Genomic DNA, 56,904 nt, shown 5'->3' on the forward strand with positions numbered 1-56,904 from the left:
ACCGGCACCTGTCGAGGGCGCTGGCCGACGCCACCGCCATCTCCCTGGTCCAGCAGGCATCCCTGGACCACCACCGCACCGTCAACCGCCAGCTCCAGCACGCCCTGGACAGCCGCAGCGCCATCGAACAGGCCAAGGGCTTCCTCGCCTCCACCAACGGCACCGACCCGGGCACCGCCTTCGAACAGCTGCGCGCCCATGCCCGCCGCCACCGCATCCGCCTGGCCGACCTGGCCCGCGACGTGGTCGCCGGAAGCGTGATCCTGCCCCCGCCCGGCAGCACCGGCCGGCCGGCCGGGCCCGGGGCCGGATGAGCCGATCCCCGTGGACAACGGACCGCGATCGTCCACGTGTCCGATGTGGCCACCTGCTCGGTCGCGTACGGGGCGGCCGTGTCCGGGGTGTCGTTCAGGGGCGGTCGCGGGGGGTGTGTCCGTAGCGGGTGAGGATGTCGCGGGCGATGTCGGCGAGGGGGCGTCCGGTCGTCTCTGCCGTGGCGTGCAGCCATGCGGCGGCGTCGTCGGTGCTGGTGTGCCGGGCCGCGGCCAGGATGCCGATGGTGGTGTTGATGTCGTCGGCGTCGGCGGTGGCCCGCAGTTGTTCGATGATGTCGGTGTCCCTGTCCGCCAGCAGCACGAGGGTGGCGATCTCGGCGCACGTCCGCCCGAGGGCGGGCGGACGGGTCGGGCGGGTGCCCTGGTGGGTGCGGTAGAGGGTGAGGGTGCCCAGCGTCGCGGTGGCGGTGCGCAGCGGGTAGGCGAAGGCCGCCGAGACACCGATGCGGCATGCGGCGTCGGTGAACAGGGGCCAGGCGGAGCCGGCGTGGTCCACGACGGGGACCGCCACGGGTTCCTCGGTGCGGAACGCGGTCAGGGACGGGCCCTGGCCCACGGCCCGCTGCAGTTCCTCGGCGCGCCGGGCCAGGGGGGAGCTGACGGCGAGGTGGTGGGACAGCAGGCCGGTGCCGTGCAGGGTGATCGCGGCGGCGTCGACGGCGGGCAGTTCCCGCACCGCGGTGTGGCACACGGCGGCGGCGCAGTCGCGGCGGGGGACGTAGCGGGCGGTGTGGACGATGCGGTGCCACAGCGTCCCGCCGCGTGCTGTCGGCGTGTGAGGGCGCGCGTGTGCTTTCCAGGGTGGTGCAGGCGCGTTCGTAGCGTGCGACGGCGAGCATCGCACGGTGCAGGGGCGCGGTCGGCTGCCGCAGGCCGGCCCATGGATCGGCTCCGCCGGCCTGCTTCAAAAGGTCGTGCACGGCGGTGATGTCCTCGACGTGGTGCAGTACGCCGACGACGCGCCCGTCGGCGTCGTGCAGCGGGGAGTTGACCGGACTCTACGTCTTGGGACGGAAACCGCCCGGGGCGGCGGCATCGGGGATGTCGTAGCGCTGCACCCCATGTCGTCCGGCGCACCGCGGCGCAGCACTCGCTCCAGAGAGGCGCCGAGGTTGCGCACGCCGGTCGCGGTGGCGTCCTGGGGGTTGTCGGGGAAGGCGTCGGACATGGAGGCGCCGAGCAGTTCGTCGCGCGAGCGCCGGGTGGCGCGCAGGCAGGCGGGATTGGCCCCCTGGATGCGCAGGTCCGCATCGAGCACCAGGCAGGGGGCCGCCGTCACCTCGAACAGCAGGCTCTCGGATGCGGTCCGCAAGATCTCGTGCACGGACGCTCACCTCGCAGGCTGGGCCACCCCTCACCGGCTGGAGCACCCGGGCGGGCGTTTGAACAAAGCAGGAGGGAACGCCTCCACATGCTGGGAGGGAAGCGGCCCTTGCTCACTCCTGTGAGACCTGCCGGGGGCCTGACGCCGCCGGTGCTCTCCCCGGCGCAGGCGACGTCTCCGGTCCTCGCGGGCCTGAAGGGATACGGGGTGACGGCGTGTATCCGTTCTGCACCGGGCCCTGTGCCACGGCCTGAGGGTGTGGGTTCAGGGCGGCTTCGCCGTGCCGGTGCCCGCGCCCACGGTGCGGCAGCACAACGCCCCCTCGGCGCCCTGCAGTGCCCGCACATCCCATGGCGTCCCGGATACGGCACGGCCCGTGGGGCGCAGGCCGGGACAGGACGAGGGCGTGCTCGCTAGGGTGGGGGCGAAGGAGTTCCTCCGCGTCGAACGTCTTCGTCCCCGGTGGACGCTGTTGTTCTTGGAGGGGTGCCGATGGTGATGAACGTGCAGCGTGGTGTGCCGGTGGTGGACCGGGCGGCCGTCTGCGACAGGACCGCGCAGATTCGTATGCAGAGCGACCGGGCGCGGGCGCGCGCGGAACAGGCGCAGGTGGACGCCGAGTCCCTGACCAGCCGTATCCGGATCGCAGCGCTGGACCGTCCGCGGGACCGGGCGAGGTTCGCGGGTGTGGATTTCCTGGATCCGTACTTCCTGGCCGCCACTCCGCCGCCGGCCCTGCTCCAGGCTCTGCTGGAGTGCATCACGGACGCGACGGACGTACAGGTGTGCGATGCGCAGCAGGTGGACGCGGTGCACGGAGGTCTGCGGCTGGTGGCGCACCGGGGTATGAGCCGGCCCTTCCTGGACTACTTCGCCGTGGTCGACGGCCGGGGCACCGCGTGCGCGCAGGCCGCGAGGACGGGGCGGCCGGTGTCGGTCGGGGACGTGGCGACGAGCGGTCTCTACAGTCAGGACAGCCGGCAGGTCATGCTGGAGGCCGGCAGCCGCGCGGTGCGCTCCGTCCCGCTGTGCACACCGGGCGGGCCGGTCATGGCGATGGTGTCGGTGCACCATCGTGCGCCCAACGGCCTGCGGGACGTCGACACCGACTTGCTGGGCGCGCTGGCCCGGGCGGCTGCCCGGGCCCTGCACTGGCACCACTAGGGATCAGCCGCGGGAACGCACACCGCGCCTCGGGGCTCTGGTGCACGGTTCTGCGGCGTCCGGTGCCGTAAGGCCGCCGAACGCGAGGGGTGGCGGGGTCGGCCTGGATCACGAAACGGTGTTCTCACGGGTGCCCGGTTCGTGCGTCCGGTAGTGACGGCACGAGGTGGTCATGCCACACGGTGGGGCCTCCCGGTGAGGGCAGCGGGGCACGCGTCCGTCCACCGCACCGCCTACGGCCGCCACCCGGGTCAGAGCCTCCTCGACGAGGATCTCTGACTTCCCCGGGCCGGCCCCCACCGCCGTCGGCGTGCGCGCGGGTGACCCGGCGCGGTCCGCTCACAGGGGAGGCGGCCGTGTCCACTTGGAGGCCGTGGCCAGGGGTGCCGTCCGGGATGTGGGCGAAGGCGTTGAACCGGGGTCGTCAAGGGTGTCAGGCTGGGGGGGACAGGTCCCGGCCGGTGTGTGCCGCTGGTGCGGCCGGTTTTTGAGCGGACGGACAGCGCGGCCGTTGCACGGCGGTCCTGAGAAACGAGATCTGGTGATCTCCGATGATGTCCGGTACTGGTTCCGCGGGGCGTGAGGAGCGTCTCGCGGCCGCGTTCATCGAACTGGCCGACACACTGGTCGACAACTTCGACATCCTGGATTTCCTGCACACGCTCACCGAGCACGCCGTCGATCTGCTGAGGGTGGAGGCGGCCGGTGTCATCCTGCTGGACGCGCGGGGGCGGTTGGTCGACGCGACCGCTTCGGACGAGACCACCCGCCTGCTGGAGCTGGCGCAGATCCAGTGGGAGGAGGGCCCGTGCCGGGACTGCGCCCGCGGCGGCCGGCCGGTCGACGCCGACCTGAAGGACGCCGACGTGCGGCAGCGGTGGCCGCGGTTCACCCAGTGGGCGCTGGCGCGTGGCTTCACCGGGGTGGCGGGGGTGCCGCTGCGGCTGCGGGCGGAGGTGATCGGGGCGTTGAACCTCTTCCACATCGCTTCCGGTGTCCTGTCGCCCGGCGATCTGCGGCTGGGGCAGGCGCTGGCGGACGCGGCCACGATCGGCCTGCTCCAGCACCGCGCCGTCCACGACCGGACCGTGCTGCACAGCCAGATCAGGAGCGCGCAGGACAGCCGGATCGTCCTGGAGCGGGCCAAGGGCCTGCTCGCCGAGCACACCGGTCTGTCGCTGGACGAGGCGTTCACGCGCATGCGGCGCCACGCCCGCCTCCACCGCATGCTGCTGACCGATCTGGCCACAGCGGTCGTCGACGGCAGCGCCAGCCTGGAGGAGATCGCCCGCTCGTCGCCCACGTCCGCTTCCTGACCCGCACCGCCGTACCGTGAGGAGGCAAGAGATGACCACGGCCGCCCGCCGCGTTCCGCCCGGCCTGTGCGGGTCCGCCCACGGGGCCGGTGCGCCATGACCGGCCACCGCCGGCAGGAGCGGATCGGCCCGCTGATGCGCAGCGTGCTGCGCGGGGCGTCCGGTGTGCGGACGCTGGCCGCGGTGCCGGCCGAGGACTGCGCGGCCGCCCTGGGCCTGAGCGGTGTGACGGTCTCGACGCTGGCCTCGGACGGCAGTGCGGAACTGCTGTGGTACGCCCGCGCCGACCGGCTCGGCATCGCGCTGGAGGACCTGCAGTACACCCTCGGCGAGGGCCCTACACCCGATGTCGCCGTCCAGGGCCGGCCGGTTCTGGAAGGCGACATCGCCCGCATGCCCCCGAGCCGCTGGCCCCTGTTCCTGCCCGATGCCCTGCACACCGGCGCGGCCGCCGTGTTCGCCCTCCCCCTGCGGATCGGAGCCATCCTGTACGGCGTCTTCACCGGCTACCGCACCGCCTCCGGCCCCCTGACCGCCCAGCAACTGCGCGGCGCACTGGCCTTCACCGACCTCACCGTCCTCCTGCTGGACCACCGTGCGGGCGCCCCGTACCTGCCGGAGTCGGCCGCCGACCTGGACACGCTCCACCGCGCGGAGGTTCACCAGGCCACCGGTCTGCTCTCCGCCCGCCTGGACATCCCCCTGGACCATGCTCTCGTGCGGCTGCGCGCCTACGCCTACTGCCACACCCAGCCCCTGCTGGAGGTCGCCCGCGACGTCATCCACCGCCACAGCCGCCTGGACGAGGACACCTCCGCCTGAGGGCCTCCACGACCGCTCGTGCCGGCGCGGCGAATCCGCCGGGTTCTTCGTGCTCGAGGGCGACCGGGCAGGAGTAGGCTGTGGCCGAGCCGTGAGGCTGTCCAGCGCCGGGTCGGAGCCGGTCGTGTGATGGTTTTGGACGGGTGAGCCGAGAGATGGGGTGAGCGGCGGCACGACTCGTCAGCGGACGTACATCCTGCCTTTGGAGAAGGCCGGTCCACTTCTTTTCCGTCCCCTGGCGGATCTGCCCGGACCCTGCGGCCGTTGTGGAGGCGGGACGCCACTGATGGGCGGTCCGCTATGTTCAACACCGAGCGCGAGGCGCACATCGCGCAGGCCGTTCTCGACCTCGCTCACCGTCCGGCCGGCTTCGATCCGCTGGAGCTGCTGCACGATGTGACCGCGCAGGCGGTTGCGCTGCTGCCGGTGCGCGGCGCGAGCATCACCGTCCTGGACCAGGACGCGGTCAGCTACGTCACCGCCTCCGACGAGGTGTGCCGGCAGCTGACCGAGGACCAGATCGACCTGGACGAAGGGCCCTGCCTGGACAGTGCCCGCACCCGGCAGCCGCTGGAGCCGACCGTACTGACCGAACGCTGGCCCCGCTTCGCTTACCGGGCCCAGGCCGAGGGTGTCACGGCGGTGGCCGCGGTGAGCCTGCGCCTGCCCCAGATGCTCCTGGGCGCACTGAACCTGTTCCTGACCCGCCCGCCCTACCTGGGCGGCCCGGACATGCAGCTGGCCCAGACCCTGGCCGACACCACCGGCACCACGCTGGCCCACCGGCACGAACTGGCCGACAAGGACACCGTCCTGACCCAGCTGCAGACCGCGCTGGACAGCCGCCTGGTCATCGAGCAGGCCAAGGGGGTGCTCGCCGGCCGCCTCGGCATCGACATGGACGAGGCCCTCGCCCGGCTGCGCGCCACCGCCCGCTCCCGGCGGCAGAAGCTGACCGACCTCGCGGCCCGAATAGCCTGCGGGAACGTGCCCGGCGATCTCCACCCGACCCGGTAGGACCCGGCCCCGACCACCGGACTCTTCAGTCCACGCCGTGCTCCTCCTCCCGTCGCCTGCCGCAGACGAACTCGTCTCCGCTTCTGCCCGGGCAAGGGAGCCTCGGCCGTCTGCCCGGAGGGTGTGATGTCCCGCGATGAGCTCACCCGTTTCCTCACACGCCTGCGCCGGGCCGCCGACGACGGACGCGACCTGTCCGCCGCCTCCGCGGCCACCGCAGCCCGCCTGCTGAGCGTGCAGGGCCTGACCCTGAGCCTGCGCGCCACCTCCGGCGCGCTGGAGCCGCTGTGGGGCACCTCGACGGACGAGCACGCCCCCGGCTTGGAGGAGCTGCAGTACACCTTGGGCGAAGGCCCCACCGTGGACGCCGCCCGCACCGGGCACACCGTCATCGCGGCCGATCTGACCGACCGGGCCGCCGCCGAGCGCTGGCCCGTCCTCACCGCCGCGCCCACCTCATCGCCCCATGCCGTCATCGCCGTGCCCCTGCGCCTGGGGGTCGTCACCGCAGGCGTCCTGACCGGCTACCGCACCACCCCCGGCCCCTTCACTCCCACCCAGCGGCTCGACCTGGACGCCTTCGCCCGCATCGCCTTGAACCTGCTGCTGAACACCCCACCCCGCACCCTGGCCGTCCCCCGCCCCGGCACCGCACCACGACCGGACGTGTCCCTGCGCCGCGCCCAGGTCCACCGAGCCGCAGGGTTCCTCAGCAGCCGCCTGGACATCACCGTCGAGGACGCCCTGCTGCGCCTGCGCGCCCACGCCTTCAGCCACGACCGCCCCCTGGCCGACGTCGCCCGCGACGTCCTCGCCGACCGCCTCCACCTCACCCCCGACGTCTGACATCGACCGGCGGGCCGGCGGACCCGCGTCGCCGCCTTGCGGCCGTCCCGGTCGCTGCCCCGACACGGCGGACGGTCGGGGCGGACGGCAGCGACGTCCTGGACGTCCTGCACGACCTCGCGGCGTACCTGGTCACGCTGCTCGGCATCCGCGCGGCCGCCGTGCCGCTGCGCGCAGGCGAGGACGTGTTCGGTGCCGTCAGCCTGCTGAGCGCCACCTCCTGCGCGCCCACCGGGCACGATCTGCGGCCGACGCAGGTGCTGGCCGACGCCGCCGACGAGCAGCCGCGCCGGCCGACCACACGGTGTCGGCGGCGTCCCGGACGCAGGCTGTCCGGACCGGACGGCGGCCGTCCCGCCTCGCTGACGGACGCGGGACGGATCACGCGGCGGTGCCGCCACCGGGAGGGGGCACCCGCCCGCGAAGGACGGCAGCGTGACGAGGCCGGGGCGGTGTGGCTAGGCCGAATGCTGGGCGAGCCGGCCGGTGGCGTGGGCGAGGGTGTGCAGGCGGCGGCGTTGCTCGGCCGACCACCGGCTGGGCCGGTCGTGGTAGACGGAGACTACGCCGAGCAGCCGGCCGGTCGAGCCGATGACGGGCAGGGAGGACACCGCGCCGACGGGGACGGTGCCCAGGACGTCGGCGGCCGGGGTGCCGCTGTAGGAGGGGTGGCCGGCGACCTCTTCGACGAAGACGGGGGAGTGCTTCAGGGCGGCGCTGCCGCAGGAGCACTCCCCGCCGTTGACGGTCTCGAAGAAGGACACCACATCTGAGGGGAAGCCGCGCTGGGTCACCACGCGCAGCGTCCGGGTGGGCGCGTCCCACAGCTGGGCGGTGCCCAGGTGGGTGTCGGTCAGGCGCAGGGCCATGACCATCGCCTGGCGCAGCAGCCGTTGGTCGGGGTGGTGTCCCCGGCGCATCCGGGCGGTGCAGGCGCGGGCCAGTTCCACCGCGGCCGCATCCCCGCTGTGCGCCAGGGCGCGCAGCACCGCACGGTGCGCGGCCTTCAGAACCAGCCGTCCGCCACAGGCGGCAGCCTGGTGGTGCAGGGCCAGCAGCACGTCCACCCCGGCCAGGTCGCAGAACGTCACCCGGCTCGCGTCCAGCACCAGCCGCCGGGAGCACATCGTGGGCAGCGGCAGCCGGCGGAACAGCGCGACGGCCGCGGCGACGTCCAGCTCACCGGCCAGATGCAGGACGGTCTGTTCCTCGCCGCGCGTGAGGGCGAACCGCAGATCGGGTACCAGCTCGGACCATTCCATGCCTTACCCACCTGAACTCGGCACCTGTGTCTGCCCGGCAGAGTAGAGGCACGGCACGGCGGGCGGCGGGTTTTCGCCCATACCCGACAACGCACCGCCGGCCGGGCCGGCAGCGCCGGTCCGGCCGGCGGCCGAGGAGGTCGTCGCCCGCATCGCCGAACACGTCCGCCCCGAGACGTTCCGCGCCGACGCAGCCCGTCTGCGCGAGGGCACCGACGCCTGGCGCCGCCCGGACGTCCCGGACGGTACCCGCTTCCCGCGGAAGCCGGAGAGCACCTGCGTGCGCCGCCCGCCCCACCTGGCCGGACTGGCCGCCGAACCCGGGGGCCGGGCGGGTCCCGGCCGGGCGAAGGTCCTGCTCAGGCTCGGTGACGACGTCACCGCCGCCCGCATCTCCCCGGCCGGACGCGTCCCCGCCGACAGTCCGGCGGGACACTGGCTGACCGAGCGGGGCACCGAACGCCGCGACCTCAACCAGTACTCCACCCGCCGTGGCAACCAGGAGGTCATGCTCCGTGGTGCCTTCACCGACCCGGCCGTCCCCAGCCTGCTGCTGACCGGCAGCCCGGGCCAGGGCGGCTGGGTCCGCACCGCGGACCGCACGGCCAGCCTGCCGGTGTACGAGGCCGCCCCACCCACCTACCGGACGGCGGGGTACGACCCCGTCATCGTCGCCGGCCGCACCTGCGGTGCCGGTCCCGGGAGCACTGCCTGTCGCCTCGCCGTCAGCCGCCCGCGCACCGAGGCGTTACGAGGTGTTCTGCGGTGGACCAGGACACCATCCGGCCCATGGCGGCTCCGCGTGGCTGCTGCACCAGGACGGGGTGACGGGAGCGATCACCGGCCCCCGCACCGTCTCCGCGTCCACCTGGCCCGACCTGCTGAAGGTCCCCTTCCGGCCGACGCCGTTGACAGCCGTCCCGCCGACCCGGGCGAGCCGGCCGGCCGAAGGCGACGCTGTGGACCGGAGACGTACGGGGTGGAGGTTCGCCTCTGTGCCGGCCGGGCGAAGCCGAGCAGGCGGGGGAGTACCGGGGCACCGGCGTGCCTGCGTGACGCGCGGCGCCACCGTTGGCCGGCACGGCCGTCACCCCTCACCTCTTGGCCGATCGGCCCACAGTGCCGGGGGGCGTTCCGTACCAGGACGGTGCGCAGGACGGCAGCCGCTCATTGTCGGCGGCGGCTGCGTGCGTTCAGCGGGAGGTGCTCCTCCCCACAGCCGGGCGCACTCCCCGGCAGGCACGCATGACGGCGCCCTGCGGCTGGTCGAGGGCGTGCGTGACCCCGGTGGATGACGGCCGGGTGCCGAGGAGGAGCCCGTCCGGAGAACGTGCCGCTGACCCGCACCGTGATCCGGACCTTGTGAACGGTCCGGCTGCGATCCTGTTCCGACGGATCGGCGGTGCGAAGCGCCCGGCCGTGCCGGAGCCCGCTGTCCTGGGCGGCTCGCACGCGGCGATGCGATGCGCTGTCGTCACCGGGACCACCGGACTTGCTTCACGATCACTCGTATGCGCTCATGTGCCTGCTTCTGACGAGATCACCGCTGCTGTGGAATGTGAGCGTCACTCGCCTACTTTCAGGAGAGCACCATGCGTATCCGCATCGCTCTGGCCGCCGTCGTTCTGACCGCTGCCGCCACCGTCGCCGGCGCCGGCACGGCCGTCGCCTACGGCTCCGACGACGACATCAATCACTACGAGCAGGTCAAAACCGGCCAGGACATCGAGAGCAACGGCTGGAACAGCGTGACTCAGTTCGGCGACCTGGTGCTGGACTGACGACTCCGCACGCACGCACGCGGCCCCGCCACCTGCAGAGGTGCCGGGGCCGCGGCGTACGGCCGGCGCGGACTCGGCTGCTCATCATGCGCGGGCGGCGGTACGGCCCCGGGGTCCGCGCCCAGGACAGGCCCGCCGAGGCCCGCAGGCAGCGCAACACCGCCGCTGCCACCGCCCAGGCCACACGGTCGGCGAGAACAGTGCGGTCCCCGCCCGCCCGCTCGGCGTCAGGGCCGCCGACCCTGCCCGGCCGAGGCCGGTCGCTCCATGCCGGGCTTCGGACCGGTCCCACGCGTCGCGCGGTCCGCCCGTGAGCTGTTCTCCGTCATCCTTGCGCCGACGAGAACGAACGCGCGCACAACGGGTAGTCGGCGGGCATGTTCTTCTTCTTCAGCAATCGCGTCGGCTGCCTCGGCTCCCTGCTCATCAGCGCCGTCGTGACCGTCATCCTCATCCTGCTCCTGAGCCGCTGAAGGGGCAGACCGGTACGAAGCGTGGCCTCCATGGGCGAGCGGTGGTCTCCGGCGGGCATCCGACTCCACCGTGTGGACGCCCCGACCTGTACCGATCCGTCGTCCTGCTCGGCGGACGCGGAACGAATCATGGAGAGGTGCCGTGACGGGCCGTCCGCAGCGCCTGTCGGGCAGGACGGCGTGGAGGGGCCGGGGTCTCGGCGGATCGGCCGGTGGTGCGGGTGAGCGAGTGCGGCCGGCTGCGCTGTGGGTGGGACCACCGGCCGTACCGCAAGGGGGATCTCCGAATATTCCTTGACGCGAATATTCGTACTCAGGCATATTTCTCCTCGTGGACGCACTTCTCGCAGCGCTGGCCGACCCGGTCCGGTGGCGGCTGGTGGGCCTGCTGGCCGAACAGCCCCGCTCGGTCGGCGTCCTGGCCCAGCTCGCCCAGGCCCGTCAGCCGCAGACGACCAAGCACCTGCAGACCCTCGAGCGCGCTGGCATCGTCACGTCCCGGCGCACCGGGCAACGCCGCATCTACGCACTCCGCTCCGCTCCTCTGCGGGAGCTGGCGGCCGCGCTCGGCCGGCTCGCCGACACCGCGGACCGGGACGACGGCCCGCGCGCCGCCCACGACCGCTACGGAGCCGGCCTCGACGCGGAGCGGCTCGCCGCGCAGGAGGCGGGGTGGGCCGACGGGCGCTCGTTCAGGTTCCTGCGGTCCCTGACGGACCGCCCCGAGCCGGTCTGGCGCCACCTGACCGAGGTGTCGCTGCTCGCGCGGTGGTGGGCGCCCGACGACCTTCGCGTGTCCGAACTCGTCTTCGAGGCGCGACCGGGCGGGCGGATCGTGCAGGAGTACCGGGACGCCGAGGACGCCGACGGCTCCGACGGGGTCGCCGGGCGCGCGGAGGGGGTCGTCGACGACGTACGCCCCGGTGAGCGCCTGGCCTATCGGCTCCGCCCGCTGCTCGCCGACGGCCGTCCGGCCTTCACCGCGCACGTCGACGTCCACCTCCGCCCCGCCGTCACGGGCACGGACCTGGACGTGTTCTACCGCATCACCGACAGCACCGTCGACTCCGCGGACTTCGTCGCGGGGATCGAGATCGGCTTCGGCCGGAGTCTCGACAAGCTCGCGACGGCCCTCGCCGCGTACACGCACGACACCGACGGCATCCGGCGTCATCCCGATACAAGGAGCACGACATGACCGTGCAGAGCGGCGGCCGCAGGGTCGTCACCAACATGAGTCTCTCCCTGGACGGCCGCTACGCCGGTCCGGACAACCCCCAGGACATGGGCTGGGTGATGCCGTACGCCCATACCGACGTCGCCCGCGACCACCTCGCCGGCCTGTGCGAGCCGGCGACGACGGCCCTGCTCGGGCGGGTCAACGCCGAAGGATTCCTCGGGTTCTGGCCCACCGCGATCGGTACGGAGGGGGTCGACGCACGCGACGAGGCCTTCGCCAAGTGGCTCCTGGACACCGACAAGGTGGTCCTCTCCTCCACCCTCGACGAGGCACCGTGGGAACGGACGACGGTCGTCGACGAGCCGGCCGCCCAGGTGGTCGCGGACCTCGGGGCGGCCGACGGCGGGGACATCCTCGTGCTCTCCAGCGCGAGCGTCATCAAGGCGCTGCTGGCGGCCGACAAGGTCGACCGGCTGGCGCTCACGGTCTTCCCCGTCTTCCTCGGCGGCGGACCGCGCCTCTTCGACGACGGCCTGCCCGCGGCGCAGTGGGCGCTCACCAGCCAGACCGCAGGGGAGCACGGCACGCTGGCCCTCGTCTACGACCGCATCCGCTGAAGCCGGCCCAGACGTCCCCCAGGCGATCCCGCAGGGAGGTCACCGGCGTTCGAGCGTGGACGCCTCCCTCGCCCGGCTTCACTCCGTAGTGGCTGACGAGTCCTCAGATACGAGACGCACGTGAAGACGGCAGTCCGTACCCCCTTTCAGGAGGTACGGAAATATCCTGCCTCGAAGCGTCCACGGGTGTCGGCTCCGCACACCTCGCCCCGCCCGGGGGTGGTCGGGTGAGCCTTCGATCCGTAAGCGGGCCCTCAGCTGTCGGCGGCGCCGAACCACCTCGGCAGCTGGCCGAGTAGCTCCTGCTGGTCCTCGCCGACCCACGCCACGTGGCCGTCCGGGCGCAGCAGTGCCGCGGGCACGGGCAGTTCCTCGCCGGTGTCGACGACGTGGTCGACCCGGTCCGCCCACCCCGCCGCGGAGAGCCGGCCGGTGCGGTCGAGCAGCAGTCCGCGGCCGCCGTGCATCAGCTCGTACAGGCGTCCCCTCTCCAGTTTCACGTCCCGCATCCGCCGCCCGAGCAGTTCGTGCCCCTCGCCGAAGTCGTAGCGGACCTTGATCGCGGTGATCCTCTCGACCAGATACCGGTTCACGTCCTCGAAGTCCGCCAGCTCCGACACCAGCCGGCGCACCGCCCGGGGGCCCGGCTCGGTGGACAGCAGCTCCATCTGCGCGCGGGTGTTGTCCAGCACATCGGCGGCCACCGGGTGCCGTTCGGCGTGGTAGCTGTCCAGCAGCCCCCGCGGCGCCCAGCCGCCGACCTCGGCGGCCAGTTTCCAGCCGAGGTTGAACGCGTCCTGGATGCCCAGGTTGAGGCCCTGCCCACCGGTCGGCGGATGGATGTGCGCCGCGTCGCCGGCCAGCAGCACCCGGCCCGTCCGGTAGCGCTCGGCCAGCCGGGTGGCGTCACCGAAGCGGGACAGCCGGCGCGGTGAGTGCACGCCGAAGTCGGTGCCGGCGACCACCCGCAGCTGCTGCCTGAACTCCTCGAGGGTCGGCGGGACCGTGCGGTCCTCGGCCACCCCCGCGGCGGGCACCACGACGCGGTACACCCCGTCCCCGACAGACCCGACGCCGAACCGCAACTGGGTCTTGCGGACTTCGCCCACCACGGCGGCCAGCGTCTGCGGCGGCACGGCCACCTCCATCTCGCCCAGCAGCGTATCGACCCTGGTGGGCTCACCGGGGAAGCCGACGCCGAGCAGTCTGCGCACCGTGCTGCGGCCGCCGTCGCAGCCGACGAGGTAGCGCGAGCGCAGCAGTGTGCCGTCGGCCAGCCCGGCGCTCACCCCGTGTGCGTCCTGGCGCAGCCCGACCAGGGCGCAACCGCGCCGGACCTCGGCGCCGAGTTCGACGGCATGCTCGGTCAGCAGGCGGTCGGTGATGGTCTGCGGGATGCCGAGGACGTACCCGTGTGCGGTGTCCAGCCGGCTGGGCGACGGCTTGCCGAGGCCGGCGAAGAAGCCGCCGACCGGGTGCCTCGTGCCGTGTGCGAGAAAGCGATCCAGCAGACCGCGCTGGTCGAGCACCTCGATGCTGCGCACGTGCAGGCCGAGGGCGCGGACGTAAGGAACCGGCCGCGCCTCCTTCTCCAGCACGAGCACCCGCACGCCGTGCAGCCGTAACTCGCCGGCCAGCATCATGCCGGTCGGTCCCCCGCCGACCACGATGACATCGAGCATGAAGATCTCCGCCCCCACCCATGTGACGAGAATGAACCTCGGTCGACCGCCACGCCCGGTCCCGCAGTACGCACACCCGCAAGTCCCATCAGCGGTGCGAGACCTCCGTGGGCCCCGGACATCGACAGAAGCAGACTTCCTGTGCGAACCACTGTTTTCCCACGGTGTGGCGTCGGTCGATGATTCTGCGCCACACCCTGGGCCTTGCCGCAAGGCCCCCCGTGCGCTATAGGTTGAGAGTGGCAAGGAGCCGGTGACTCCTTGCCTTTGTTCTTCGTCGGCTGCCGGGGACGCGTACGTTCCTGGGAGCGTGCCCTCATCGCCGCCGAACAGAAGACCAACGCGCTGTGCCGCGACCGACGGCACACCCCACGTGAAGAGCGAAAAGACGAGTCACCGGTCTTCCAGCCCTCAGCGGCCACGGAGCCGGGCGGAGAACGCGGTCGGCGGGATCCCCAGCGCGTTCAGCCGGGCCAGGGTCAGCGCGCGTTCGTACGAGTGCCGTACCGCAGGCTGCCAGGCATCGTCGCTGTAGGCGTCGACGTGGCCGTGTCCATGCTGGAGCGCAGCACACACAGTGCCTCGCGATGGACGAGCACGACGTCCGCGGGGCCCAAGCCGTCGACGAGCACGAGTTCGCGGCCGGAGCCGCCGTACTGGTTGATCACACGCATGACCTTCCCACAGGCAGTGGCTCACCACGCCACGGAAGGCGACCGTCACATCGTGGTCTTTGTCGGACACGGTCCGGGAGCGGTCGGCCCGCACACATCCTGCCGGCCGTACGCGGTGGGTCCGCTGCCCGCTCCCGCCCCGGCCCGGGGGCTGAGGCGACCCACAGCCCCCGTGTGTTCCGGACGCGGCTGGGGGAGTCGCAGACACTGGTGTGGTCGTCGTGCCCTCCCGTGCGGGTGGTGCCTTGGTGGTGCGGGGAGTTGCCGGCGGGAGCAGCGGCGGCGAGGCGTCCGGGGGCGGGCCGGGGGCGGCACCCGCTTCGGCGACCGCCTTCTCGGGGAATGAAGGGGGTGCGTTCGCCGCCGCCGGGGCGCGGGCAGGCTCCTCATCCGTGCGCCGACGCGCCGGACCACCGCGGTGATCTCATCCGGGTGAGTGGCGAGCGGTGGAGATCAAGGGACGGAGGGTGCTTGGCCGCGCGGGGGACCGGATGCGTGCTCCTTCGGCCGGCCGGCGGCCATCTCGGCCCTTTCCTGCGCGATCTCCCGGCCGAGGAAGAAGTTCAGCGTCGTACGGATGGCGGCGATGGCCGCCAGTCGGCCGATCTCCGTGAGACTCGGTGCGGCGCCGTGCAAGAGGTGCGGGGGAGGGGCCGTGGGGCGGTTGCGCGGAGAAGGCCCCTCAAGGGCCCGACGCCGGCGCGCCCCGAGCCCCGGGGGTGGGGTCGCGCGTCAGGGTGAGCAGGGTGGTGGGGGCGGCTCCGCGCAGCGGGGGCTGTCTGGTCCCGGGGCAGGCGGCGGGGTACCTCGCGGGTTCGGCTGGTCGGCGTGGCAGAGGCCGACGATCTCCTGGCCGCCGTGGTCCCCGTTCGTGCAGGCGTCCAAGGCACCGGCGGGCACCCGGCCGTGGACTCGTCTCACGGGCCTTCGTGTGCGTGCGGTTCCGCGACGGAATGCATGCTCATGCGAGGACCGTCCGTCTGTCCGGCGATGTCCAGGTGGGTGCGTCTGTACGACGCGCCGCTCGCGATCACGAAGGCTGACCGGACACGGAGGGGGCTCAGTCGGTCCGCTCGCGCCAGTGCGCGCGGTCACCCTGCACCTCGGCGATGCTCGGGTGACGCACGGCGTCCAGCCCGTCATCGGCGAGGAGGTCGGCGATCAGGGGCGGGATGCCGAAGACCTCGGTGGCGCTCAGGTCCCAGTCGGTCAGGACGAACCAGGACCCCTGCACCGCGGCGATGCCGAGGTCCGCCGCCCCGTGCATGCGGCCACCGCTGATCCGCGTCGCACACACTTTTCCGTCGGCGCGGCGCTCGACTCGCAGGAGCCGGACCAAGGCCCCTCGAACCGAGCGCTCAGTGGAACCGGGCGGCGCCCTCCGGCAGGTCGCACCAGGGGTCGATGGGAACGCATTCCGTGCGGCGGCCCAGGCTGTCGAGGATCCAGCCCTGCCGCTTGACCGTGCGCAGGACGATGCCGTGGTCGGCGATCTCCAGTTCCGGGCACTCCGCGCTGATGCGGTCCTCCAGGTCCAGGACGCTGTCGACGGAGTGCAGCCACGCGGAGAGCAGGACGTTCGTCTCACCGCTCGTGGCGGTGAGCAGCCGTACGTCCGGCATCCGGCCCAGGCGCTCGCAGACCTGCCGGCGCCGGCCGACCGGGACGCGTGCCCAGAGCAGGGACGTCACCGGCCACCCTGTGATGTGCTGGGCGACCTCGCCGCGGAAGGCCACCGCGCCGGTGCGTTCCAGCCGGGCCAGCCGGCGGCGTACCGCGGTCTGGCTGGAGTCGAGGCGCTCGGCCAGGTCGGTGACGGGCAGCCGGGCGTCCTCCGCGAGGGCGAGCAGCAGCTCCCGGTCGGGTGCGTCCAGGGGGCCGGGAGCGGCCGTGCGGGGCGCGGCCTCGCCGGCCAGGGACTGCAGGCGCGACCGCTGCGCGCGGGGCAGCGCGTCAAGGCGCCAGTCGTTGCCCGCCGTGAGGATGCGTGTGGTGACCTGTGTGTTGACCCGGACCACGCCCGGCAGGCGGCTCACGTGGTCCAGGACGAAGCGGGAGAGGCCCGGCAGGTCGCGGGTGATGACGTTGACGTGGATGTCCCGTCCGCTGGCCAGCTCCATCACGGACTTGGTCCGGGGGTCGCGCGCCAGGGCCAGGGCGACCCGGCCGCGTTCGGAGGGTTCGCAGTCGACGTCGATGAACGCGTTGCACAGGGAGCCCCACAGGGCGGGGCTGCCCGTGGCCGTCACCCAGGCCGTGCCCTGTCGCGAGATGCGGTTCCAGCGGCGGGCGGCCGTCACCGCGCTGAGCCCGAGCACCTCGCCCACCGTGGTCCAGGAGGCGCGTGGCGCGATCTGGAGGGCGTGGGTGATCGCCAGGTCCGTCTCGTCGAGCTCGGCGGCGGAATCCTTCACGTCAAGGCTTTCCATGGCGTTATCCATCGATTTCCGGGCTTGTTGAACAGGGGACGGCCACTATTGACCATCGCATCCCCGCCACACAAGAGCAGGGGGTGGCCGGTACGGCGCGCGGTCGCCCGCGCCCCGGTCCGGAGCACAGTCTTCTCACGGAAGGGCCGAACCTCGATGGCGCACAGCGAACAGCAACCGTGGGAGTGGGACGAGCAGGTCTGGCGCGGTCACGTGGACCGGGTGCGGGCCGGCCGCTCCCTGGCGCCGAGGACCTGGCCGGGCGGGGCCCGGTGCGCCGTGGCCGTGTCCTTCGACTCCGACCACGAGACGCCCGCCCTGCGCGACGGTCACACGAGCCCGGCGAAGCTCGCCCAGGGCGAGTACGGGGCGCGCGTGGCCGTACCGAAGATCCTGGACATGCTGGAGCGTCACCGCGTCCCGGCGAGCTTCTTCATGCCCGCGGTCTGCGCGCTGCTGCGCCCGCAGGAGGCCAAGGCCTACACCAAGGCCGGGCACGAGCTGGCCGTCCACGGCTGGATCCACGAGCGCAACACCCAGCTCGGCGCGGAGGCCGAGCGCGAGCTGCAGTTCCGCGCGGCCGACACCCTGGAGCGGATCAGCGGGGTGCGTCCCGTCGGCATCCGCACCCCCAGCTGGGACTTCTCTCCCCACACCCTGGCCATCACCCGGGAGATGGGGCTGCTCTACGACTCCTCGCTGATGGCCGACGACGAGCCGTACGAGCTGCTCGAGAACGGCGAGGCGACGGGCGTGGTGGAGATCCCCGTGGAGTGGATCCGTGACGACGCGCCGTACTTCATGATGGAGCGCTTCGGCTCCCTGCGCCCCTACATCGCGCCGCGCGACGTGCTGCGGATCTGGCAGGACGAGTTCGCCGCCGCCCACGCGGCCGGCGGTCTGTTCCAGCTGACGCTGCACCCGCACATCATCGGGCACCGCTCCCGGCTGGCCGTCCTGGAAGAGCTCCTGGCGCACGTCGCGGGGCACGACGGAGTGTGGCTCGCCACCCACCGCGACATCGCCGAGTACTGCCGCGCCCAGCACGGCATGAACTGACCGCCGGCCCGGTACCGCCGCACACAGCACGACCCGAACCGACCGCCGACCTCCCGGCGGACCGGTGACGGCCGGCCCCACGGACCGGCCCTCCCGCAGAAAGCACCACGACCGGCGCCCCCACCACGGGCGTCCGCGCCGGTACCGGCCCGGCAGCGCCCACTCCCGCGCGGCCGGTCGTCCTCCCGTACGCCCGCGACCCGGGCGTCCCTTCCCACGGGCCCACCCGCACACCGTTTCCGCGGTACTCCCCGGCCCGCCTTGCGCGGCACTCTCCCGCGCATCGCCCGGCGGCGGCCGTCACGCACCCGCCGCGGCTCCGCGACGACGCGGAGCAGCACACCCACAGCCCTGTCCCGGACAGTCCGGTGCCGTCCCGCGCCCGGACAGTCCGGTGTCGTCCCGCGGAACGACACCGCGCACCCTCCCGCGGACAGATCCGCGGACACACCCGCACCGGAAGACAGCCCCGCACGCCGCAGTCCGATCCGTCCCCTGCCTTCAGGAAGCGAGGCACCCCCTCGTGCAGACCCCCGTCACCGCGACCGGTACCGCACCGTCGCACAGAATGACACCCGCCCAGCGCAAAGCGGTCGTCGCCGGCACCATCGGCAACACCGTCGAGTGGGTCGACTGGGCGCTCTACTCCATCTTCGCCAAGATCATTTCCGAGGTGTTCTTCCCGAAGGGCGACGGCGCCGCCGCCCTCCTGTCCACGCTCGCCGTCTTCGCCGTCGGCTTCGTGATGCGGCCGGTGGGCGCCGCCGTCCTCGGCGCCTACGCCGACCGCAAGGGCCGCAAGAAGGGCCTGACCCTCACCATCGGACTGATGGCGGGCGCCGGCTTCCTGATCGCCTTCACCCCCGGCTACGACACGATCGGCATCGCCGCTCCGCTGATCCTGCTGGTCGCCAGGCTCGTCCAGGGCTTCTCCGCGGGCGGCGAGTTCGGCTCGTCCTCGGCGTTCCTGGTGGAGTCGGCCGCCCCCGGGCGGCGGGCCTTCGCCGGGTCCTGGCAGCAGGTGTCCGTCGCGGGCGGCGTACTGATCGCCTCCCTGCTCGGCACGGTCTTCACCTCCCTGCTGGGCGAGGACGCCCTGCACGACTGGGGATGGCGGATCGCCTTCGTCGTCGGCGGCCTGCTCGGCCTGATCGGACTGTGGCTGCGCGTCAGCGTCGAGGACACCGCCTCCTTCACCGAGGCCAAGGCCGGCGGCAGGACGCCGAAGAACCCGCTCGTGGCCATGTTCCGCGAGCACCCCGCCGCCGCGCTGCGCGTCGCCGGCATCACGATCGCTGGCACCCTGACGTACTACATCTGGGTCAACTACCTGCCGACCTACGCCAACCTCACCACCGGCATCCCACTGGAGAAGGCGCTGCTGTCCCAGACGCTGTGCCTGATCGTCTTCGTCGTGCTGCTGCCCTTCGCGGGCCTGCTCTCCGACCGGCTGGGCCGCAAGCCCACCCTGGCCGGCTTCGCGCTCGGCTTCGTCGTCCTGGCCTGGCCGATGCTGCACTTCCTGAACGACAGCTTCGCCGTGCTGTTCCTCGTCCAGCTCGTCGGCATGCTGCTGGTCCTCGGCTACTCCGCCAACTGCGCCGTCATCATGGCCGAGCAGTTCCCGCCGGAGGTGCGGGCCACCGGCATCGCCCTGCCGTACGCGCTGGCCGTCGCCCTCTTCGGCGGCACCGCCCCCTACGTCACGACCTGGATGAGCGAGAACGGGCACGCCGACAAGCTCTGGCTGTACGTCTGCGGCGCCGCGCTGATCTCCCTGGTCGTCTACCTGACCATGCCCGAGACGAAGGACAAGGAGTTCTCCTGATGACGCACGCAGTCGTCACCGGCGCCGCCGGCGGCATCGGACGCTCCGTCGCCGAGCACTTCGCGCGGGCGGGGGCGGAGCTGACCCTCGTGGACGTCGACGCCGACCGGCTCGCGGCTCTCGCGGACGCCCTCGGCGCCCGGCACCTCGTCCTCGACCTGGGCGGCGCCGACGGCCCGGCGGCCGCCGTCGGCGGCGCCTGGCACACCCACGGACCGGTGGACGTCCTGGTCAACGCGGCGGGCATCTACCCGTCGCTGGACATGGCCGACGTCACGGCCGCCGCCTGGGACCGCGTCTTCGCCCTCAACACCCGCGCCCCGGTCCTCGCGACGGCCGAACTGGCCCGTCTCGCGGCCGAGGCAGGGCGGCCCGCCTCGGTGGTCAACATCTCCTCCGGCGCCGCCCTGCGCGCCCGGCCCGGCGGCGGCCCCTACGCCTCCTCCAAGGCGGCACTGGAGATGGCCACCCGCGCGGCGGCGCTCGAGTTCGGGCCGCTCGGCATCCGCGTCAACGCCGTCAGCCCCGGCTTCGTCGCGGTGGACAGCGCCTGCAACCCGGTCACCGACACCTACGCCGCGGCCGTCTCCGTCAACCCCCTCGGACGCCCGGGCACCCCGGCGGACATCGCCCGCGCGGTGCTGTGGATCGCCGGCCCCGAGGCGTCCTGGGTGACCGGGGAGATCCTCCGGGTGGACGGCGGCAGCGGCACCGGAGCGGCACACCTGCCGCGGCTGTGGCCGCCGGACGCCTCCGGGACGTCCCCCGGCTCCCCCCACCCCACCCCGGGCACGCTCCCGGACAGCACGAAGGGACACACCTCATGAAGGGCGACGCCTACACCGTGGTCGGCGCCGGAGCGATCGGCGGCACCCTGGCCCACGCCCTCGCGGCGGCCGGGCACCCGGTGACCGTCGTCGACGCCGACGCCGACCACGTGGCCGCGATCCGCGCCGGCGGTCTGACCGTCCTGCGCGGCGAGGAGCGCGAGAGCGTCCGCCTCGACGCGGCGACCCCCGAGGACCACCAGGGGCCGCCGTTGCGCCGGGTCCTGCTCGGCGTCAAGGCGCAGGCGACCGACGCGGCCATGCGCTGGATCGCACCCCGTCTGGCCCCGGACGGCTACGTCGTCTCGGTGCAGAACGGCTTCAACGAGGAACTGATCGCGCGGTACGTCGGCGCGGAGCGCACCGTCGCCGCGTTCGTCAACATCTTCGCCGACGTCGTCGAGCCCGGAGTGGTGCGCGACGGCGGCCCCGGGGCCTTCGTCGTCGGCGAGCCGGGCGGCGCGCCCGTGTCCGAGCGGGTGCGGGACCTCGTCGCCGACCTCCAGGCGTGGGGGCCCGCGCAGGTCTCCGACAACGTCGAGGGCTACCTGTGGGCCAAGGCCGCCTTCGGCGCGATGCTCTCCGCGACCGCGCTGGCCGACGCCCCCATGGCGGACCTGATCGACCGTCACCGCGCCACCATGTACGCCCTGGCCGCCGAGGTGTACGCCGCGGCCGACACCGTGGGGACGCGGCTGGAGCCGTTCGACGCCTACGACGCGCCCGCCTTCCGCCCCGACGATGCGGCGGCCCGCGACGCCGCCTGCGACCGGCTGACCGCCTGGCTGCGCACCCAGCCCAAGGACCGCAGCGGCATCTGGCGCGACCTGGCCGTACGCCGTCGCCCGGTGGAGGTGACGACGCACTACGAGCCCGTGGTCGAGCGCGCGCGGCGGGCGGGTCTCGGCACTCCGGTGCTCAGCGCCGTACTCGAAGACCTGCGGGAACTGGAACGCGACCCGTCGGGGATGTCCGAGGCCCGGCTCGACGCCCTCGACGCGCTGGCCGCGTCCGGCGGCAGGGGCGCCACGGCCGGAAAGGACGGACACGACGCGGACGGGCGCGACGCGGCCGGACCACCCGCCGGAACCCCGGCCGTCCCGGCGCGGACAGGTGACCGGGCGTCCGAGGACCTGCCCGCGGCCCCGGTGCTCACCGACGCCCAGGCCGTCGCCGTGCGCGACTGGCTGGAGGGCCACCGCGAGGCGATGGCCGACGACCTGGCCGCCTACACGTCCCTGGAGAGCTCCAGCGACGACGAGGCGTGCCTGGCCGCCTGCCTCGACTGGCTGCGCGGCTGGCTCGACACCTCGCTCGGCGCCCCCGCGAGCGAGGAACTGCTCCCCCGCGACGGCGCCGGGGACATCCTGATCCGCCGCTACGCCGGCACCGGCCCGTCGGCCGGCGCCCCCCTGCTGCTCGCCGCCCACTACGACACCGTGTGGTCGACCGGCACCCTGCGCGACTGGCCGTACCACCGCGAGGGCGACCGCATCAGCGGTCCCGGGGTCTTCGACATGAAGGCGGGACTGGTCCAGGCGGTGTGGGCGCTGCGCGCGCTCCGGGAACTGCGGCTGCCGGTGCCGGCGTTCACGCTGCTGCTCAACGGGGACGAGGAGACCGGCAGCCAGGCGTCCAGCGACGTCATCGCGGCCGAGGCACGCAGGTCCAGGGCGGCCCTGGTCTTCGAGGCGAGCGCCGACGGCGCGGTGAAGACGACCCGCAAGGGCGTGGGCCTGTTCTCCCTGACGGTGCGGGGGGAGGAGGCGCACGCCGGCCTCGACCCGACCCGCGGGGCGAGCGCGGTCAACGAGATGGCCCGGCAGGTGCTCGCCCTGGAGGGGATCGCCGCCCCGGAGGCCGGGACGACCGTCAACGTCGGCGTGCTGCACGGCGGCACGCGCAGCAACGTCACGGCCGGCCGGGCGGTGGCACACCTGGACATCCGCGTCGCGACCGCCGCCGAACGCGACCGTGTCGGAGCCGCGCTGTCCGCCCTCGCCCCGGTCGACACGCGTACGAGCCTGCGGCTGGACGGAGGCTGGAACCGTCCCGTCTTCGAACGCACGGAGGGAGTCGGCCGGCTCTTCGCCGTGGCCCGGGCCTGCGCCGCACCGCTCGGCCTCGATCTGCGGGAGACCGCGGTGGGCGGTGCCAGCGACGGGAACTTCATCCTGGACGCGGGTACCCCGGTGCTCGACGGGCTCGGCGCGGTGGGCGGCGGCGCGCACGCCCGCAGCGAGCACGTGACGCTGAGCGGAATGGTGGAGCGATCCGCACTGGCGGCAGGCGTCCTCGCCGCCTTCGCCGCGGCCTGACACCCCGGACCGGCATACGCGTTCGCACGGGCGGCGCGTATGCCGGCCCGCGCGCCCGGACCGTGCGTATGCCGGCTCGCGCGCCCGGACCGTGCGGACGCCGGCCCGCGTGCTCGGACGGTGTGTACGCCGACCCGCTCGCCGCCGTGGAGCGGATCGGCCAGGTCCGTCCCTTCGCCGAGGGCATGGGCACCGCCGCCCCGCGGATCGGCCTCGGCCGAGCTCCCTTCACCCGCCTCCGGCCGCAGCGACGACTCAGCGAGCCCTGGGCGCCGAGCGGCGCGTCAGGGCCAGCAGGCTTCCTGCGATGCCGATCACGATCAGAGCGATGGCGATGCTGATGCCGCCCGCGTCGTCCCAGTAGACATCCTCGAGACTCAGCAGCAGCGCCGCCTCATCGATGATCAATGCCGCACCCGCGCCGTAGGCGGCGCCCAGCCACGAGCGCATGCGGGGCGATCGTTCCACGAGGCTCACCCCTCCGGTCGCGAGCACCAGGAGGATGCCCCAGACGTAGTGGTGGATGTGCACACCGCCGGCGCTGACGTCACCGACTCCCGCGACGTCGATGTGGATCAGCCATGTCAGCAGTCTCATCAGGCCGAAAGTGAGAGTGAAGGCGAACCACGCCAGCACCAGTCCGCGGCGCCCCGGTGACACCTGACGTAGCCGGCGCGGCCTGGACGAGTAGGAGGACAGGGGCTTGACGGACTCGGGCTTCATCGTTCATACCGTTCTGTGCGTGAATGTGGGTCGGGAGTACCTCGGAGATGAACGGTGATGCGAACGTCCGGGTTGCGCCCGCCGACGCGGTGTACGGGTTCGACCTGATCCGGGCGCGCTCCGCTCCGGGGCGGATGCCCGCGGTGCGGTTCACAGGGAACTCGAAGCGGTCGGCCGCGAGGGCCGCGTGCGGGCGCGACGGCTACGACGACCGCCGCGACCGGAACGGCGACCGGTACGGCGAGGTCGTGCAGCGTCACGACCAACGCATGCCGATGGCGGAGAGCCGCTCCACACGCTCCGGGGACAGCGACGCCGCGCGCGAGCGCTGATTGCTGATCCAGGCGCCCAGCTTGATCTGCTGCTCCTGACCGCCGCCCATGCCGTCGACGGTGATGCGTTCGACGTGCTTGCGCGGTACCCGCAGGTGTCCCTCGCGCTCGTAGAACTGCGTCGCGGCCGCCAGGTTGGTGGCCCACTTGTCGGCCTGCGTACGGCGCGGCCGCGGCTTCTCCTCGTCGCCGGCGGGTTCGATGCCGAGGACGTTCTCGAGCATCCACTGCTGACCGCCGGTGAGCTTGTCGAAGCCCAGGCGCTGAGCACGGACCCAGCGTCCGAGGTCCTCGCCCTGCCGCACGACGCCGCCCGGTTCCGCCGGCAGCGCACCGCCGTCGTGCAGGTGCCGGCGGACCAGGTGGAAGGCGCGCTGCCACTCCACCGGCCAGGCCGGGCACCAGGAGGGGTCGATCCCCTCCAACTGCTCACGCCGCTCTTCCGACAGTGCTCCGGTCGCCGATCCCACCGGCCCTCCGCCGGCGCGCCGCTGCTCGATCTCGTCGGCCCTGCGGGCGGCGGCGCGCTGGTTCTTCAGCCAGATACCCACCCGGTAGCCCTGGTAGGTGGCGTCCAGCGGGGCGAGCAGGTGCCCGTGTTCGGCGGCCCAGCCGCGGGCGGCGGCCAGGCCCTCTTCCCAGGCGACGTCGGAGTGGGACCAGACCATGCCCAGCTTCTCCAGCTGGGCCACGCGGTCGGCGTCGAGGCGGCCGCGGGCATAGGAGCGGCGGGCGTCGGCCACCCACTGCCCCAGCGGGAACCGGGCGAGCGCGGCCGGCCACACCTCACCCTCACCCTCGCCGTGAGCCTCCGCTTCGGTGTCGGCGGGAACGCGGTAGGTGAAGGGCACCTTCAGATCCCCGTGCTCGCGGACGTAGATCACGGCGGCCTCGATGCCGCGCCGCCAGTGGGCATGCTCGGGATGCAGGACGCGCAGGTCGATGAAGGCCGCCAGAGCCGCCGGATCACGGGGCGTGGAGAACTTCAGCAGCGCCCTGGCCGGAGCACTGACCGCGGCCCGCCCCGCCCCCTCACCCTCATGCTCTGCTTCACCCTCGCCGTCACGGCCCTTGGGGGAGCGGCTCCGCACCTGCTGTTCGGCGAGCTGCTCCACGAACCGCGCGTCGTGCGCCCGCAGGGCCTCCAGCAGCTTGGCCAGGCCGCCGTAGGCGCGGGAGGTGAGCATGCTGTCGGCCGTCTCCCCGGGCCCGAGCAGGACAGGGACGACCAGGGAGGCGGTCTTGCCCTCACCGGGCTGCAGGCGCAGCGCCCGCCCGACGGCCTGGACCAGGTCGGGCATGGAGCCGCGCACGTCGGCGAAGTACACCGAGTCGCAGCTCCTGATGTCGACGCCCTCTCCGAGCACCTTCACCGAGCCCAGGAAGCTCTTCTCCACCACCGTGCCGTCACCGGCGGTGCCACCGGCGAACTCGGCGAGCACCCGCCGCCGGTGCAGCGGCTTGTGCTCGCCGTACAGCCAGTCGGCCCACACCGTCCTCGGATACAGCTCAGGATCGTCGGCATGCAGCTTGGCGGCGACGTCGGGCAGGCCGGCCGCGAACGCCTCGGCCTCCTTGACCTGATGGTGGAAGACCAGCGTGCGCTTGAAGCCCTCCTCGGCGGAGGCCTTCACCAGCGCCGTCTGCAGCGCGGCGAGCCGCGCCCCGCGCACGGCCTCGGAGCGCCCGTCCTCACCCAGCAGCTGGGCGGCCTGGAGGTGGGTGTCGGTGACGTCGACGCACACCACCTGATACGGCGCGCAGATCCCCCGGTCGATGGCCTCCGAGAGCGTGAGGGTGTAGCAGCGGCCGCCGAACGGCGAGGCCGGATCGTCCTCCATGGAGGCCACCAGCTCACCCGGAACGCCCCGCTCCTGGCCGGCGTCCTCGTCGAGCTGCCACAGCCGCGGCGTGGCCGTCATGTACAGCCGCCGCAGAGCGGGGACGCGGGCGTTGTCGTGCACGACCGCCCACGGCTTTCCGATCCGCCCGGAGGTGCGGTGCGCCTCGTCGACCACGATCAGATCCCAGCCGGGCAGGCCGGCGGCGTGCGCGCGCTCCAGTGTGCCCAGCCCGAGCGAGGCGTACGTGGCGAACACCGTCACCTTGTCGAAGGGGCGCACCCAGGCGACCAGCTCGCCCACGTCCGTGGTGTTCGGGAAAGAGGTCTGCGGCCCGCGCAGGGAGGAGACCCCGATCATCGGCCCCGTCCGGCCGCCCCGGCGCCAAGCGGCCTCCGTCTGCGCCAGCAGATCCAGCGAGGGCACCAATACCAGCACCCGGCCCGCCCGCAGCTCCTCCGCACTGCGCACGGCGACCAGGGTCTTGCCGGAGCCGGTCGCCATGACCACCTGCGTGCGCAGACCGCGCGCCGGCACCCGTCCGTCCCCGGGCGCCTCCAGCGCGCGCAGCACCGCGTCGACGGCCTCCCGCTGGTGCGGGCGCAGGGACATGCTCGTCATCGCGTCGCTCCGTCGTCCGTGCGGTCGTGACCGGTCATGGGCGTGCGGGGAGAAGGTCGGTGGGTGCCGGCGGCCCACTGTTCCAGAGCGTCCGGCGGGTTGCTCAGCAGTGCTCTGCGGCGGGACTGGGCCGTGGCGCGGCTGCTCAGGTGCATGGCCCTGGCCAGGGCGCTGTGCGAGCCGCGCCGGGCATGGAACGCGCGCACCGCGGCGTTGCGGGCGCCGGTCAGCCTCTCCAACAGCGTTGTGGTGCCGTCGATGGCGTCCGTGAGGTCGTCCACGGAGGCGTCGCCGGTGCGGAGTCGCGCGATGCCGTGCAGCGCGGTGCCGAGCAGCGCGGCCAGGGCTTCGGCGTCGGCGCCCAGGGCGTGGGCGTCGGCGGCCGTCAGCGGAACGGTCGGAGGACGGTCATGGTCGCTGCGGGAAGTGTCGCTCACAGGACCTCGTTCCTCGGGCAACGGCGCAGGGCGGTCCGGCCCTTCGCCGGGACGGTCGCGGATCGCGCGGCTGGAGGTGACACACATGGTGAGCCACCTCCCGGTGTATGACAACACATACCGTACGAGACTTCATACGGATGGAAGGCGGGTCGCCTGTGATTTTTCGAGTCGTGCTCGAATCGGCCCGCGCTCAGTAAGGCCGCTTCTTCACCGCCCCCGTCTGGAAGACCGGCGGCTGGGAGGCGCGAAGCGCCCGGGGCAGGCTGACACGCCTGCCCCGGGCGACTGCCTCACCTTTGCCGGGCGGCCCGGGTTTTGACGTACTGCCGCCTTCGGTGGCCGCCGGTGCCCCGGACGCCGGCGAGCGGTCGGGCCGCACTCCCACGTCCCTGCCCGGTGGGCTGGACAGCGACGCTCAACGGAGGAGGGCGAACTTTCAGTCCAGGGTCTTGAGCGCGTCGGTGCTGAACGGCGTGAGGTCGCTCTCCTTGCCGTTGAGGACCTTGTCCGCCCATTCCGGGTCCGCCAGCAACGCGCGGCCGACGGCGACGAGGTCGAACTCGTCCCGCTCCAGGCGCTCCAGGAGGCCTTCGACGCTCTCCACTCCGACCCGCGTCCCGGGAGCGAAGGAGGTGGGGTCGAAGGCGGCGTCCAGCCCTACGGAACCGACCGTGATGACGGGCTTGCCGGTGAGCTTCTTGGTCCAGCCCGCCATGTTCAGGTCGAGGCCGGTCTCGGGGAACTCGGGCTCCCAGTAGCGGCGGGTCGAGGCGTGGAAGGCGTCGACGCCGGCTCGGGCCAGCGGCTCCAGCAGCGCCTGGAGCTCGTCCGGGCCGGTGGCGAGTTTGGCGTCGTAGTTGTCGGCCTTCCACTGGGAGTAGCGCAGGATCACCGGGAAGTCCGGCGAGACCCGTTCGCGGACGGCGGCGACGATGTCGGCGGCGAACTTGGTGCGGGACAGCGGGTCGCCGCCGTAGGCGTCGGTCCGGCGGTTGGTCCGCTCCCAGAGGAACTCGTCGATGAGGTAGCCGTGCGCGCCGTGCAGTTCGATGCCGTCGAAGCCGATGCGTTCGGCTTCCCGCGCGGCCTCGGCGAAGGCCAGGATGATCTTGTCGATGTCGGCGAGGGAGAGCGTCTCGCCCGCACCGTGGGTGCCGTCGAGCGCGATGCCGGACGGGCCGACCGACGGGGCCTCGGTGAACGGCGGGTTCCCGGCCCGGCGGGTGATGCCGACGTGCCACAGCTGGGGCATGATCCGACCGCCCTCGGCGTGCACCGCGTCGACGACCCGGCGCCATCCGGCGAGCTGCTCCTCGCCGTGGAAGCGCGGCACGCTCTCCACGTCACCGGCGCTCGGGTGGTCGATGTAGGTGCCTTCAGTGATGATCAGGCCCGTTCCGGCCGCGGCGCGGCGGGCGTAGTAGGCGGCGACGTCGTCTCCCGGGATGCCGCCGGGGGACTGGGCCCGCGTCATGGGGGCCATCACGATCCGGTTCCGCAGTTCGGCCGAGCCCAGCGTGAAGGGCCTGGCGAGGTACTGGGCCGCGCGAGAAGTCATGGCGTCGTACTCCTGAGGGAGAGGCAATAATATGTGCTCGTTAAAAATACACATCGCCGGTGAAAGTGCAACTGTGTTGAGTACACTTTAAGGCGGGGTGGCGATGTTCGATATGCTTCGTCCGAGAGGAAAGGGTGGTGCTCCACGTGCTGGACGTCAGGTTCTCCAGCGCCCTGACCACGCTGCTGTTCCTCGCCGTCGCGGCCGAGGAGGGGTCCGCGCTGGTGAGTTCCACGCAGCTCGCCGAGCGACTGGGCACCAACCCCAGCCTGGTCCGCAAGATGGTGGCCTCGCTCGCCAAAGAGGGCCTGGTCGAGTCGGTGATGGGGCGTACGGGCGGCACGAGGCTGGCCCGGACCCCGCAGGACATCCCGCTCACCGAGGTCTACCTCTGCGCGGTCGGCGACAAGCCGTTGTGGACCTGCCGTCCCGAGGGCGAACACGAATACCGGGTGTCGACGCGCGCCGCCGCCTACTTCGAGCGACTGACCGAGCGGGCCGAGCAGGCCGTGCTCAGGACGCTGGGCGATCAGACGCTCGCCGACGCCCTGCACGAGATGCGCTGCTCGGAGCACTCGCAGCCCGAACCGCGGAAGTAGCCCCCACCGCGGACCGGGTCCGCCCCTTCGCTCCGGGCCCGTTGCGCGATCCCCCGCCGAGGGCTCCGTCAGGAAAGACCGGGATCGGTCCCCGGCGCCCTTCTGTGCCCTGTGGGCGGCCGAACCCGGGAGCACGGCCCGTCACGGCATAGGAGTGATCACCTGAAGCCCGCTCGCGGGAGGGCGGCTGTCGGGTCGCCCACGCCAGGACATCGGCCTGCCGCCTCCCCCACCGGCCCGGCAGCGCCTGGCCGACCGCTTCGGCATGTCCCTGCCGATCAGTCAGCGCAGGCTTCAGACGGCCGAGGCCCTCGCCCGCTTGTCCGCCGCCAACGGCGTCTCCCGGATATGTGGTCCCCGCCGGCCCGGGGCGTGCCGGCCGGCCCGCGGCAGATCCGCCGCGCCGCCGCCCGCGTCGTCGACGGGAACGCCTTCAACCTGGACTACCCGCTGGACGCCTTCGACCCGCCCATGTCCAGGGCCCGCGGCATCCCCGAGCACCGCATCACCGCCAAGCACGACCAGGCCCGTGACGACGTCCTGGACAATTTCCACCTGCAGGCCACCACCCAGATCGACGGCCTGCGGCACCGCCGCGCCTCCGGTCACGGCTTCTACAACGGTGTCCCCGACGACGAGATCCGCCCGCGCTCACCGCGCCTGGGCGTCCAGCTGTGGGCCGACGTCCCCCTCGCCGGCCGCGGCCTCCTGATCGATGTCGACGGCCTGCTCCGCGACCGCGGCACACCGCTCCACCACCCCGACGGCCCCGCCCTCACCACCGACCTCCTCGACGACGCGCTGGCCCGCCAGAACTGCCGGACCGAACCGGGCGACCTCGTGCTCGTCCACACCGGACGGGCCGACTGGTACCTCACCGCCGACCCCGAGGAACGTGCCCGGACCCGCGCCGCGCCACCGGCTTCGCCCGGAGCCGCACCTTCGCCGCCTGGTGCTGGGACCACCGCATCGCCCTGATGGCCACCGACACCTTCGCCGTGGAAGTCCTGCCCGTCCTGCCCGGCAGCGACTTCCACCACAGCGCACCCGAGGACGACGGCATGGTGCACCAGGAACTGATCGCGAAACTGGGCCTGCCTCTCGGCGAACTGTGGAACCTCACCGGCCTCGCCCGGGACTGCCGCGCCACCGGCCGCTGGGACAGCCTTCTCACCGTCAAGCCCCTCCACCTGACCGGAGGGGTCGGCTCACCCGCCAACGCCACAGCCCTACGGTGACCCTTCCACTGCGAGGGCTTCACCCCCGCCCTGTCGGTAAGGGCGGGGGTGAATGCCTTCAGCAAGCGCCGGCTCGCCGTGAGTGGGAACGGGCCCGGGCGGTGAGGACGACGGTCGCGGCCTTCGTGGTCAGGCTCCGTGCACGGTGAGCCGGTAGCCCTCGGGGCCGGTGAAGGTGAACGCCGGCCCGAAGGGGGTGTCCTGCAGCGGGGTGACGTCCTGCGTGCCGGCCGCGACGAGTCGCTCGCGCAGCGTGGGGGCGTTGTCGGTGCGCAGCCACAGTGCCACGCCCAGGCCGGGACGTGCGGCGTCGTCCAGGTCGACGCCGGGCAGCGGCTCGCGGACGGCGAACGGGATCGGGGCGGTGGCGAAGACGACCGCGTTGGCCGGTCCACCGGGCGCCCGGCGCAGGCCGAGGTTGTCCTCGAAGAACGCGGCCGCGGCCGGTACGTCCCTGACCTGCAGGGCGATGAAATCGGGGCCTTCGACGGTGGCGCTCATGGTGACTCCAGAAGGTGATCGGCGGCAACGTTGATGTCAGAACTTTGACATGCGAGACGATAGGCGCCCTCTCTCGGTGTGTCAAAATGCTGACATGGAAGACCGTGCGCCAGTCCCTCCGCCCCATCCGGCCGAAGACGTCACCGAGCATGTGGGATACCGCCTCAAGAAGGCTTCGGCCGCCCTGCGCGGCGCCATGGACAAGGCCCTGCGCGAGCACGACCTCACCGTCCCGCAGTACTCCTGCCTGGAACTCCTCGATGAACAGCCCGGCCTGTCCAACGCCGACCTCGCCCGGGGCACCTTCGTCACCCGGCAGTCCGCCAACGTCGTCCTGCGCGGCCTCAAGGACGCCGGACTGATCACCCAGGCCACCAGCACCGACCACGGCCGGGCCCTGCCCATCCACCTCACCGCGGCCGGGCAGCAGCGCCTGCACGGCGCACGCAGCGCCGTCTACGCCATCGAACAACGCATGATCGAAAGCATCCCCGCGCAACGGATGACCGCCCTCCTGGCCGACCTCGACACGATGACCGAGGCCCTCGGCGCATGACCCCCACGGCCGCCCCGCCCTTGCCACGCAAGGCGTGGGGCGACCGTCGCGTCATCCCCCCGGAGGACCCCGACGACCTCCGGAGGACCGCGGCGTCGAGGCCCGGGCCGCGGACGGTGAGCTGCCGGTTCATCGGGCGGCGGTGGGTGTCGTCGATTCGGAGGCCCGCACCCGGCGGCCGGCCGCCTCGCCGTCGGGCGGGTCGGCCCGCCGGAATCTTGGCCGGCCGGAGCAGTGGCTCTGTCGGCGAGAACGGGGGCCTCGCGACGCCGGCAACCGGATACCGGCGCGGCCCGGGTACGCACAGGTACGCAAGGTGCCTTCCGGAGGAGGGAGCGATCGGACACCACGCGGGTGCACGGCACGGCACGAGGGCTTGCCGTGCCGTGCACCCGCGGCCGGGGATCAGCCGGCGTAGGGGGTGGCGATGTCGAGCGTCCAGGTGACGCCGAAGCGGTCCTCGAGCATCCCGTAGAGCGGGGCCCACCCGGACGGGCCGAGGTCCGCGATGATCGTGGCGCCCTCGGACAGGGCCTTCCAGTAGCCGGTGATCTCCTCGGCGTCCTCGCCGCGGACCGAGACGAAGAACGGCCGGTCGCCCGCGTCGTACGTCTGGTTCTCGCGGACGTCGTAGGCCATGACGTGGAAGCCGTTGTCGGCGCGGACCTCGCCCCACAGGATCCGGTCGGTGTCCGCCGGGTGCTCCACGTCCTGGGCCTGGCCGTAGGTGAACGCGACGAGCCGCCCGCCGAACACCGACCGGTAGAACTCCAGCGCCTGGAGGGCCCTGTCCCGGAAGTTCAGATGCACGGTGGTGGTGATGCCCATGGTGTCTCTCCTGCTCGAACGGTGTGTTGCCGACAGGAGCGAGATTCACAGGGGTAGGTGCCAGGTTGTGTCACCTTGCTCGGGGAGAATCAGGCGCATGCCGAAAACCTCCGCGCGCCTGCTGGCCCTGTTGTCGCTGCTGCAGACCCGCCGCGACTGGCCGGGCGCCCTGCTGGCCGAACGGCTCGACATCAGCCTGCGCACCGTTCGCCGTGACGTCGACCGGCTGCGCGAACTCGGTTACCCCATCGCCGCCTCCAAGGGCCCCGACGGCGGTTACCGGCTCGCGGCCGGCACCAGCCTTCCCCCGCTGCTGTTCGACGACGAGCAGGCCATCGCCCTCACCGTCGCCCTGCAGATCGCCGCCACCACCCCGGGAAGCGGCCACGCCGAACCGGCCGCCCGGGCTCTGCACACCATCCGCCAGGTCATGCCCGCCCGGTTGCGCAACCGCATCGACACTCTGCAGGTCACCGCCGTCGAACAGCCCACCGCACAGCCGGCCGAACCCGTCGACGGCGACGTGCTGCTCGCGCTCAGCGCCGCCGCCCGCGCCCACGAGACCCTGCGCTTCGACTACGGCACCGATGACCCCGACCGGCCCCCGCGCCGCGCCGAACCACACCACGTCATCACCTGGAACCGGCGCTGGTACCTCGTCGCCTTCGACCTCGACCGCCGGGACTGGCGCATCTACCGCGTCGACCGGATCACCCCGCGCACCCCCAACGGGCCCCGCTTCGGCCCACGAGAACTGCCCGGCGGCGACGTGGCCGCCTTCGTCACCGGCCGCTTCCGCGGCTCCACCGACACCACCGGCGACTGGCCGTGCACCGGCACCGTCGTCCTCGGCCTGGACGCCGCCGCCCTGGCCCCCTACGTCCGTGACGGAGTCCTCGAAGAACTCGGCCCGGGCCGATGCAGGCTCACCCTCGGATCCTGGTCCTGGGTCGGCCTCGCCGCCGCCATCGCCCGCTTCGACGCCGACACCACGGTCGTCGGCCCGCCCGAACTCACCCACGCGTTCGCGCACCTGGCCCGCCGATGCGCCGGCGTGACCGGTCCCACCGCACAGGGGAACGCCGCGAAAGCGGCTCTTCCGGGTTTCCCGACGATACCCGTACGGTATCGGCACCCCGGAAAAGGTCTTGGACAGTCTCCGTGCCCGGCAGTGGAATCGGGGCATGACTGACGAACACGAGGCCAGTGAGCGGACCGCGGACCCGGCCGTGTCGGCCGACATGACCGACCAGCCGGCCGTCATGCTCAGCACCTTCACGCCGGATCTGTACGTGCAGTACTTCCGGGACCTCCAGGACATGATCGCCGGCGGTCAGGCGCCGACGCCGCAGGCGAACGTCCAAGCGATGAGCCGTTACGCCACCGACTTCGCGCGGAAGCCGGAAGGATGAGGCCGCCCGGCGGAAGACGGGCAGCAGACACCACGTGATCCGCTACGGGCGCGGCGCTCCGCTCCGGGCCGTCACCACTGCCGCCGGCGTCAGTGACGTCACCCGAACCCTGGGCGCCGTCCGGCGGGTCGTGCGACCGTGATGGCACCGGGTCAGTTCTCGCGGGCCGGAGTGCGCCCGGTCGCGGGGCGTTCGTGCCCCTCGGGTCCGGGCAGGACCGCCAGTGCGGTGTCTGCGACGTTCCGCAGCGTCTCCGGGTCCATGCCGGCCTTGCCCACTGCCTCGATACCGCGGACCACCGTCAGCAGCAGTGCCGCCAACCGCTCCGGATCCGCGGCGCTGTCGATGTCGCCGTGGCGCTGGGCGGCTTCGATCTCCGTCCGCAGCAGGGCCAGCAGTGCCGTCATGGTCTCGGCCGACCGTCCGGCGACCGCCGGATCATGCTGGGCCAGTTCCGCCGCGCCCTTGGCCAGCAGGCACCCGCGGCGCTCGGTGTCGGAGGCGGTGTTCTCCGCCATCAGGTGCACGTATGCCGACAGCCGGTCCAGGGCTTCTGCGTCCGGGCCGCCTGTCAGCCGCTCTTCGGCCACCTCGACGACCGCGGTGCACCAGTCGCCGAACACGCGGTGGAACAGCTTGCCCTTGTCGCCGAACGCGCCGTAGAGGCTGCCCTTGCCCAGGCCGGTCGCCCGGGCGATGTCGTCCATCCGGGTTCCCGCGTAGCCGGTCGCCCAGAACTGTTCCCGGGCCCGCTCCAGGACTTGGCGTTCGTCGAATGCGCGTGGTCTCGGCATGGTCTCAGCCTACTCATTCTTGACTCGGTCGTCCATTACCGCCTACGTTGTGGACGATCCATTCCATAACTGAAGGGGTTCGCCATGCCAGGCGTACTGCAGGAGAAGGTGGCCGTGATCACCGGAGGGACCAGCGGGATCGGGCTGGCCATCGCCCACCGCTTCGTCCGGGAGGGCGCACGGGTCTTCGTGACCGGCCGGGACGTCGACCGCCTCGAAGCGGCGGTCAAGGAGCTGGGCCCCGCGGCCACCGGCGTACGATCCGACGTCTCGGTCCTGGCCGACCTGGACGCCCTCTACGCGCGAGTCCGCGAGGACGCCGGACGCATCGACGTGCTGGTGGCCAACGCGGGCATCGTCGCGGACGCCGCGCTCGGCGCCCACACCGAGGCGAACGTCGACCTGACGCTCGCCGTCAACGTCAAGGGCCCACTGTTCACCGTTCAGAAGGCGCTTCCGCTGCTGGCGGAGAACGCCTCCGTTCTGGTCGTCGGCTCCAGCAACAGCGTGCGGCCCAATGAACAACTCGAGGTCTACAGCGCCTCGAAGGCGGCGGTGAGCAACCTCGTGCACAACTGGGCCCGGCAGTCGCGGGAGCGCCGCTTCCGGGTCAACGTGCTCAGCCCGGGACCCACCCGGACCCCTGGCCTGCTGGGCGCCGCGGGGCCGGACGCCGACCGGTTCGCCGAGGCCACCGTGCCACTGGGGCGGCTGGCCGACGCCGAGGAGATCGCCGAGGCCGCCCTCTTCCTGGCATCGGACGCCTCGTCGTTCGTCACCGGCGCCGAACTCTTCGCCGACGGCGGCTACACCCGGGCCTGACCGACGGCCGGCGGTGCGCACCCGGTCCCCCGAAACGACGGGGCGCACTCCCGGCCGCGTTCGTGCGTCGTGCGAGGCCCAGTGCGTCCGCAGCAACGAGATCGTGGCCGGGGCCTCCTCGGGCGACGTCGGCCGAGGAGGCCCCGGCCACCGCTCCGGCTGATCGTCCGCTGCACCTCGTTCCCACGTCGGTGGATCGTCCTGCCGAAGCCGGCGGGCCGGCCGCCCCTGCCGCCTTTGTGCCGCCGGCCGGCCCGCTGGTTCCCCGGTTCGGGGATCGTGTGCTCGATCCGGCGTCGCCGCAGGTGGCGGAGTACGCCGGGGCACCCTCCACGCGCATGCTCGCTACGCGCCCGTCTCGTGCTCCGAACGGTCCGGGGCCGGCGGCCCGTTGTAGGTGACCACGACCGGAGCGTTCGCTTGCGCCCGTACGCGGTCCGACGCCGCCGCGATCTCCTCGTAGCTCCATTCCCTGTACAGGCGCTCCCCCTGAGCATCGGTGATGTCGATGACCACGCCGGTCCATTCCTCGGCGGGCTGTTCGGGGACGAGCCCCAGCACGTACGTGGCGTCCCGGAGGAGGGATTCGGTGACGCGTATGCCGGTCAGTCGCTCGGTCAGGGCGAGGACCGCCGCCTTCCGGTCGACGTCCGGGGCGCTCTCGTCGTGCTCTCCCTCCAAGGTCAGGGGGAAGCCGACTTCCCGCAGCAGGGGAACCAGTTCATCGGGGGTGGTGCCGTCGCGCGACGAGGGGCCTTCGAACGCCGTACGGAGCTCACCGTCCTCGAACCAGTGGAAGAGGTCGATGGGCTTGCCGCCGTTGGTCGAGTGCGCCACGACCCGGCCGCCCTTCGACAGCGTCTCCACGCACGGCGCCGCGATCCCCAGACCACTGTCGAGGCCCAGGACGAGTGTCCAGTCACCGTTCTCGCCCGAAGCGCTGAAGGCGCCCGCGACGTAGGACTCGTCCCAGTAGTCGTCCACCTCGGCGCGGTGAGCGTCGTCCGCCTCGATCAGCCCGGCCGTTCCCTCCCCCGTGCCGCGTGGTTCCGCCTCCATCGTGCGCAGCACCTCGCGCGGGGTCCGCCCTCGTACCAGCGTCAGGGTGTATCCGCTCTCCATCATGGGGCGAAAGAGCGGCGAGGTGCGGATCCAGGCGTAGTCGTGCGCGGTCACCGTGTTCATACGGCGCAGTGTGCCCGACGCCGCTGACAACGCCCGGTGCTAGCCGGTTCTTCCGGCTGGAGTCGGTCCTCGGGCCGCCCCGCCGAGTCCGTGTCGGCAGCGTGACCGTGTGACGAGCCCGTACGGTCGTTTCGGCGTCAGCCGCATCGTGCCGGGAAGCGCGTGACGCACTTCTCGACAGTCCGGACGAGCTCGCGTGCACTCCGCGTCTTCACGCAGCCGCCCGGCACACGCGGTAAACCGGCGGTTTCTCGGCGGCCTCACGCCTTGCGGACAAAGACATCGGGCGCCGGTCGTACGCGGTGATGCCGGGGCCTTGTCCGGGCGTGGGCGGTGGTCGTTCCTCCGCGGACGGCGTCCGTGTCCGCCGGGCCGGGCACGGGCGGGGAGGTCTCTACGGCGAGGAGCCTCAGTGCCGCTCAGGACCGTCCTCGGAGTGCAGGCCGCGGATCGTGGCCGGATCGGCCAGTCCGGAGACGGTCAGTACGGGGGCCAGGAGGGGAGCGGCGACGATCTCCAGCCGGTCGGCGTGCACGAACAGTACGTTCAGGCCCGCGCTGTCGAGGTATTCCACCGCGGTCAGGTTCAGTACGAGCGGTCCGGAGGCGCCGTCCAGGACCTTGGCGAGGGTGTTGATGTTGCTCATGTCGATCTCCTCTGCGGCCGTCAGCTCGTGTGCGTCCCGCTCGTCGGAGCCGGGGCGCTGCCGCATCCGCCGCCACCGGACGACAGCTTGACCATCCGCCCTTGCTGGTCGGCGCCGCCCCAGTCGGTGTACTGGGCGACGTTGCCGCCGTCGGCGGTGGAGGCGCCCTGCACCTCCACCGCCTTGCCGCTGTTGCGATCGACCGGGACGTACCGGCGCGGGTGTCCACCGTCGCCCCCTCGGCGGGCGCCGGACGCACGCGGCGAGCACGCCGATCGCGAGGGTCGCCGCCACCACGGCGGCGACCCGGGACTACCAGCGATGTCTCCGTGAAGGGACGACGGAGGCCGCGCCGGGGGCCGTCACCGATGCACCCTTCCGCTCGTGGCGGGCTCTGTCAGGTGCGGGTCCAGCGCTGGTTGCTGCCGTTCGTGCAGGAGTAGAGCTGGATCAGGGTGCCGTTGGCGGTGCCGTTCCCGACGGCGTCGAGGCAGAGGCCGGACTGGACGCCGACGATGGAGCCGTCGGAGTTGAGGCGCCACTTCTGGTTGTCGGCGCCCCAGCAGCTGTAGATCTGGACCTTGGCGCCGTTGCCGGTGCCGGCGGCGTCCAGGCACTTGTTGCCGTAGACCCTGAGTTCACCGGCGTCGGTGTACGTCCACTGCTGGTTGGTGTTGCTGTTGCAGTCCCACAGCTGGACCTGGGTGCCGTCGGTGGTACTGGCGCTGGGCACGTCCAGGCAGCGGCCCGAACCGACGCCCTTGATCTGTCCGCCGTCCGCGGGAGGCGTGGAGGTGCCGCCGTTGAGCGCGTTGAGGACGGCGGTGTACGCGGCCTTCTTGCTGCCGTCGTTGTTGAACAGCAGCGGCGTGTCCGACGCTCGCCAGGAGTCGCTGTCGCGCACCCCCCAGACGGTGATGCCGAGGCAGCGCGCGACGGCCAGGCAGTCGTTGGTCACGGCGGCGTAGGTCGTGGCCGAGGCGCCCTGGATGTCGAGCTCGGTGATGGCCACGTCGACGCCGAGGGCGGCGAAGTTCTGCAGGGTGGTGCGGAAGTTGCTGTTGTAGGGGCTGCCGCTGTTGAAGTGCGACTGGAAGCCCACGCAGTCGATCGGCACGCCGCGCTGCTTGAAGTCCTTGACCATGTTGTACATGGCCTGGGTCTTGGCCCAGGTCCAGTTCTCGACGTTGTAGTCGTTGTAGCAGAGCTTGGCGGCCGGGTCGGCGGCGCGCGCGGTGCGGAAGGCGACCTCGATCCAGTCGTTGCCGGTGCGCTGCAGGTTGGAGTCGCGCCGGGCCCCCGAGCTGCCGTCGGCGAAGGCCTCGTTCACGACGTCCCACTGGGCGATCTTGCCCTTGTAGTGGGCCATCACGCCGTTGATGTGGTCGATCATGGCCTGGCGCAGTGCGCTGCCGCTGAGGCTCTGCATCCAGCCGGGCTGCTGGGAGTGCCAGGCCAGGGTGTGGCCGCGCACCTGCTTGCCGTTCTGCACCGCCCAGTTGTAGACGCGGTCGGCGGAGGAGAAGTTGAACTGCCCCCGCTGCGGCTCGGTGGCGTCGATCTTCATCTCGTTCTCGGCCGTCACCATGTTGAACTCACGGTTGGCGATCGACGTGTACGTCGAGTCGCTCAGCCTGCCCGAGGCGATGGCGGTGCCGAAGTAGCGGCTGCTCTGCGCCGCCGCGGCGCCGAGCGTGCTCTCGGCGGCGTGCGCGGTCGGCGGCGTGACCAGTGCGGTGACCACGCCGAGGACGCCGACGAGCAGCGCCAGCAGCAGGCCGCGGATCTTACGGCGGCCAACGGGTCTGGGAAGGGCGTACGAGCCCATGGCTGTGCCTCCAAGGTAGAGATCACGGAAGAACTGGAGCGCAGGGAAACGCGTCTGTGCTCCCACTCGGCCGGCGGACGGAGCGTGCCGGAACCCGGGCAGCACGGAATCACCCGGCACCGCGGTCACGGGACCGGGGCGGTCTCAACCGGCATGGACGGCACCCCGCCGGCCGTCGGGTGACGTACGGCGGGCGGCGGCGGTGTTTCGACGGGGCATGGGGGTACTCCATCGCGGCTCAGCCGGGGGGCCGTCACGCGGCGTCACGTACCTCTTCGACTGAGCGAAGAGCCAGGATGCGCTGGTGCGAACCTCACCGGAACGAAACGGGGTGACGCGGGTGCTTCGGTGCGCGGATCTTTTGTGCGGCTGTGCGGCTGTGCGTGGATCTGCCGTGCGGCTGTGCGTGGATCTGCCCTGCAGCACAGACTGCTCAGGCAGACATGGTTCGGCATCTCGAACCGAGGCCGGTTTCCCAGACAGGGATGATTGAGGTGATGACGATGGACCGTCAATACTCCCCGCAGAAAAAGTTTCCGTTCTACGTTCGAACCTTTCGGTATGCAGTCAGGCCGGACGGCGGACCTCCGGCGCCCCATCGTTCCGTGCCGTAGGGCCTGGGCCGGAGCCAGGACGCGTATGCGGACGCTGCTTGCCCGTTCCGCGGCGGACCCTTGGACTGGCGCTTCATAGCGCGAGCTTCCTGGGTGTTCCCATTCGGCGCGACAGCGTGTCAAGCCCGCAGGGGGCGGCACTGTTTGTGAAGAGATCGGCGACAGGCCTTGACCAGAGGGCCCCGCATTCCTAGCTTGTGGCGTCAAAGCTTCGGAAAATTCTTCGAAACATTTCGAGACTGCTCCCCCTCCGCACGTCTGCTCCGTGGTTCATCGAGGTCACCTCACCCCCGCCCACCGAAGGAGGCCCTCTGATGCGGTTCCGCCACCCGTCACCGGTCCGTCCAAGACGATTACTCGCCGTTCTCGCACCCCTGCTGCTCGTGGCCACCTTCCTCGGTGCCCAGCCCGCCGGCGCGGCGACCGTGGACACCAGCGCCTGGTATGTGCTGGTCAACCGCAACAGCGGCAAGGCTCTGGACGTCTACAACATGGCGACCGACGACGGCGCCCGCATCACCCAGTGGACCAGGAACGACCAGAACCAGCAGCAGTGGCAGTTCGTCGATTCCGGGGACGGCTACTACCGCCTCAAGTCCCGCCACTCGGGCAAGGTGCTGGACGTCTACAACTGGTCCACCGCGAACGGCGGCTCGATCGTCCAGTGGACCGACCTGAACGCCGCCAACCAGCAGTGGCGGCTGGCCGACAGCCCGGACGGCTACGTGAGGCTCATCTCGCGCCACAGCAACAAGGCCCTCGAAGTACAGGGCGCCTCCACCGCCGACAACGCGAACATCGTCCAGTACGACGACTGGGGCGGCGCCAACCAGCAGTGGCAGCTCGTCCGGGTCGGGGCCGAGAACCCCGGCCAGTGCGGCCTTCCGTCGACATACCGCTGGACGTCGACGGGCGCGCTGGCACAGCCCAAGCAGGGATGGGTCTCGCTCAAGGACTTCACCGTCGCCCCCTACAACGGCAGGCAGCTCGTCTACGCGACGACGCACGACACGGGGACGAGCTGGGGTTCGATGAACTTCGGCCTGTTCACCAACTGGTCGGAGATGGCCTCGGCCAGCCAGAACACGATGTCGAGTGCCACCGTCGCGCCCACGCTCTTCTACTTCGCGCCGAAGAACATCTGGGTGCTCGCCTACCAGTGGGGCGGGACCGCCTTCTCCTACCGGACGTCGAGCGACCCCACCAACCCGAATGGCTGGTCGTCCTCGCAGGTGCTCTTCTCCGGGAGCATCACCGGCTCCCCGACAGGCCCCATCGACCAGACGCTCATCGGTGACGGGACGAACATGTACCTGTTCTTCGCCGGTGACAACGGCAAGATCTACCGGGCCAGTATGCCGATCGGGAACTTCCCGGGCAGCTTCGGCACGGCCTCGACCGTGGTCATGAGCGATACGACGAACAACCTGTTCGAAGCCCCGCAGGTCTACAAGCTGCAGGGCCAGAACCGCTACCTCATGATCGTCGAGGCGATCGGCTCGCAGGGCCGCTACTTCCGCTCGTTCACGGCCACCAGCCTGAACGGCTCGTGGACCCCGCAGGCCACGACCGAGAGCAACCCCTTCGCCGGCAAGGCCAACAGCGGCGCCACCTGGACCAACGACATCAGCCACGGCGAACTGCTCCGCACCGGCCCCGATCAGACCATGACCGTCGATCCCTGCAATCTGCAGTTGCTCTACCAGGGACGCAGCCCCAGCTCAGGCGGCGACTACGGCCTCCTGCCCTACCGTCCGGGTCTGCTGACACTGCAGCGCTGACGGCAGGACACGGATCCGCCTCCGACAGGGAGACGGCGTGGCGGGCTCGGCGGAAGGCCGAGCCCGCCCGAGTGGGCGGCAACGAAAGCGCCCATACGGCGACGGAGCGAGGGGCCGGCGACGCTGCCCGCGGACTTGCCTGCCTGGGGCCGCGTCCGTGCCTTCCACCGCCGCCGGCGGAACACGGGCCTGGTCGAAGCGGTGCACGACCGGCTGCGTGAACAGGTGCGCAAGCGCAAGGCTGCCGGGCGGGATGCGGAGCCGAGTGCGGGGACCACCGACGCGCAGTCGGTCAAGGCCGCCGCCTCCGTGCCGACCGTCGCGCGGGGCTCCGACGGCGGAAGGAGACCAACGGCCGCAAGCGGCACATCGTGGTCGACACCCTGAGCCTGCTGCTGACAGTCATGGTCGCGGACGTCCGGGTGGCTGATGCGTCCCCGCCTTACGACCCTGGACCACGAGAGGCGCAGCGACACCGCCGAGGCCATGGCGCGGTGGGCGATGCCCGTCATCATGAGCCGCCCGGCCCGGCAGCGATGCTGAAGCCGCCGGGGTGAACCCGTGCTGGGTAGCTGCGGGCCGGTCCGACGGGGGACGTCCTGAACGTGCCGATGCGGTTCGTCGGTTCCGCGGTGGACGCCGACGGGGAACGGGGGCGAGCGCCGGTGAGGGGTACCGGCGGAGGCCGCCACGTCCTGCGGGCCCGGCTGCCCGCGCACCGCAGCTCAGCCAGGGACAACTTGTCCCCGGATGAAGCTGCCCTTCATCCGCATCCCGGTTCGCGTCAAGATTGCTTTGTCGAACAGAGGAGGTCGGACGATGGACCGGGCGTTGCTGGCGGATTTTCTCCGCGCGCGTCGTGAGGCGCTGCAGCCGGAGGACGTCGGGCTTCCCCGCGGGCCGCGACGCCGCACCGGCGGGCTGCGGCGCGAGGAGGTGGCCGCGCTTGCCGGCATGTCGGCCGACTACTACGGCAGGATCGAGCAGCAGCGCGGTCCGGCGCCGTCGGAGCGGATCCTCGTCGCGCTCGCCCGGGCGCTGCGTCTCAACCAGAGCGAGCGTGACCACCTCTTCGTCCTCGGCGGCCTCTCGGCGCCGCGGCGGATCCTGCGTGACGATCACATCAGTCCCACGATGATGCGGATCGTCTCCAGCCTCTCGGACGTGCCCGCGATCGTGCTGTCACGGTTCGGCGAGGCGTTGCTGCAGACGCCCCCGGCGGTCGCGCTGCTCGGCGACTACACCCGGTACTTGGGTCTGTCGCGCTACCTGGCCCACCGCTGGTTCACCGGCGACCCGCTGATCCGCGGCCTCTATCCCGTCGAGGACCATCCGGTGCGGGGCAGGGTCTTCGCCGCGGAGATCCGCGACGCCTACACAGCCGATCCCACGGGGAAGGCCGGCGAGATCGTCGCGGCACTGCTGGAGACCAGTCCGGAGTTCGCGAACATCTGGCGGTTGCACGAGGTGGGCGTGACCCACCATCACGACCTCAAGCGCTACCTGCACCCCGAGCTGGGGGAGCTGGAGCTGTACGCCGAGATGCTGCTGGACCCGGAGCAGTACCAGACGCTGCTGGTGTTCACCGCCGTGCCTGGCTCTCCCAGTCACGGCAAGCTCAAGCTCCTGGCCACCGTCGGCGTCCGGGACCGCTGAGCCCTGTCGGCCCTCTCGCACCCGGAAGCACCGCCTCGAGACCGAAGCGTGCTCCGGCCCCTCAATGCTTCAAATCTGAAGCACTTTCCATCGATGAAAGGTGGTATCTGCCATGAAGGCAGTGCGTTTCCACGAGTACGGCGCTCCGGACGTCCTGCGCTACGAGGACGTGGAACAGCCGGTCCCCGCCGCGGGGGAGGTCCTGCTCCGGGTGGCCGCGACGTCGTTCAACCCGGTCGACGGCAACATCCGCGCGGGTTTCATGCAGGGCCCCATCCCGGTGACCCTGCCGCACACCCCCGGCATCGACGTCGCGGGGACGGTCGAAGCGCTGGGCGAGGGTGTCGACGGCCTCGCGGTGGGTGACGAGGCGATCGGCTTCCTACCGATGACCGGAGCCGGCGCGGCCGCGGAGTACGTCCTCGCACCGGCCGGGACGCTGACGTCGGCGCCCAAGAGCATCCCGCTGGCCGACGCGGGCGGGCTGCCGCTGGTCGGGCTCACCGCCTGGCAGGCCCTCTTCGACCACGCCAAGCTGACCGCGGGGCAGCGCGTGCTGATCAACGGCGCGGGCGGTGCGGTCGGCGGCTACGCCGTCCAGCTGGCCAAGCACGCCGGCGCCCACGTGATCGCCACGGCCGGCCCGCGCAGCAGCGAGCGCGTCAGGGCGGCGGGCGCCGACGAGGTGTTCGGCCACGGGGTTCCCGAGCTTTCCGCGGTGGTCGACGTCGTCCTCAACCTCGCGCCGGTCGAGCCGATGGAACTGGCCGCGCTGACCTCCGTGGTCCGCGACGGCGGCATCGTGGTGAACACGACGGTGTGGATGGCCGCGCCGTCCGACAAGCAGCGCGGCGTGCGCGGCGTCAACCTCTTCGTCAACAGCGACGCCGCCCAACTGGCGCGGCTCGTGGAGCTGGTCGACGCCGGTGAGCTGCGCGTCGACATCGCCCGGCGGGTGCCGCTGGCCGACCTGCCGGCCCTGCACGCCGAAGCGGCCGAAGGCGCGATCTCCGGCAAGGTCGTCGTCCTTCCCCCGGCCACCGCCTCCCGTTAGGCGGCAGCCGTCCCACTCGGCTTCGACTCCGACCACTCGGCCTCGACTCCGAGTTCACCGAGGTGTTCGCCCCCCATGGCCCTGGTCAGGGGGGAACGCCGATCCCCCCGGGCGGTGGGTGACGTTCCCACGCGCCACGCCACAGGGGAGCCGAACGGCGATGCCCCGTCGGCGGCCCGGCCGATGCCCACCGACGTGACGACCGGCAGGCATCACAAGCACCGTGCGACGGCCGACGGCTGCGAGACGGGTCGCCGTGCGCTGGTACGCGACGGCCGACGGCACCACACGGGTCACCATGCGCTGCTACGCGAAGGCCGACGCCGCATCCGGTCCGGCGGTGCTGCTTACCCACGGCCGCGGCTGCGTCCTCGGCCGCACCGACCTGTCCGACGGACCGGTCTCCCACTGTGTCCCCGCCGGCGGCGTGCCGTGCTGCCGGCCGAGCACCGCCACGCCCCGGACTTCCACCCCCCCGCGGGTGCGCCGCTCGACGAGCCCGACCCGGCCACCGTCCACGGCGGCGGCCCTTACGGCCGCACCGACCGTCCCGCCCTCACACCACGGAGCGCTGAACCATGACCACACTCCTCATCGGCCCGACCGACAGGACCGTCGCGATCACGGTCCAACAGCGGACCCGACAGAGACCGCCGGAAACCTTCCGCATCCTGGCACCCATCGACCTTCCCACCGTCTTCCGCCCGGTGGCGCCGTTCCCCGGCGTCTCGAGCGTGGCGAACCAGACCGAGACCTGGGACCACGCGGGCCCGCGGAGAAATCCGCAGTTCGACGACGGATCACAGGTCGACGAAGAGCTCACCGAATACACGGAAGGGTCCAGTTTCGCCTACCAGCTGACCAACTTCACCAACGTCCTCTCCCGCCTGGCGGCCGGCGTCCGGGGCGAGTTCAACGTCAGTCCCGACGGTGACGGCTCGCTCATTCGATGGACCTACGAGTTCAAGCCACTGCCCGGCCGCCGCTGGATCCTCGCGGGTCCCTTCGCCCCGCTCTGGCGCCGGTACATGGTGGCCGCCCTCGCTCGATGCGTCCAGGTGATCGAAGCGGAGAAGAGCCGCGCATAGGCGTGCCTCCGGTCCACCGCAGGCGTGCGGAGGCGCCGATCTCCTGGGCCGGAGGCCCGGGGCCCATGCCGCGCGCGGTCGGCCCCCTCGAACGCGCGCGGCGTCGCCCAGCCGGACGTCGGCGCGCGGGGGCCACGGCCCGACTCACCACCGCGTAAGGGGATCGCTGATCCATCTGATCGGACCGACGATCCGGAGACTTCGGATCGCTGGTCCGGTCAGGACCGCCACACCGAAAGGAGCGAACGACATGGCGTCGGAGGGAAAGACGCACAAGGTACGTCAGGGGACCGCGGACTGGTTCCGGATGGCGGGCGACATGATGTGCGAGGCCGCGCTCGACGCCGGGCTCCCACCGGATCTCACGGTGTCGCTGGTCGAGCGGTACACCGACGGGACCGAACTGCCGGAGGGCCTCGTCCAGGGCATCCGCTTCGACGTCAGCCACGGGCAGCCGTCCTTCAGGGTCGGTGTGCGCGTGGACGAGCGGGCGGACGTCACGGTCGAGGTCACGGCCGCGGCGGCGCGACGGCTCAACGAGCTGTACAGCACCGATCCCGACTACGACGCCGCACGCCGCCGCTTCCTGAGCACGGGCGAGATGCGGGTGGAGAGCGACACCACGGCCCTCGACGGCGTCCTCGAAGCCGTTCACGACCCGATCGTCGACCGGACGTCGTGACGCGCCGGACGCGAGCACACGACCGGGGAAGGCGCCGGACGCACCCAGCGCCTCACCACGGACAACCTCACCAGGCACGACCTCACCAGGCACGACCTCACTACGCACAACCTCACCACGGACGAACGGAACGGTGATGACGATGACGCACTCCGAGACTCTCCACCAGGAAAGGGAGCACGCCCGGGACCGAAGCGGCGCCGGCCGGTCGCCGGTCGTACGTCTCTACACGCTCGACGGCGGGCTCACCGAGTTCGACGACGCCGCGGTGTTCTCCGACACCGGCGAGTACGAGGGCCGGTCCGTGCAGCTTCCGACACCGAGCTATCTGATCCGGCACGACGCCCAGTGGATGATCTGGGACACCGGGAACGGCGACCGTCTGGCCTCCGTGCCCGGCGGTGAGGTCAAGTTCGGCGGGCGTTTCACCCAGCCCCGCACCCTGGCGGGACAGCTGGCGGAGCTGGGCCTCCGGCCCGGCGACATCGACTACGTCGGAATCTCGCACCTCCACCAGGACCACACCGGCAACATCCCCCTGTTCAAGGACGCGACCTTCCTCGTCTCGGCCGCGGAGCTGGCGTGGGCACGCGGCAACCCGACACCGTTCGGCGTCGAGGCACCGTCGATCGCGCCGCTCAACGCGGTCCGTCTCGAACCTCTGGAGGGGGACCGGGACGTCTTCGGGGACGGGACCGTCCGGATCCTGCGGGCTCCCGGTCACACCCCGGGCTCCGCGATGCTGCTCGTCAGGCTCCCGAACTCCGGGCCGGTGCTGCTGTCCGGCGACGTGTTCCACACGCGCGAGAACTACGAGAAGGACCTGGTCCCCGGCGTCAACACCAGCCGCGCCGAGTCGTTGGCGTCGTCCCGGCGGTTCCGGAGCATCGTGGCGAACACGAACGCCCGGGTCGTCATCCAGCACGACCCCGAGGACTTCGCCTCGCTGCCGGCGTTCCCCGAGTACCTCGACTGAAGGGCTGCGCCGTCCGGCCGCGACCTCCTCGGCAGGACACGTCGCCCCAGGTCGGGAAGGCCGGGCCCCTTCGAACCGGCCCGCGTCCGCGGCGAGGGGCGCCGCTCGTCGAGCAGTTCCAGGAACGCCTCCGTGGCGGCGCCGCGGGGGCGCGGCGCCGCCCGACGACAGCGCGACTCCGGCGTGACGGCGTGGCCGGTTCGGCATGTCGCACCACCGACCACCCCTCGGTTCGGTGCCGGTGGTGAGAGCCGGTGGGGGATGTCGCGGCGGGTGGTGCCGTCCGCCCGACGCGGTCGCCCGCCGCAGGCCCGGGGCACCGGAGGGTACGCGTCCGCAGTCGGGTCCGGAAACCCACAGAGTCTGACAGGAGCATTGATTGCCTTGTATCCGTGGTTCTAGTGTGACTGGCTGAGTTCGGTTGACCGACAACAGCGAACAGAATCAGACGCACCTTCGTTTGGGCAGCGCCCCGTCGCACCGAGGAAGGCTACGTTCATGTCACAAGCTCGCACACCGTCCGAGGGGCCCCACGGGGCATTCGTCAGCCGCCGTCGTCTGCTGGAGGGCACGGCCGCCGTCCTCGGCGGGCTCGCCCTCTCCGCCACCCCCGCCACCGCCACCGCCCTCGCCACCGGCCGGACCGCGGCCGGCGACACGGCCGCCACCCCGGAGTGGAACGGCAGCATCGCCACCTTCCAGGTGGGCGCCGAGCCCCCGCACACCACCCTCATGCCGTACGGCGACCTCCGGCAGGCGCTCGCCGCCGACCGCACCCGCTCCCCGTACCGGCTCAGCCTCGACGGCATCTGGAGGTTCGCCCACAGCGACCGCCCCGAGGACCGGGACCCCGACTTCCACCGCACCGACCTCGACGACCGCTCCTGGGACACCCTCCCCGTCCCCTCCGCCTGGCAGATCCACGGCTACGACTCCCCCGTCTACATCAACATCACCTACCCGTTCTGGGGTCCCAACGGACGGGGCGAGGAACCGCAGCCGCCCGCCGCGCCCACCCGCTACAACCCCGTCGGCCAGTACAGACGCACCTTCACCGTCCCCCGCGACTGGTCGGGGCGGCGTACCTTCCTGCACTTCGAGGGCGTCAAGTCCGCCCACTACGTGTGGATCAACGGTCACCTCGTCGGCTACCACGAGGATTCGTACACCCCCGCCGAGTACGACATCACCGAGCACCTCCGGCCCGGCACCAACCAGATCGCGGTCGAGGTCTACCGCTACAGCGACGGCGACTGGCTGGAGGACCAGGACATGATCCGGCTGAGCGGGATCTTCCGCTCGGTCTACCTCTACTCCACCCCCACTGTCCACCTGCGGGACTTCAAACTGGAGACCCCGCTCGGCGACGGGTACACGAGCGCCGGACTGAAGGTCACCGCGAGCGTGCGGGCCTACGGCGGCGAGGACAGCGGCCGGTACACCGTCGAGACGCAGCTCTACGACGACCGCGGGCACGCCGTCTGGTCCCGGCCGCTGAACCAGTCCGCCGACCTCGGCTCCGCCGGCTCCGGTGAGGACGTCACCGTGACCGCCGCCCGAGCCGTCCCCGACCCCCGCCTGTGGTCCGCCGAGCACCCGAACCTCTACACCGCCGTCCTGCGCCTGCGCGACCCGGTCGGAAAGGTGATCGAAACCCTCTCCCACCGCGTCGGACTGCGCGAGTTCGCCCTGAAGGACGGACTCATGCGCATCAACGGCAGGCCCGTCTCCCTCCGCGGCACCAACCGGCACGAGATGCACCCCGACCGCGGCACCGCCCTCACCCGCGCCGACATGGTCAAGGACGCCACGGTCATCAAGCGGATGAACCTGAACTCCGTGCGCACCTCGCACTACCCGAACAACCCGTTGTGGCTGGAGATCGCCGACGAGTACGGGCTCTACCTCGTCGACGAGACCAACCTGGAGACCCACGGCATCAACAGCGAGTACCCCGGCGACCACGCCGACTGGACCGAGGCGTGCCTGGCCCGCGCCCGCAACATGGTGCACCGCGACAAGAACCATGCCTGCGTCGTCATCTGGTCCCTCGGCAACGAGGCCGGCGGCGGCAGCACCTTCGTCGCCATGCACGACTGGATCCGCTCCTACGACACCACCCGTGTCATCCAGTACGAGGGCGACGACCGCCCCGAGATCAGCGACATCCGCTCGGCGATGTACGAGAGCCCGTCCCGCGTCGCCGAACGGGCCGCGGACACCTCCGACACCCGGCCCTACGTCATGATCGAGTACTGCCATGCGATGGGGAACTCCAACGGGAACTTCAAGAAGTACTGGGACACCGTCCGCGCCCACGACGTCCTCCAGGGCGGCTGGATCTGGGACTTCGCCGACCAGGGGCTCCACTGGCGCACCCCCGCCCGCACCCTGCTCACCGAGACCGGCCCCGCCGGGCTGCGCGGCGAGATCCTCGCGCCCCAGGGCGGCTTCGACCGCGACAAGGGCGTCAGCGGCGGTACCGTCTTCGCCCGCGACGACCGTCTCGACCTCACCGGCTCGATGACTCTGGAGGCCTGGGTCACCCAGCGCTACACCGGCGACCACCAGCCGATCCTCGCCAAGGGCGACACCCAGTACGCGCTCAAGCAGACGTTCGGCAACGTGGAGTTCTTCATCCACTCCGGCGGCCAGTGGATCAGCGCCTCCTGGACCCTGCCCGACGACTGGACCGGCACCGAGCACCACCTCGCGGGCGTCCACGACGCCGACGCCGGCACCCTGACCCTGTACGTCGACGGCGCCGTGAGGGCCACCCGCTCCACCACCGTCCGTCCCGACAGCACCACCGCCCCCGTCTCCCTCGCGACCGACGTGGACAACCCGCTGCGCGAGTTCAGCGGCACGATACGCAGGGCCCGGATCTACGACCGCCCCCTGACCGCCGCCGAACTCGCCTCCGAAGGGCGCGGCCCCGATGACGACGGCGTCCGCTTCTGGTTCGACGCCGCCACCGTCGAGCACACCGAGAAGCGCTCCCCGGACCGGACGTTCCTCGCCTACGGCGGCGACTGGGGCGACAACCCCAACGACGGCAACTTCTGCGCCGACGGCATCGTCACCGCCGACCGCGGGCACACCGGCAAGGCCGCGGAGGTCAAACGCGTCCAGCAGGCGATCCACGCCGCCCCGGCCTCCGGCGGGGACACCCTCACCGACGGCTCGCTCACCCTCACCAACGAGTACCTGTTCACCAACCTCCGTGAGTTCGACGGCCGTTGGTCCCTCGTCGCCGACGGCCGCACCGTACGGCAGGGCAGGCTCACCAGAGCCCAGCTCGACGTGGAGCCGCTGACAAGGAAGCGGATCACCGTGCCCGTCCCGCTCCCGAGGGACCCGGCCCCCGGCGCGGAGTACTTCCTGGAACTGTCCTTCACCACCAGGGAGCACGCCCCGTGGGCGAAGGCCGGCTTCGAGGTGGCCCGGGAGCAGATCCCCGTCGACGTCGGCAGCCCGAAGGTGACACCGCTCCCGCTGGAGAGCGTGCCGTCCCTCCGCCACGACGAGGACGACACCTCCGTCACCGTCGAGGGCCGGAACTTCTCCGCCACCGTCGACAAGAGGACCGGCACCCTCGTCTCCTACGAGGCCGCGGGGCGCCGTCTCCTCACCGACGGCCCCGTCCCCAACTTCTGGCGGGCGCCCACGGACAACGACAGGGGCAACGGCCAGCACACCCGCAACCAGACCTGGCGCGACGCGGGCGCCCGCCGCGAGGTCACCGGCGTCACCGTCCGCGCCCTGCGCGACAAGGCCGTCGAGATCGAGGTCACCGGCACCCTGCCCACCACCGTGGAGTCCGCGTACACCACCACGTACACCGTCTTCGGCAACGGTGAGATCAAGGTCGACCACACCCTGCATCCGGGCGCGTCGAGCCTGCCGTACATCCCCGAGGTCGGCAGCCTGCTTCTTCTGCCGGGCCGGCTGGAGCGGTTGCGCTACTACGGGCGCGGGCCCGAGGAGAACCACTGGGACCGCAAGGACGGCACGGACGTCGGCGTGTACTCCGGCACCGTCTCCGACCAGTGGACCCCGTACATCCGCCCGCAGGAGAACGGCAACAGGACCGACGTCCGCTGGGCCGCGCTCACCGGCCGCGACGGCACCGGCCTCCTCGTCACCGGCGACGCGCTCCTGGAGGTCAACGCCTCCCACTTCACCCCCGAGGACCTGTCCGTCGGAGTCCGCCACGACTACCAGCTCAGTCCGCGCGAGGAGGTCGTGCTGCGGGTCAACCACCGGCAGATGGGCGTCGGCGGTGACAACAGCTGGGGTGCGCAGACCCACGACGAGTACAAGCTCCTCGCCGACCGCGACTACGCCTACAGCTACCGGCTGCGCCCCCTGACGGACGTGGACGACGCGATGCGGCTGTCCCGGCGCCCGACGGCGACGAAGTTCGCCTGACCCGGCACGAGGCCCGGGCCGCCACCGTTCCCGGCCGGCGGCCCGGGCCGCGCCCGGACCGTTCCCGCGCGAGGATCCGCGCACTCGTCGAGCAGGCCGTGGCCACCCTCGGGTCCTGACGTCCCCTTCGCGTGCTCCGGTGCCCGGCCACCCTGCTCACTCGCTCACTCGCCCGGCGGCTCGCCGGAGACCGCCGAGAGGACGGTCGCGTCGTCACGGATGCCTCCGTCGCCCTGGGCGCGGGCCAGGAGGCCCGCGCCGGCCTCCGTCGGGGAGTGGTGGTCCCGCAGGACGTTGTTTTCCGGAGCGTCGCTCCGTATAGTCTTTTCCGGAGCGTCGTTCCGCTTTATGTGCGGCGGAGGACGACAGACTGATCAAGGGAGAAGTGCGTCATGAGTGGTTCCACCGGCACGGCCGATTCGAAGATCGTGCAGGAGCTGGAGTCGATCGTCGGTCCTGGTGAACCCGTGGTGTCGGTCTCGCCCGTGCCGCTGAGCGCTCCGGGCAGGGCCGTGCCGCTGGAGGTGAGGGTCTCCGCGCCTGCGACCGGGAGCCGACTGCCGGTGATCCTCTTCTCGCACGGCAACGGGTGGTCGCTCGACGGGTACGCGCCGCTGACGGCGTACTGGGCCTCCCGTGGATTCGTGGTGGTCCAGCCGACGCATCTGGATTCGCGTCGTCACGGCTTCGGCTTGGACCACCCGGTGTTCCCGACGATCTGGAGGCAGCGCCACGAGGACCTGCGGCACATCTTGGACCAGCTCGACACGGTCGAGGACGCGGTGCCGGGCCTCGCCGGCCGGGTCGACCGGGACCGGATCGCGGTCGCCGGTCACTCCTGGGGTGGGCAGACGGCGCAGATGCTCCTCGGCGCGCGGATCGTCGAGGAGGACGGATCGCTGAGCACGGACTTCGCCGATGCGCGGGTGAAGGCGGGGGTGCTCCTCGCCGCCACCGGCATCGGGGGCGAGGAGCTGCACCCGTTCGCGAAGGAGAACTTCCCCTTCATGAACCCGTCGTTCGAGCAGCTGGCCACCCCCACGCTGGTCGTCGCCGGGGACCGTGACCAGTCCAGGATGTCCAGCCGCGGCCCGGACTGGTTCACCGACGCCTACAGGCACAGCCCCGGAGCCACGGACCTGCTGACCCTCTTCGGGGCCGAGCACTCCCTCGGCGGCATCCCGAACTGGGAGGCGGCGGAGACCACGGACGAGAACCCGGAACGTGTCGCGGTGCTCCAGCGGCTGAGCGCCGCCTACCTGCGAAGCGCGCTCGACCCGGCCGACGGGGTGTGGGCGCGGGCGCGCGCCGCCCTGAACACGGGTGCCGATCCGATCGGCCGCGTCGACAGCAAGTAGACACACGAGCACGCCCCGGTCCGGGCCTGTCCGCCCGGACCGGGGCCGGGCGGAAGGAGACCGGACCGGGGCGCCACCGGTCGTCGGTGCCGGGACTTCGACAACCGGAGAACGGGCGCTGCCCCGGCACCGGGCTGTCGTCCGTGGGGCGGCAGGAGCCCTCGGCCGACTGCTTTTTCGGCGCCACCGGTATGGTGAGGTGCCACGGTGAGGCGTGGGCGGATCGGCCCAGGCGGTGTCGTCCGTGGAGACCGTCGACGCCGGCCGCCGTGCGGAGGAGCGGCGCGAGCAGAGCAGCCGGCGGGCGGGGGAGTCCGAAGGTGTGTGACGAGCACCACGGGAACCGGCCCGTGCCGCGCGGAGCGTACTGAGTGTGAGAGAGACAGAACCTACAGGCCCGCTGCGGGCGCGTATCCGGGCGGGGGACCGTGCGGCGTTCGCCGACCTGTACGACGCATACGCGCGGGCGGTCTACAGCCACGCCCTGCGGCTGACCGGCAACTGGTCGGAGGCGGAGGAAACCGTGTCCGAGACCTTCCTCGCCGCCTGGCGCACCCGGGAGACACTGGAGCCCGAAGGCGGCTCGCTCAAACCCTGGCTGCTCGGCATCGCCACCCACCGGGCGCACAACGCCAACCGCGGTCTGCGCCGCCGGACCTCCTTCCTGTCCAGCTTTCCGCCCCCGCCGCCGGTCCCGGACTTCGCCGACGAGACGGCGGGCCGGATCGACGACGCCCGCCGCCTCGCGGCGGTCCACGGCGCTCTGCGGAAACTGCGGCGCCAGGACCGGGAGGTGATCGCCCTGTGCGTGGCCGCCGGGCTGGACTACGCGGAGGCGGCCGAAGCACTCGGCGTCCCCGTCGGAACGGTGCGTTCGCGGCTGTCGCGGGCCCGTGCGCGACTGGCCCGGCTCAGTTCCGGTCCGTCCGGCCGAAAGAAGGGGGAACCGGCGGGCTCCCGCGGAGCGGTGGAGAGTGGGGCCGCGTTCGCGGCTCTGTTCGTGCAGGAGGAGACCCGATGAACGCCGACAACCGGCCCGATGCCGGCCTCCCTCTCAGCGAGGCCGAGGAACTGCTGGCGACCGCCGGCGACTGGGACCTCCCGCCGGACCGCCACCTCCGTCACAGGGAAGTCCTGATGCAGCAGATCGACCACGACAGTGTTCCGGCCGCGGGAACGAGTCCGGCGCCACGCCGCCGCCGGATGCTGCGCCCCGCCGTGGTGCTGCCCGTCGCGTCCGTGGCACTGGCCGCAGCCCTCGTGGCCACCGTCCTCGGCGGTGACCGCGACCCAGGGCCGGCCGTGGAAGCCGGGTCCGGCACCGCGACGGCGAGCAGCGCCTCCGTCACCCTCGACCGGATCGCCACGGCGGCCATGGCGACCGGTGCGGCACCGGTGCGGGACGACCAGTTCGTGTACATGAAGAGGATGGTCCGTGAGAACACGGGCACCTTCGCCGGCCCCGTGCGCCTGGGGGCCCTGCACCAGGACGAGACCTGGATGGCGCAGGAGCCCGGTCCCGTCACCACCGCCGGGTGGGGGCGCCAGACCGGGAAGGACGCGGTGATGCCCGGTCAGCTGGTTCCCATCACGGAACCGGACCCCGTCGCGGCGGGGATCGACCGTCCCACGTACAAGTGGCTGGCCTCGCTGCCCACCGACCCCGACGCCCTGCTGGAGCTGCTGTACGACCAGGTCGGGGCGGGCGAGGACGAGTCGAGGGACCAGGTCGTCTTCAGCAGGATCGGGGACCTGTTGTACTCCACGGTCATGCCTCCCGCGAACGCCGCCGCCTTCTACAGGGCGGTCGAACGGATCCCCGGTGTGACCGTCGTGCCCGACGCCGTGGACGCCGTGGGCCGGCACGGCATCGGCATCACACGCGACGACCCCTCCTCCGCGACACGGGACGAGTGGATCTTCGACGAGGACACCCTCGCCTACCTCGGTTCGCGCTCCTACATCACGCACGACGAGGCCAGGGGCATCACGACGGACACACTCTACGGAACGGACGCCGTCATCCAGCACACCGTCGTCGACCGGTACGGCACGGTGCCCGAGCGGAGCGACGGCTGACGCAGGGCGCCGAGCGGTACGTCCCCGGTGCACACCGGGGACGTACCGCCACGGCGACCCCGCGGCCGTGCGCGCCGATACCTGCGTGGGCGACGCAGACGGCGTGGACGACGTCGGAAAACTGCCGGCCCCACGCGGTGGTCGTGGGCGCCGTCGTGGTCCTCGGCGGGAGAGCGGTCGCACTCGTCGCGGGGCGGCCTCCGAGAAGCCCGCCCCGGCTGTGGATGCCCGCAGCGCCACGGCGACGCAGGCGCCGGGCCCTTCCGTGTAGCCCTGCAACGCCCTGGCGGAGCAGGTTCTCCTTGTCGCCGTAGGCCGCGTACAAGCTCTGAGGAGCAGGCGATCGCATTGGTGGCCGACGTGGGGCACCACGGCTGCTCGTGGTGCCGAAACCGGTTCCGCCGCTCCCCGAGGGCCGAGGCGTTCCGGCGGCGAAGGTGCTCGGGCGGAGCCGTCGTCAGTCCAGCAGGAGGCCGCGCAGGTTGGGGACGAGGTGCCGGACGAGCTGTTCGTCCGACATCTCGGCCAGCGGCCCGTTCCCGAAGACGTACCGGGAGAACGTCACCCCGATGAGATAGGCGCCCACGGACGCCACACGCTCCTCCAGTTCGGGTCCGGGAATCACCTGCCGGTACATCTCCAGGCTGTCCTGCTGCATCGCGGTGAACAACCGTTTGGCGGCCTCCTCCTCCGAGGCCACCGCACGCAGCATGGCCACGAACGGGTCGCTGCCCCCGCTCTCGGCCATGCGCCGGACGTAGGAGCGGGCGATGCGCGTCGGCAGGCTCTTGGTGTCGCCGGCCACTTCCGCCATGAGTGTGCGGGGGCTGGGGACCGCGGCGAGGAACAACTGTTCCTTGGATGTGAAGTGCCGCAGGACGAGGCCGTGGGTCACTCCGGCCCGGCGCGCGACGTCGCGGACGGTCGTCTTGGCGTAGCCGCGTTCGGCGAAGGCGGCCCGTGCGGCTTCGAGGATCGCGGCCCTGCTTGCTTCCGGGTCCCGCCTGCGTTTCTTGGCCGGAGCGGCGTCCTGGCCGTCGAGGTTCGTGGGTGGCGTGTCCATCCCGTAAGTGTACACAGGGTTACTAAGAAGCGGACCTTTTGGTCAGTAAGTGCGCCAGCTTGCTTAGTTATTTGTGTAGTTATGTCACCTTTAATCCGATCGGGAGAAACCTTTTAAGTGACCGTCTGGACATTAATGACTCAAGGGTCTACCTTCGCTAGTGACCAAGCGGTCACCAAGTAGCCCGGCTTACTCGGTCTGCTCCGCGGCCGCGTCGTCGCTGACGTCCACCACAGGAGAAAGAAGGCCAGTCATGGCACCGGAGCCCCTCACCCCGGCCGACACCACCGTCGTTCTCGTCGACTACGCCGTGGGTTTCGCGAACCTTCTGCGCTCCCACGACCTCGCGGAGCACATGAACAACGTCGTGGGCCTGGCGAAGACCGCGAAGTGGTACGAGAGCGGCCTGGTGGTGACCAACGGCCAGTCCAGCAAGCCGTCCGGCCCGCTGTACCCGGAGCTGCTGGAGGCCATCGGTGACCAGCCGGTCATCGAGCGCGCGGTCGACTTCAACTCCTTCCTGGACGAGTCGTTCGCCCAGGCGGTCCGGGCGGAGGGCCGGCAGAACCTGGTGATCGGCGGCATCGCCACCGACGGATGCGTGCTGCAGACCGCGCTGGGCGGCCTGCGCGAGGGCTACCGCGTGCACGTGGCGGTCGACGCCTCCGCCAGCCCCTCGCTCGAGGCCCACAACGCGGCGGTGCAGCGCATGGTCCAGGCCGGTGTCGTCCCGGTGACCTGGTTCTCCCTGGCCGCCGAGTTCCAGCTCGACCCCAAGTTCCACGACGCTCCGCACCGCATGCGCCTGATGCTGGAGAACGTCCCGGCCATGGCCATGAGCGCCCGCTCCTTCGGCAACGCCGTCGAGCTGGGCAAGCGCGCCTCCGCCTGAGCCTGTCGACGCCGAGCACCGCGAGTACCGGCCGGTCACCACACCCGTCCCGTGGCGGGTTCCCGGCCCGCCACACAGAGAGGAGATCGCCCCATGAGCGACATACAGGAGGACCGGCTGCTGTCCGGGCGGACCGTTCTGGTGGCGGGTGCGACCGGTGGCATCGGCGAGGGGATGACCCTCGCGCTGCTTCGCCAGGGAGCCACCGTCGTGGCCACCGGTCGCAGCGAGGAACGACTGGCCGGTCTCGCCGACCACGTCGGGGAGGCCGGACCCGGCACCCTGATCACCCGAGCCGTCGACGTCGGCGGTCCCGACAGCGAGAAGGTACGCGCACAGCTGTCGCCCCACG

The 56,904-nt window shown here is 71.9% G+C and carries 50 protein-coding genes and 3 pseudogenes (1 of these 53 only partly in view); 32 read left to right on the forward strand and 21 right to left on the reverse strand.

Going from position 1 to position 56,904, the window contains the following annotated elements:
• On the forward strand, positions 1-314 hold a 314-nt coding region (locus IE271_RS28345; RefSeq protein WP_190193310.1), incomplete at its 5' end, for an ANTAR domain-containing protein.
• Between the two features lie 94 nt (positions 315-408).
• Here the strand turns inward: IE271_RS28345 and IE271_RS28350 are convergent.
• Both IE271_RS28350 and IE271_RS28355 read right to left on the reverse strand, forming a co-directional pair.
• The gene (locus tag IE271_RS28350; RefSeq protein WP_190193311.1) at positions 409-1,026 is read right to left on the reverse strand and encodes an ANTAR domain-containing protein; all 618 of its coding nucleotides are present in this window, start codon (positions 1,024-1,026) and stop codon (positions 409-411) included.
• Positions 1,027-1,239: 213 nt separating this feature from the next.
• Positions 1,240-1,659, reverse strand: a complete 420-nt coding sequence (locus tag IE271_RS28355; RefSeq protein ID WP_190193312.1) for a PAS domain-containing protein — start codon at positions 1,657-1,659, stop codon at positions 1,240-1,242.
• A 492-nt stretch (positions 1,660-2,151) separates the two neighbouring features.
• Between IE271_RS28355 and IE271_RS28360 the strand changes: the two genes are divergently transcribed.
• From IE271_RS28360 to IE271_RS28380, 5 genes are all read left to right on the forward strand, one after another.
• Complete coding sequence (locus tag IE271_RS28360; protein ID WP_190193313.1) at positions 2,152-2,823, forward strand: GAF domain-containing protein; 672 nt, start codon at positions 2,152-2,154, stop codon at positions 2,821-2,823.
• Between the two features lie 551 nt (positions 2,824-3,374).
• A complete protein-coding gene (locus IE271_RS28365) occupies positions 3,375-4,139 on the forward strand; it encodes a GAF and ANTAR domain-containing protein (RefSeq protein WP_229919609.1) in 765 nt (254 codons plus the stop codon).
• A 96-nt stretch (positions 4,140-4,235) separates the two neighbouring features.
• On the forward strand, positions 4,236-4,961 hold the full coding sequence (locus IE271_RS28370) for a GAF and ANTAR domain-containing protein (protein WP_229919610.1): 726 nt from the start codon (positions 4,236-4,238) through the stop codon (positions 4,959-4,961).
• 300 nt (positions 4,962-5,261) lie between these two features.
• On the forward strand, positions 5,262-5,978 hold the full coding sequence (locus tag IE271_RS28375) for a GAF and ANTAR domain-containing protein (protein ID WP_190193314.1): 717 nt from the start codon (positions 5,262-5,264) through the stop codon (positions 5,976-5,978).
• A gap of 126 nt (positions 5,979-6,104) precedes the next feature.
• On the forward strand, positions 6,105-6,824 hold the full coding sequence (locus tag IE271_RS28380; protein ID WP_190193315.1) for a GAF and ANTAR domain-containing protein: 720 nt from the start codon (positions 6,105-6,107) through the stop codon (positions 6,822-6,824).
• A 458-nt stretch (positions 6,825-7,282) separates the two neighbouring features.
• Here IE271_RS28380 and IE271_RS28385 read toward each other — a convergent pair whose 3' ends face one another.
• Entirely contained in the window at positions 7,283-8,086 is an 804-nt protein-coding gene (locus IE271_RS28385) for an STAS domain-containing protein (protein WP_190193316.1), read from the reverse strand.
• A gap of 1,592 nt (positions 8,087-9,678) precedes the next feature.
• Here IE271_RS28385 and IE271_RS28390 point away from each other — a divergent pair.
• The 3 genes from IE271_RS28390 to IE271_RS28400 all read left to right on the forward strand — a co-directional run bounded on the left by IE271_RS28390 (position 9,679) and on the right by IE271_RS28400 (position 12,137).
• On the forward strand, positions 9,679-9,867 hold the full coding sequence (locus tag IE271_RS28390; RefSeq protein ID WP_190193317.1) for a hypothetical protein: 189 nt from the start codon (positions 9,679-9,681) through the stop codon (positions 9,865-9,867).
• A gap of 804 nt (positions 9,868-10,671) precedes the next feature.
• Positions 10,672-11,538 (forward strand): metalloregulator ArsR/SmtB family transcription factor, encoded by an 867-nt coding sequence (locus tag IE271_RS28395; protein ID WP_190193318.1) that lies wholly within the window; start codon positions 10,672-10,674, stop codon positions 11,536-11,538.
• Positions 11,535-12,137, forward strand: coding sequence for a dihydrofolate reductase family protein (locus tag IE271_RS28400; RefSeq protein ID WP_190193319.1), 603 nt, complete (start codon positions 11,535-11,537; stop codon positions 12,135-12,137). The genes IE271_RS28395 and IE271_RS28400 overlap by 4 nt, the downstream gene beginning before the upstream one ends.
• Before the next feature lie 254 nt (positions 12,138-12,391).
• On the opposite strand, the gene rox is transcribed toward IE271_RS28400, so the two are convergent.
• From rox to IE271_RS28425, 5 genes and pseudogenes are all read right to left on the reverse strand, one after another.
• Entirely contained in the window at positions 12,392-13,819 is a 1,428-nt protein-coding gene (rox, locus tag IE271_RS28405; RefSeq protein ID WP_190193320.1) for a rifampin monooxygenase, read from the reverse strand.
• 479 nt (positions 13,820-14,298) lie between these two features.
• Positions 14,299-14,487 (reverse strand): hypothetical protein, encoded by a 189-nt coding sequence (locus IE271_RS28410; RefSeq protein ID WP_190193321.1) that lies wholly within the window; start codon positions 14,485-14,487, stop codon positions 14,299-14,301.
• A gap of 459 nt (positions 14,488-14,946) precedes the next feature.
• Positions 14,947-15,117: pseudogene (locus IE271_RS43415) on the reverse strand (DUF1622 domain-containing protein); the annotation flags it as partial.
• 436 nt (positions 15,118-15,553) lie between these two features.
• Positions 15,554-15,760 (reverse strand): hypothetical protein, encoded by a 207-nt coding sequence (locus IE271_RS28420; RefSeq protein ID WP_190193322.1) that lies wholly within the window; start codon positions 15,758-15,760, stop codon positions 15,554-15,556.
• A gap of 91 nt (positions 15,761-15,851) precedes the next feature.
• On the reverse strand, positions 15,852-16,922 hold the full coding sequence (locus IE271_RS28425) for an Lrp/AsnC family transcriptional regulator (protein WP_190193323.1): 1,071 nt from the start codon (positions 16,920-16,922) through the stop codon (positions 15,852-15,854).
• Positions 16,923-17,078: 156 nt separating this feature from the next.
• Between IE271_RS28425 and IE271_RS28430 the strand changes: the two genes are divergently transcribed.
• From IE271_RS28430 to IE271_RS28445, 4 genes are all read left to right on the forward strand, one after another.
• Positions 17,079-17,981, forward strand: coding sequence for a polysaccharide deacetylase family protein (locus IE271_RS28430; RefSeq protein WP_190193324.1), 903 nt, complete (start codon positions 17,079-17,081; stop codon positions 17,979-17,981).
• Between the two features lie 568 nt (positions 17,982-18,549).
• Entirely contained in the window at positions 18,550-19,809 is a 1,260-nt protein-coding gene (locus IE271_RS28435; protein WP_190193325.1) for an MFS transporter, read from the forward strand.
• On the forward strand, positions 19,809-20,636 hold the full coding sequence (locus IE271_RS28440; protein ID WP_190193326.1) for an SDR family NAD(P)-dependent oxidoreductase: 828 nt from the start codon (positions 19,809-19,811) through the stop codon (positions 20,634-20,636). The genes IE271_RS28435 and IE271_RS28440 overlap by 1 nt, the downstream gene beginning before the upstream one ends.
• Positions 20,633-22,954 (forward strand): 2-dehydropantoate 2-reductase, encoded by a 2,322-nt coding sequence (locus IE271_RS28445; RefSeq protein ID WP_190193327.1) that lies wholly within the window; start codon positions 20,633-20,635, stop codon positions 22,952-22,954. Before IE271_RS28440 ends, IE271_RS28445 begins: the two co-directional genes overlap by 4 nt.
• A gap of 255 nt (positions 22,955-23,209) precedes the next feature.
• Here the strand turns inward: IE271_RS28445 and IE271_RS28450 are convergent, their stop codons facing one another.
• The 4 genes from IE271_RS28450 to IE271_RS28465 form a co-directional block, all read right to left on the reverse strand.
• A complete protein-coding gene (locus IE271_RS28450; RefSeq protein WP_190193328.1) occupies positions 23,210-23,677 on the reverse strand; it encodes a hypothetical protein in 468 nt (155 codons plus the stop codon).
• 256 nt (positions 23,678-23,933) lie between these two features.
• Positions 23,934-26,471: a DEAD/DEAH box helicase gene (locus IE271_RS28455; RefSeq protein WP_229919611.1), complete on the reverse strand. Its 2,538-nt coding sequence runs from the start codon at positions 26,469-26,471 to the stop codon at positions 23,934-23,936.
• Positions 26,468-26,908, reverse strand: a complete 441-nt coding sequence (locus tag IE271_RS28460; RefSeq protein ID WP_190193329.1) for a hypothetical protein — start codon at positions 26,906-26,908, stop codon at positions 26,468-26,470. The genes IE271_RS28455 and IE271_RS28460 overlap by 4 nt, the downstream gene beginning before the upstream one ends.
• Before the next feature lie 439 nt (positions 26,909-27,347).
• On the reverse strand, positions 27,348-28,469 hold the full coding sequence (locus IE271_RS28465) for an NADH:flavin oxidoreductase (RefSeq protein WP_190193330.1): 1,122 nt from the start codon (positions 28,467-28,469) through the stop codon (positions 27,348-27,350).
• Positions 28,470-28,606: 137 nt separating this feature from the next.
• Between IE271_RS28465 and IE271_RS28470 the strand changes: the two genes are divergently transcribed.
• From IE271_RS28470 to IE271_RS42365, 3 genes are all read left to right on the forward strand, one after another.
• On the forward strand, positions 28,607-29,068 hold the full coding sequence (locus IE271_RS28470) for an Rrf2 family transcriptional regulator (protein WP_229919612.1): 462 nt from the start codon (positions 28,607-28,609) through the stop codon (positions 29,066-29,068).
• A 348-nt stretch (positions 29,069-29,416) separates the two neighbouring features.
• Positions 29,417-30,046: a cyclase family protein gene (locus IE271_RS28475; protein ID WP_229919613.1), complete on the forward strand. Its 630-nt coding sequence runs from the start codon at positions 29,417-29,419 to the stop codon at positions 30,044-30,046.
• Complete coding sequence (locus IE271_RS42365) at positions 30,046-30,306, forward strand: hypothetical protein (protein WP_229919614.1); 261 nt, start codon at positions 30,046-30,048, stop codon at positions 30,304-30,306. Before IE271_RS28475 ends, IE271_RS42365 begins: the two co-directional genes overlap by 1 nt.
• Positions 30,307-30,435: 129 nt before the next feature.
• On the opposite strand, the gene IE271_RS28480 is transcribed toward IE271_RS42365, so the two are convergent.
• Positions 30,436-30,807 carry a VOC family protein gene (locus IE271_RS28480; RefSeq protein ID WP_190193331.1) on the reverse strand — a complete coding sequence of 124 codons (372 nt, stop codon included), beginning with the start codon at positions 30,805-30,807 and terminating at the stop codon, positions 30,436-30,438.
• A gap of 94 nt (positions 30,808-30,901) precedes the next feature.
• Here IE271_RS28480 and IE271_RS28485 point away from each other — a divergent pair, with 94 nt between their 5' ends.
• Positions 30,902-31,363, forward strand: coding sequence for a MarR family winged helix-turn-helix transcriptional regulator (locus IE271_RS28485; protein WP_190193332.1), 462 nt, complete (start codon positions 30,902-30,904; stop codon positions 31,361-31,363).
• Between the two features lie 405 nt (positions 31,364-31,768).
• Here the strand turns inward: IE271_RS28485 and IE271_RS28490 are convergent, their stop codons facing one another.
• Positions 31,769-32,191 carry a VOC family protein gene (locus IE271_RS28490; RefSeq protein WP_190193333.1) on the reverse strand — a complete coding sequence of 141 codons (423 nt, stop codon included), beginning with the start codon at positions 32,189-32,191 and terminating at the stop codon, positions 31,769-31,771.
• Between the two features lie 97 nt (positions 32,192-32,288).
• Here IE271_RS28490 and IE271_RS28495 point away from each other — a divergent pair, with 97 nt between their 5' ends.
• Both IE271_RS28495 and IE271_RS42370 read left to right on the forward strand, forming a co-directional pair.
• Entirely contained in the window at positions 32,289-33,383 is a 1,095-nt protein-coding gene (locus IE271_RS28495; protein WP_190193334.1) for a helix-turn-helix transcriptional regulator, read from the forward strand.
• Between the two features lie 43 nt (positions 33,384-33,426).
• A pseudogene (locus IE271_RS42370) lies at positions 33,427-33,603 on the forward strand (cupin domain-containing protein); the annotation flags it as partial.
• A gap of 152 nt (positions 33,604-33,755) precedes the next feature.
• Here IE271_RS42370 and IE271_RS28505 read toward each other — a convergent pair.
• The gene (locus tag IE271_RS28505) at positions 33,756-34,397 is read right to left on the reverse strand and encodes a TetR/AcrR family transcriptional regulator (RefSeq protein WP_190193335.1); all 642 of its coding nucleotides are present in this window, start codon (positions 34,395-34,397) and stop codon (positions 33,756-33,758) included.
• A gap of 84 nt (positions 34,398-34,481) precedes the next feature.
• Here IE271_RS28505 and IE271_RS28510 point away from each other — a divergent pair, with 84 nt between their 5' ends.
• The gene (locus IE271_RS28510) at positions 34,482-35,219 is read left to right on the forward strand and encodes an SDR family NAD(P)-dependent oxidoreductase (RefSeq protein ID WP_190193336.1); all 738 of its coding nucleotides are present in this window, start codon (positions 34,482-34,484) and stop codon (positions 35,217-35,219) included.
• A gap of 155 nt (positions 35,220-35,374) precedes the next feature.
• Here the strand turns inward: IE271_RS28510 and IE271_RS42375 are convergent.
• From IE271_RS42375 to IE271_RS28530, 5 genes and pseudogenes are all read right to left on the reverse strand, one after another.
• Positions 35,375-35,530: pseudogene (locus IE271_RS42375) on the reverse strand (IS5/IS1182 family transposase); the annotation flags it as partial.
• A 34-nt stretch (positions 35,531-35,564) separates the two neighbouring features.
• Entirely contained in the window at positions 35,565-36,404 is an 840-nt protein-coding gene (locus IE271_RS28515; RefSeq protein WP_190193337.1) for a DUF6461 domain-containing protein, read from the reverse strand.
• Between the two features lie 409 nt (positions 36,405-36,813).
• Positions 36,814-37,050 (reverse strand): anti-anti-sigma factor, encoded by a 237-nt coding sequence (locus IE271_RS28520; protein ID WP_308435222.1) that lies wholly within the window; start codon positions 37,048-37,050, stop codon positions 36,814-36,816.
• Between the two features lie 20 nt (positions 37,051-37,070).
• Positions 37,071-37,223 carry a hypothetical protein gene (locus IE271_RS44025; RefSeq protein WP_373308854.1) on the reverse strand — a complete coding sequence of 51 codons (153 nt, stop codon included), beginning with the start codon at positions 37,221-37,223 and terminating at the stop codon, positions 37,071-37,073.
• A gap of 224 nt (positions 37,224-37,447) precedes the next feature.
• Positions 37,448-38,878: an endo-1,4-beta-xylanase gene (locus tag IE271_RS28530; RefSeq protein WP_190193339.1), complete on the reverse strand. Its 1,431-nt coding sequence runs from the start codon at positions 38,876-38,878 to the stop codon at positions 37,448-37,450.
• Between the two features lie 928 nt (positions 38,879-39,806).
• Between IE271_RS28530 and IE271_RS28535 the strand changes: the two genes are divergently transcribed.
• The 10 genes from IE271_RS28535 to IE271_RS28580 all read left to right on the forward strand — a co-directional run bounded on the left by IE271_RS28535 (position 39,807) and on the right by IE271_RS28580 (position 54,597).
• Positions 39,807-41,273 carry a non-reducing end alpha-L-arabinofuranosidase family hydrolase gene (locus tag IE271_RS28535; protein WP_190193340.1) on the forward strand — a complete coding sequence of 489 codons (1,467 nt, stop codon included), beginning with the start codon at positions 39,807-39,809 and terminating at the stop codon, positions 41,271-41,273.
• A gap of 819 nt (positions 41,274-42,092) precedes the next feature.
• Positions 42,093-42,929, forward strand: a complete 837-nt coding sequence (locus IE271_RS28540) for a helix-turn-helix transcriptional regulator (protein WP_190193341.1) — start codon at positions 42,093-42,095, stop codon at positions 42,927-42,929.
• A gap of 112 nt (positions 42,930-43,041) precedes the next feature.
• The gene (locus IE271_RS28545) at positions 43,042-43,983 is read left to right on the forward strand and encodes an NADP-dependent oxidoreductase (protein ID WP_190193342.1); all 942 of its coding nucleotides are present in this window, start codon (positions 43,042-43,044) and stop codon (positions 43,981-43,983) included.
• Between the two features lie 578 nt (positions 43,984-44,561).
• Positions 44,562-45,071: an SRPBCC family protein gene (locus tag IE271_RS28550; protein ID WP_190193343.1), complete on the forward strand. Its 510-nt coding sequence runs from the start codon at positions 44,562-44,564 to the stop codon at positions 45,069-45,071.
• A gap of 250 nt (positions 45,072-45,321) precedes the next feature.
• Positions 45,322-45,753, forward strand: coding sequence for a hypothetical protein (locus IE271_RS28555; RefSeq protein ID WP_229919615.1), 432 nt, complete (start codon positions 45,322-45,324; stop codon positions 45,751-45,753).
• A 142-nt stretch (positions 45,754-45,895) separates the two neighbouring features.
• Complete coding sequence (locus IE271_RS28560; protein ID WP_190193344.1) at positions 45,896-46,729, forward strand: N-acyl homoserine lactonase family protein; 834 nt, start codon at positions 45,896-45,898, stop codon at positions 46,727-46,729.
• A gap of 498 nt (positions 46,730-47,227) precedes the next feature.
• Complete coding sequence (locus IE271_RS28565; RefSeq protein ID WP_190193345.1) at positions 47,228-51,160, forward strand: glycoside hydrolase family 2 TIM barrel-domain containing protein; 3,933 nt, start codon at positions 47,228-47,230, stop codon at positions 51,158-51,160.
• A gap of 392 nt (positions 51,161-51,552) precedes the next feature.
• Positions 51,553-52,518 (forward strand): alpha/beta hydrolase family protein, encoded by a 966-nt coding sequence (locus IE271_RS28570; RefSeq protein ID WP_190193346.1) that lies wholly within the window; start codon positions 51,553-51,555, stop codon positions 52,516-52,518.
• Between the two features lie 373 nt (positions 52,519-52,891).
• Positions 52,892-53,539 (forward strand): RNA polymerase sigma factor, encoded by a 648-nt coding sequence (locus IE271_RS28575; protein ID WP_229919616.1) that lies wholly within the window; start codon positions 52,892-52,894, stop codon positions 53,537-53,539.
• The gene (locus tag IE271_RS28580) at positions 53,536-54,597 is read left to right on the forward strand and encodes a CU044_5270 family protein (RefSeq protein WP_190193347.1); all 1,062 of its coding nucleotides are present in this window, start codon (positions 53,536-53,538) and stop codon (positions 54,595-54,597) included. The genes IE271_RS28575 and IE271_RS28580 overlap by 4 nt, the downstream gene beginning before the upstream one ends.
• Before the next feature lie 457 nt (positions 54,598-55,054).
• On the opposite strand, the gene IE271_RS28585 is transcribed toward IE271_RS28580, so the two are convergent.
• The gene (locus tag IE271_RS28585; protein ID WP_190193348.1) at positions 55,055-55,660 is read right to left on the reverse strand and encodes a TetR/AcrR family transcriptional regulator; all 606 of its coding nucleotides are present in this window, start codon (positions 55,658-55,660) and stop codon (positions 55,055-55,057) included.
• 253 nt (positions 55,661-55,913) lie between these two features.
• Between IE271_RS28585 and IE271_RS28590 the strand changes: the two genes are divergently transcribed.
• Both IE271_RS28590 and IE271_RS28595 read left to right on the forward strand, forming a co-directional pair.
• Positions 55,914-56,552 (forward strand): isochorismatase family protein, encoded by a 639-nt coding sequence (locus IE271_RS28590; protein WP_190193349.1) that lies wholly within the window; start codon positions 55,914-55,916, stop codon positions 56,550-56,552.
• Positions 56,553-56,645: 93 nt separating this feature from the next.
• Positions 56,646-56,904, forward strand: partial view of an SDR family NAD(P)-dependent oxidoreductase gene (locus IE271_RS28595; protein ID WP_190193350.1) — the 5' portion only. 494 nt of this gene lie beyond the right edge of the window; the window shows 259 of its 753 coding nt (coding positions 1-259); the start codon lies at positions 56,646-56,648; its stop codon lies off the right edge, out of view.

The sequence above is a fragment of the Streptomyces minutiscleroticus genome (genome assembly GCF_014650875.1).
GTDB classification, from domain to species: Bacteria; Actinomycetota; Actinomycetes; order Streptomycetales; family Streptomycetaceae; genus Streptomyces; species Streptomyces minutiscleroticus.

Coding starts and splice junctions, on each gene's coding strand:
- IE271_RS28360 (WP_190193313.1), top strand. CDS start 2,152: ATGGTGATGAACGTGCAGCGTGGTGTGCCGGTGGTGGACCGGGCGGCC.
- IE271_RS28365 (WP_229919609.1), top strand. CDS start 3,375: ATGATGTCCGGTACTGGTTCCGCGGGGCGTGAGGAGCGTCTCGCGGCC.
- IE271_RS28370 (WP_229919610.1), top strand. CDS start 4,236: ATGACCGGCCACCGCCGGCAGGAGCGGATCGGCCCGCTGATGCGCAGC.
- IE271_RS28375 (WP_190193314.1), top strand. CDS start 5,262: ATGTTCAACACCGAGCGCGAGGCGCACATCGCGCAGGCCGTTCTCGAC.
- IE271_RS28380 (WP_190193315.1), top strand. CDS start 6,105: ATGTCCCGCGATGAGCTCACCCGTTTCCTCACACGCCTGCGCCGGGCC.
- IE271_RS28385 (WP_190193316.1), bottom strand. CDS start 8,086: ATGGAATGGTCCGAGCTGGTACCCGATCTGCGGTTCGCCCTCACGCGC.
- IE271_RS28390 (WP_190193317.1), top strand. CDS start 9,679: ATGCGTATCCGCATCGCTCTGGCCGCCGTCGTTCTGACCGCTGCCGCC.
- IE271_RS28400 (WP_190193319.1), top strand. CDS start 11,535: ATGACCGTGCAGAGCGGCGGCCGCAGGGTCGTCACCAACATGAGTCTC.
- rox (WP_190193320.1), bottom strand. CDS start 13,819: ATGCTCGATGTCATCGTGGTCGGCGGGGGACCGACCGGCATGATGCTG.
- IE271_RS28420 (WP_190193322.1), bottom strand. CDS start 15,760: ATGCACGGGGCGGCGGACCTCGGCATCGCCGCGGTGCAGGGGTCCTGG.
- IE271_RS28425 (WP_190193323.1), bottom strand. CDS start 16,922: ATGGAAAGCCTTGACGTGAAGGATTCCGCCGCCGAGCTCGACGAGACG.
- IE271_RS28430 (WP_190193324.1), top strand. CDS start 17,079: ATGGCGCACAGCGAACAGCAACCGTGGGAGTGGGACGAGCAGGTCTGG.
- IE271_RS28435 (WP_190193325.1), top strand. CDS start 18,550: ATGACACCCGCCCAGCGCAAAGCGGTCGTCGCCGGCACCATCGGCAAC.
- IE271_RS28440 (WP_190193326.1), top strand. CDS start 19,809: ATGACGCACGCAGTCGTCACCGGCGCCGCCGGCGGCATCGGACGCTCC.
- IE271_RS28445 (WP_190193327.1), top strand. CDS start 20,633: ATGAAGGGCGACGCCTACACCGTGGTCGGCGCCGGAGCGATCGGCGGC.
- IE271_RS28450 (WP_190193328.1), bottom strand. CDS start 23,677: ATGAAGCCCGAGTCCGTCAAGCCCCTGTCCTCCTACTCGTCCAGGCCG.
- IE271_RS28455 (WP_229919611.1), bottom strand. CDS start 26,471: ATGACGAGCATGTCCCTGCGCCCGCACCAGCGGGAGGCCGTCGACGCG.
- IE271_RS28465 (WP_190193330.1), bottom strand. CDS start 28,469: ATGACTTCTCGCGCGGCCCAGTACCTCGCCAGGCCCTTCACGCTGGGC.
- IE271_RS28475 (WP_229919613.1), top strand. CDS start 29,417: ATGTGGTCCCCGCCGGCCCGGGGCGTGCCGGCCGGCCCGCGGCAGATC.
- IE271_RS42365 (WP_229919614.1), top strand. CDS start 30,046: ATGGCCACCGACACCTTCGCCGTGGAAGTCCTGCCCGTCCTGCCCGGC.
- IE271_RS28480 (WP_190193331.1), bottom strand. CDS start 30,807: ATGAGCGCCACCGTCGAAGGCCCCGATTTCATCGCCCTGCAGGTCAGG.
- IE271_RS28485 (WP_190193332.1), top strand. CDS start 30,902: ATGGAAGACCGTGCGCCAGTCCCTCCGCCCCATCCGGCCGAAGACGTC.
- IE271_RS28490 (WP_190193333.1), bottom strand. CDS start 32,191: ATGGGCATCACCACCACCGTGCATCTGAACTTCCGGGACAGGGCCCTC.
- IE271_RS28495 (WP_190193334.1), top strand. CDS start 32,289: ATGCCGAAAACCTCCGCGCGCCTGCTGGCCCTGTTGTCGCTGCTGCAG.
- IE271_RS28505 (WP_190193335.1), bottom strand. CDS start 34,397: ATGCCGAGACCACGCGCATTCGACGAACGCCAAGTCCTGGAGCGGGCC.
- IE271_RS28510 (WP_190193336.1), top strand. CDS start 34,482: ATGCCAGGCGTACTGCAGGAGAAGGTGGCCGTGATCACCGGAGGGACC.
- IE271_RS28515 (WP_190193337.1), bottom strand. CDS start 36,404: ATGAACACGGTGACCGCGCACGACTACGCCTGGATCCGCACCTCGCCG.
- IE271_RS28520 (WP_308435222.1), bottom strand. CDS start 37,050: ATGAGCAACATCAACACCCTCGCCAAGGTCCTGGACGGCGCCTCCGGA.
- IE271_RS28530 (WP_190193339.1), bottom strand. CDS start 38,878: ATGGGCTCGTACGCCCTTCCCAGACCCGTTGGCCGCCGTAAGATCCGC.
- IE271_RS28535 (WP_190193340.1), top strand. CDS start 39,807: ATGCGGTTCCGCCACCCGTCACCGGTCCGTCCAAGACGATTACTCGCC.
- IE271_RS28540 (WP_190193341.1), top strand. CDS start 42,093: ATGGACCGGGCGTTGCTGGCGGATTTTCTCCGCGCGCGTCGTGAGGCG.
- IE271_RS28545 (WP_190193342.1), top strand. CDS start 43,042: ATGAAGGCAGTGCGTTTCCACGAGTACGGCGCTCCGGACGTCCTGCGC.
- IE271_RS28550 (WP_190193343.1), top strand. CDS start 44,562: ATGACCACACTCCTCATCGGCCCGACCGACAGGACCGTCGCGATCACG.
- IE271_RS28555 (WP_229919615.1), top strand. CDS start 45,322: ATGGCGTCGGAGGGAAAGACGCACAAGGTACGTCAGGGGACCGCGGAC.
- IE271_RS28560 (WP_190193344.1), top strand. CDS start 45,896: ATGACGCACTCCGAGACTCTCCACCAGGAAAGGGAGCACGCCCGGGAC.
- IE271_RS28565 (WP_190193345.1), top strand. CDS start 47,228: ATGTCACAAGCTCGCACACCGTCCGAGGGGCCCCACGGGGCATTCGTC.
- IE271_RS28570 (WP_190193346.1), top strand. CDS start 51,553: ATGAGTGGTTCCACCGGCACGGCCGATTCGAAGATCGTGCAGGAGCTG.
- IE271_RS28580 (WP_190193347.1), top strand. CDS start 53,536: ATGAACGCCGACAACCGGCCCGATGCCGGCCTCCCTCTCAGCGAGGCC.
- IE271_RS28585 (WP_190193348.1), bottom strand. CDS start 55,660: ATGGACACGCCACCCACGAACCTCGACGGCCAGGACGCCGCTCCGGCC.
- IE271_RS28590 (WP_190193349.1), top strand. CDS start 55,914: ATGGCACCGGAGCCCCTCACCCCGGCCGACACCACCGTCGTTCTCGTC.